General features: G+C 68.3%; 51 protein-coding genes and 1 riboswitch (2 of these 52 running past the window's edge). Of the genes, 26 read left to right on the top strand and 25 right to left on the bottom strand.

The window, feature by feature from the left end; genetic code table 11:
• Nucleotides 1–1,364: the 5' portion of a sulfatase-like hydrolase/transferase gene (locus tag LKO27_RS05855; RefSeq protein ID WP_227736082.1), read on the bottom strand. Its footprint begins 166 nt before the window's first position; the window shows 1,364 of its 1,530 coding nt (coding positions 1–1,364); the start codon lies at nt 1,362–1,364; the stop codon falls past the left edge of the window.
• Nucleotides 1,365–1,637: 273 nt separating this feature from the next.
• Here LKO27_RS05855 and LKO27_RS05850 point away from each other — a divergent pair, with 273 nt between their 5' ends.
• Nucleotides 1,638–4,823: an alpha-L-rhamnosidase C-terminal domain-containing protein gene (locus LKO27_RS05850; protein WP_227736080.1), complete on the top strand. Its 3,186-nt coding sequence runs from the start codon at nt 1,638–1,640 to the stop codon at nt 4,821–4,823.
• A 55-nt stretch (nt 4,824–4,878) separates the two neighbouring features.
• On the opposite strand, the gene LKO27_RS05845 is transcribed toward LKO27_RS05850, so the two are convergent.
• The 3 genes from LKO27_RS05845 to LKO27_RS05835 are packed head-to-tail and all read right to left on the bottom strand — an operon-like array spanning nt 4,879 to nt 7,668.
• Nucleotides 4,879–5,769 (bottom strand): NAD(P)H-hydrate dehydratase, encoded by an 891-nt coding sequence (locus LKO27_RS05845; protein ID WP_227736078.1) that lies wholly within the window; start codon nt 5,767–5,769, stop codon nt 4,879–4,881.
• Nucleotides 5,756–6,535: a histidine phosphatase family protein gene (locus LKO27_RS05840; protein ID WP_227736077.1), complete on the bottom strand. Its 780-nt coding sequence runs from the start codon at nt 6,533–6,535 to the stop codon at nt 5,756–5,758. Before LKO27_RS05840 ends, LKO27_RS05845 begins: the two co-directional genes overlap by 14 nt.
• A 14-nt stretch (nt 6,536–6,549) precedes the next feature.
• A complete protein-coding gene (locus LKO27_RS05835; protein WP_227736075.1) occupies nt 6,550–7,668 on the bottom strand; it encodes a glycosyltransferase family 4 protein in 1,119 nt (372 codons plus the stop codon).
• Between the two features lie 136 nt (nt 7,669–7,804).
• Here LKO27_RS05835 and LKO27_RS05830 point away from each other — a divergent pair, with 136 nt between their 5' ends.
• Nucleotides 7,805–9,973, top strand: coding sequence for a glycogen debranching N-terminal domain-containing protein (locus LKO27_RS05830; protein ID WP_227736073.1), 2,169 nt, complete (start codon nt 7,805–7,807; stop codon nt 9,971–9,973).
• Here LKO27_RS05830 and LKO27_RS05825 read toward each other — a convergent pair.
• Both LKO27_RS05825 and LKO27_RS05820 read right to left on the bottom strand, forming a co-directional pair.
• Nucleotides 9,903–10,310, bottom strand: coding sequence for a multidrug efflux SMR transporter (locus tag LKO27_RS05825; protein WP_227736070.1), 408 nt, complete (start codon nt 10,308–10,310; stop codon nt 9,903–9,905). The genes LKO27_RS05830 and LKO27_RS05825 overlap by 71 nt on opposite strands.
• Before the next feature lies 1 nt (nt 10,311).
• A complete protein-coding gene (locus tag LKO27_RS05820) occupies nt 10,312–10,626 on the bottom strand; it encodes a multidrug efflux SMR transporter (RefSeq protein ID WP_227736068.1) in 315 nt (104 codons plus the stop codon).
• Between the two features lie 17 nt (nt 10,627–10,643).
• A riboswitch (guanidine-III (ykkC-III) riboswitch) is annotated at nt 10,644–10,710 on the bottom strand.
• A 61-nt stretch (nt 10,711–10,771) separates the two neighbouring features.
• Here LKO27_RS05820 and LKO27_RS05815 point away from each other — a divergent pair.
• The 10 genes from LKO27_RS05815 (at nt 10,772) to LKO27_RS05770 (ending at nt 19,602) form a co-directional block, all read left to right on the top strand.
• On the top strand, nt 10,772–11,344 hold the full coding sequence (locus LKO27_RS05815) for a DUF1349 domain-containing protein (RefSeq protein ID WP_227736066.1): 573 nt from the start codon (nt 10,772–10,774) through the stop codon (nt 11,342–11,344).
• A gap of 62 nt (nt 11,345–11,406) precedes the next feature.
• Nucleotides 11,407–11,598: a DUF6767 domain-containing protein gene (locus tag LKO27_RS05810; RefSeq protein ID WP_227736064.1), complete on the top strand. Its 192-nt coding sequence runs from the start codon at nt 11,407–11,409 to the stop codon at nt 11,596–11,598.
• A 23-nt stretch (nt 11,599–11,621) separates the two neighbouring features.
• Complete coding sequence (locus LKO27_RS05805) at nt 11,622–12,296, top strand: HAD family hydrolase (protein WP_227736062.1); 675 nt, start codon at nt 11,622–11,624, stop codon at nt 12,294–12,296.
• 83 nt (nt 12,297–12,379) lie between these two features.
• Nucleotides 12,380–13,186, top strand: a complete 807-nt coding sequence (locus tag LKO27_RS05800) for a tryptophan synthase subunit alpha (protein ID WP_227736060.1) — start codon at nt 12,380–12,382, stop codon at nt 13,184–13,186.
• Nucleotides 13,183–14,025 carry a GntR family transcriptional regulator gene (locus LKO27_RS05795; protein WP_227736058.1) on the top strand — a complete coding sequence of 281 codons (843 nt, stop codon included), beginning with the start codon at nt 13,183–13,185 and terminating at the stop codon, nt 14,023–14,025. The genes LKO27_RS05800 and LKO27_RS05795 overlap by 4 nt, the downstream gene beginning before the upstream one ends.
• On the top strand, nt 14,022–15,512 hold the full coding sequence (locus LKO27_RS05790) for a sugar ABC transporter ATP-binding protein (protein WP_227736056.1): 1,491 nt from the start codon (nt 14,022–14,024) through the stop codon (nt 15,510–15,512). The genes LKO27_RS05795 and LKO27_RS05790 overlap by 4 nt, the downstream gene beginning before the upstream one ends.
• Nucleotides 15,509–16,501, top strand: coding sequence for an ABC transporter permease (locus LKO27_RS05785; protein ID WP_227736054.1), 993 nt, complete (start codon nt 15,509–15,511; stop codon nt 16,499–16,501). The genes LKO27_RS05790 and LKO27_RS05785 overlap by 4 nt, the downstream gene beginning before the upstream one ends.
• On the top strand, nt 16,498–17,988 hold the full coding sequence (locus LKO27_RS15530) for an FGGY family carbohydrate kinase (RefSeq protein ID WP_227736053.1): 1,491 nt from the start codon (nt 16,498–16,500) through the stop codon (nt 17,986–17,988). Before LKO27_RS05785 ends, LKO27_RS15530 begins: the two co-directional genes overlap by 4 nt.
• A gap of 10 nt (nt 17,989–17,998) precedes the next feature.
• On the top strand, nt 17,999–18,958 hold the full coding sequence (locus LKO27_RS05775; protein ID WP_227736052.1) for a sugar ABC transporter substrate-binding protein: 960 nt from the start codon (nt 17,999–18,001) through the stop codon (nt 18,956–18,958).
• Between the two features lie 23 nt (nt 18,959–18,981).
• Complete coding sequence (locus tag LKO27_RS05770; RefSeq protein ID WP_227736050.1) at nt 18,982–19,602, top strand: ribosomal protein L7/L12; 621 nt, start codon at nt 18,982–18,984, stop codon at nt 19,600–19,602.
• Between the two features lie 27 nt (nt 19,603–19,629).
• Here LKO27_RS05770 and LKO27_RS05765 read toward each other — a convergent pair whose 3' ends face one another.
• The 5 genes from LKO27_RS05765 to LKO27_RS05745 all read right to left on the bottom strand — a co-directional run bounded on the left by LKO27_RS05765 (nt 19,630) and on the right by LKO27_RS05745 (nt 28,289).
• Entirely contained in the window at nt 19,630–22,257 is a 2,628-nt protein-coding gene (locus LKO27_RS05765; protein ID WP_227736048.1) for a glycosyl hydrolase 53 family protein, read from the bottom strand.
• A 50-nt stretch (nt 22,258–22,307) separates the two neighbouring features.
• Nucleotides 22,308–23,198 carry a sugar ABC transporter permease gene (locus tag LKO27_RS05760; RefSeq protein WP_227736046.1) on the bottom strand — a complete coding sequence of 297 codons (891 nt, stop codon included), beginning with the start codon at nt 23,196–23,198 and terminating at the stop codon, nt 22,308–22,310.
• Nucleotides 23,198–24,817, bottom strand: coding sequence for an ABC transporter permease subunit (locus LKO27_RS05755; RefSeq protein WP_227736044.1), 1,620 nt, complete (start codon nt 24,815–24,817; stop codon nt 23,198–23,200). The genes LKO27_RS05760 and LKO27_RS05755 overlap by 1 nt, the downstream gene beginning before the upstream one ends.
• Before the next feature lie 77 nt (nt 24,818–24,894).
• Nucleotides 24,895–26,199, bottom strand: coding sequence for a maltose ABC transporter substrate-binding protein (locus LKO27_RS05750; RefSeq protein WP_227736042.1), 1,305 nt, complete (start codon nt 26,197–26,199; stop codon nt 24,895–24,897).
• A gap of 11 nt (nt 26,200–26,210) precedes the next feature.
• Nucleotides 26,211–28,289: a beta-galactosidase gene (locus LKO27_RS05745; RefSeq protein ID WP_227736041.1), complete on the bottom strand. Its 2,079-nt coding sequence runs from the start codon at nt 28,287–28,289 to the stop codon at nt 26,211–26,213.
• Nucleotides 28,290–28,434: 145 nt separating this feature from the next.
• Here LKO27_RS05745 and LKO27_RS05740 point away from each other — a divergent pair, with 145 nt between their 5' ends.
• Complete coding sequence (locus LKO27_RS05740; RefSeq protein WP_227736039.1) at nt 28,435–29,454, top strand: LacI family DNA-binding transcriptional regulator; 1,020 nt, start codon at nt 28,435–28,437, stop codon at nt 29,452–29,454.
• A 5-nt stretch (nt 29,455–29,459) separates the two neighbouring features.
• On the opposite strand, the gene nhaA is transcribed toward LKO27_RS05740, so the two are convergent.
• Nucleotides 29,460–30,713: a Na+/H+ antiporter NhaA gene (nhaA, locus tag LKO27_RS05735; RefSeq protein WP_227736037.1), complete on the bottom strand. Its 1,254-nt coding sequence runs from the start codon at nt 30,711–30,713 to the stop codon at nt 29,460–29,462.
• A gap of 193 nt (nt 30,714–30,906) precedes the next feature.
• Here nhaA and LKO27_RS05730 point away from each other — a divergent pair, with 193 nt between their 5' ends.
• From LKO27_RS05730 to metW, 4 genes are all read left to right on the top strand, one after another.
• The gene (locus tag LKO27_RS05730) at nt 30,907–32,202 is read left to right on the top strand and encodes an O-acetylhomoserine aminocarboxypropyltransferase/cysteine synthase family protein (protein WP_227736035.1); all 1,296 of its coding nucleotides are present in this window, start codon (nt 30,907–30,909) and stop codon (nt 32,200–32,202) included.
• A gap of 63 nt (nt 32,203–32,265) precedes the next feature.
• Nucleotides 32,266–32,991, top strand: a complete 726-nt coding sequence (locus tag LKO27_RS05725; protein ID WP_227736032.1) for a VIT family protein — start codon at nt 32,266–32,268, stop codon at nt 32,989–32,991.
• Nucleotides 32,992–33,012: 21 nt separating this feature from the next.
• Nucleotides 33,013–34,119: a homoserine O-acetyltransferase gene (locus LKO27_RS05720; protein WP_227736031.1), complete on the top strand. Its 1,107-nt coding sequence runs from the start codon at nt 33,013–33,015 to the stop codon at nt 34,117–34,119.
• Nucleotides 34,116–34,718, top strand: a complete 603-nt coding sequence (gene metW, locus LKO27_RS05715) for a methionine biosynthesis protein MetW (RefSeq protein WP_227736028.1) — start codon at nt 34,116–34,118, stop codon at nt 34,716–34,718. The genes LKO27_RS05720 and metW overlap by 4 nt, the downstream gene beginning before the upstream one ends.
• Here metW and LKO27_RS05710 read toward each other — a convergent pair.
• The gene (locus tag LKO27_RS05710) at nt 34,703–35,617 is read right to left on the bottom strand and encodes a 5'-3' exonuclease (RefSeq protein WP_227736026.1); all 915 of its coding nucleotides are present in this window, start codon (nt 35,615–35,617) and stop codon (nt 34,703–34,705) included. The genes metW and LKO27_RS05710 overlap by 16 nt on opposite strands.
• Before the next feature lie 43 nt (nt 35,618–35,660).
• Here LKO27_RS05710 and lnt point away from each other — a divergent pair, with 43 nt between their 5' ends.
• Genes lnt through LKO27_RS05695 form a run of 3 tightly spaced genes read left to right on the top strand, consistent with a single transcriptional unit; the run spans nt 35,661 to nt 38,461 of the window.
• Entirely contained in the window at nt 35,661–37,355 is a 1,695-nt protein-coding gene (lnt, locus tag LKO27_RS05705) for an apolipoprotein N-acyltransferase (RefSeq protein ID WP_227736025.1), read from the top strand.
• Nucleotides 37,258–38,004 carry a polyprenol monophosphomannose synthase gene (locus LKO27_RS05700; protein WP_227736024.1) on the top strand — a complete coding sequence of 249 codons (747 nt, stop codon included), beginning with the start codon at nt 37,258–37,260 and terminating at the stop codon, nt 38,002–38,004. Before lnt ends, LKO27_RS05700 begins: the two co-directional genes overlap by 98 nt.
• Nucleotides 37,997–38,461: an FxsA family protein gene (locus LKO27_RS05695; protein ID WP_227736022.1), complete on the top strand. Its 465-nt coding sequence runs from the start codon at nt 37,997–37,999 to the stop codon at nt 38,459–38,461. Before LKO27_RS05700 ends, LKO27_RS05695 begins: the two co-directional genes overlap by 8 nt.
• Here LKO27_RS05695 and LKO27_RS05690 read toward each other — a convergent pair.
• Nucleotides 38,455–38,796 (bottom strand): RNA polymerase-binding protein RbpA, encoded by a 342-nt coding sequence (locus tag LKO27_RS05690; RefSeq protein ID WP_227736021.1) that lies wholly within the window; start codon nt 38,794–38,796, stop codon nt 38,455–38,457. The two genes, LKO27_RS05695 and LKO27_RS05690, sit on opposite strands and share 7 nt — an antisense overlap.
• A gap of 69 nt (nt 38,797–38,865) precedes the next feature.
• Nucleotides 38,866–39,651 carry a glycerophosphodiester phosphodiesterase gene (locus LKO27_RS05685; protein ID WP_227736019.1) on the bottom strand — a complete coding sequence of 262 codons (786 nt, stop codon included), beginning with the start codon at nt 39,649–39,651 and terminating at the stop codon, nt 38,866–38,868.
• A 45-nt stretch (nt 39,652–39,696) separates the two neighbouring features.
• On the opposite strand from LKO27_RS05685, the gene pdxY reads away from it, so the two are divergent.
• The gene (gene pdxY, locus LKO27_RS05680) at nt 39,697–40,551 is read left to right on the top strand and encodes a pyridoxal kinase PdxY (protein WP_227736017.1); all 855 of its coding nucleotides are present in this window, start codon (nt 39,697–39,699) and stop codon (nt 40,549–40,551) included.
• 9 nt (nt 40,552–40,560) lie between these two features.
• Here pdxY and LKO27_RS05675 read toward each other — a convergent pair whose 3' ends face one another.
• Entirely contained in the window at nt 40,561–42,105 is a 1,545-nt protein-coding gene (locus LKO27_RS05675) for a UDP-N-acetylglucosamine 1-carboxyvinyltransferase (RefSeq protein WP_227736014.1), read from the bottom strand.
• A gap of 90 nt (nt 42,106–42,195) precedes the next feature.
• Between LKO27_RS05675 and lpdA the strand changes: the two genes are divergently transcribed.
• The 3 genes from lpdA to LKO27_RS05660 are packed head-to-tail and all read left to right on the top strand — an operon-like array spanning nt 42,196 to nt 44,628.
• Nucleotides 42,196–43,602 (top strand): dihydrolipoyl dehydrogenase, encoded by a 1,407-nt coding sequence (gene lpdA, locus LKO27_RS05670; protein WP_227736013.1) that lies wholly within the window; start codon nt 42,196–42,198, stop codon nt 43,600–43,602.
• A 12-nt stretch (nt 43,603–43,614) separates the two neighbouring features.
• The gene (locus tag LKO27_RS05665; protein WP_227736011.1) at nt 43,615–44,025 is read left to right on the top strand and encodes a cupin domain-containing protein; all 411 of its coding nucleotides are present in this window, start codon (nt 43,615–43,617) and stop codon (nt 44,023–44,025) included.
• A 3-nt stretch (nt 44,026–44,028) separates the two neighbouring features.
• A complete protein-coding gene (locus LKO27_RS05660; RefSeq protein WP_227736010.1) occupies nt 44,029–44,628 on the top strand; it encodes a histidine phosphatase family protein in 600 nt (199 codons plus the stop codon).
• Between the two features lie 5 nt (nt 44,629–44,633).
• Here the strand turns inward: LKO27_RS05660 and ilvD are convergent, their stop codons facing one another.
• Complete coding sequence (ilvD, locus tag LKO27_RS05655; protein WP_227736008.1) at nt 44,634–46,331, bottom strand: dihydroxy-acid dehydratase; 1,698 nt, start codon at nt 46,329–46,331, stop codon at nt 44,634–44,636.
• A 34-nt stretch (nt 46,332–46,365) separates the two neighbouring features.
• Nucleotides 46,366–47,634 carry a GNAT family N-acetyltransferase gene (locus LKO27_RS05650; protein ID WP_227736006.1) on the bottom strand — a complete coding sequence of 423 codons (1,269 nt, stop codon included), beginning with the start codon at nt 47,632–47,634 and terminating at the stop codon, nt 46,366–46,368.
• Between the two features lie 86 nt (nt 47,635–47,720).
• Between LKO27_RS05650 and LKO27_RS05645 the strand changes: the two genes are divergently transcribed.
• Nucleotides 47,721–50,129, top strand: a complete 2,409-nt coding sequence (locus LKO27_RS05645) for an ATP-dependent DNA ligase (protein ID WP_227736004.1) — start codon at nt 47,721–47,723, stop codon at nt 50,127–50,129.
• A 10-nt stretch (nt 50,130–50,139) separates the two neighbouring features.
• Here the strand turns inward: LKO27_RS05645 and LKO27_RS05640 are convergent, their stop codons facing one another.
• Together LKO27_RS05640 and LKO27_RS05635 are read right to left on the bottom strand one after the other, a co-directional pair.
• On the bottom strand, nt 50,140–52,236 hold the full coding sequence (locus LKO27_RS05640) for a PhoX family phosphatase (protein WP_227736002.1): 2,097 nt from the start codon (nt 52,234–52,236) through the stop codon (nt 50,140–50,142).
• Between the two features lie 95 nt (nt 52,237–52,331).
• Nucleotides 52,332–53,018, bottom strand: a complete 687-nt coding sequence (locus tag LKO27_RS05635) for a GNAT family N-acetyltransferase (protein WP_227736001.1) — start codon at nt 53,016–53,018, stop codon at nt 52,332–52,334.
• A gap of 76 nt (nt 53,019–53,094) precedes the next feature.
• On the opposite strand from LKO27_RS05635, the gene LKO27_RS05630 reads away from it, so the two are divergent.
• On the top strand, nt 53,095–54,144 hold the full coding sequence (locus LKO27_RS05630) for an NAD(P)-binding domain-containing protein (protein WP_227735998.1): 1,050 nt from the start codon (nt 53,095–53,097) through the stop codon (nt 54,142–54,144).
• Here LKO27_RS05630 and LKO27_RS05625 read toward each other — a convergent pair.
• The 5 genes in view from LKO27_RS05625 to LKO27_RS05605 are tightly spaced (at most 7 nt apart) and all read right to left on the bottom strand, a layout consistent with a single transcriptional unit that may run on beyond the window.
• A complete protein-coding gene (locus LKO27_RS05625; RefSeq protein WP_227735996.1) occupies nt 54,141–54,779 on the bottom strand; it encodes an A24 family peptidase in 639 nt (212 codons plus the stop codon). The two genes, LKO27_RS05630 and LKO27_RS05625, sit on opposite strands and share 4 nt — an antisense overlap.
• A gap of 7 nt (nt 54,780–54,786) precedes the next feature.
• A complete protein-coding gene (locus LKO27_RS05620; RefSeq protein WP_227735994.1) occupies nt 54,787–55,704 on the bottom strand; it encodes a type II secretion system F family protein in 918 nt (305 codons plus the stop codon).
• Between the two features lies 1 nt (nt 55,705).
• The gene (locus tag LKO27_RS05615) at nt 55,706–56,659 is read right to left on the bottom strand and encodes a type II secretion system F family protein (protein ID WP_227735991.1); all 954 of its coding nucleotides are present in this window, start codon (nt 56,657–56,659) and stop codon (nt 55,706–55,708) included.
• The gene (locus LKO27_RS05610; protein WP_255621796.1) at nt 56,656–57,066 is read right to left on the bottom strand and encodes an ATPase, T2SS/T4P/T4SS family; all 411 of its coding nucleotides are present in this window, start codon (nt 57,064–57,066) and stop codon (nt 56,656–56,658) included. Before LKO27_RS05610 ends, LKO27_RS05615 begins: the two co-directional genes overlap by 4 nt.
• Nucleotides 57,063–57,100 carry the final stretch of a hypothetical protein gene (locus tag LKO27_RS05605; protein ID WP_227735987.1) on the bottom strand. It continues 112 nt past the right edge of the window, so 38 of the gene's 150 nt are visible here — the last part of the coding sequence; its start codon lies off the right edge, out of view; its stop codon occupies nt 57,063–57,065. Before LKO27_RS05605 ends, LKO27_RS05610 begins: the two co-directional genes overlap by 4 nt.

Below are 57,100 nucleotides of genomic sequence, written 5' to 3'. Positions count from 1 at the left end.
TCTGGATCTGCGTAGCGGTTGACCAGTTCGTGGGGGTCGTTGCGGCGGTCGTAGAGCTCGTTGACGGATTCCGGTGAGACCACGAGCTTGTAGTCCCTCGTGATCAGCGTCCGCTGCTGCAGCGGGAAGTGGTGGCCGTGGAACTCGCACACGATGTCCTCGCGCCAGTTTGCCTGCCCGTCTTCCCCTGCTAGATGTAGCAACGAGCGCCCGTCGACCACCTGCCCGGCATCGAGCCCGGCCAGTTCCATGATGGTGGCCGGGATGTCAAGCAGAGATACGAACGCGTCGGAGCGGCCGTGGTGCGAGATCCCGGGCACGTGCGCGAGCAGGGGGATGTTGAGGATGTCGTCGTAGGCGGCCGGCCCCTTGTCGTTCAGCCGGTGTGCGCCGGTGAACTCGCCATGGTCGGCGGTGAAGAAGATGCTGGTGTCCTCGGCGAGCCCCAGACGCTCCAACTCAGCCAGGAGCAGCCCGACCTCCTGGTCGATGAGCGCCACGTAGCCCCGGTAGACGGCGACGATGCGGCGCCACTCGTCACGGGAGAACGAGTCAGCTGACCAGTAGGTCGAGTAGTTCTGCTGAACGGGAGGCTTGCCCTCGAACGTCTCGTCGAATGAAGCGGGGAGCTCGACGTCGTCGGGGTCGATGAGGTCGAAGAACTCGTCTGGGATGAAGTACGGCAGGTGCGGTCCGAAGTAGTGGACGTGCAGGCAGAACGGCTGCTCATGCCGGTCCCAGTCTGCGGCGTATGACCGCAGCCTCTCGATCCCGAGCTCGGTCAGGAACCGCTCGAAGGTGGCCTCGACCGGCTGCTGGAGCCGCGCCGCCAGAACGTGACCGGGCCGGTTTCCGGGCAGGACTCCGCGCACGGGATCGGTGACCCGCACCGGCGGGTGACCGTTGAGTTCCAGCCACCCGGTGTACCGGGGATCGGCCACAGGGTTGATCGCGCCCACGAAGGAGTCGTCGTCCATGCCGAAATCCGACGGCGGGTGCAGCTCACCGACGTGGAACTTGCCTACGAGCCCGACGTTGTAGCCCGCGTCACGCAGCGCCTGCGTATAGGTCCAGCTCGTGGTGGGGAGCTCGGTCTGGTAGCCGATGTTCCACTCGTGGTTGGCGAGGACCTTGTGACGAAAAGGTGCAGCCCCCGTCAGCAGGCTGGTGCGGGCGGGCGTGCAGATGGGAGTGGGGGTCATGGCCTGCGTGAACGCGAACCCCTCGGAGGCGAGCCTGTCGATGTTGGGGGTGTGGACGCCACGGGCGCCGTCGCCCACCAGAGCGGCGATGGTGTCCACGCGATGCTGGTCGGTCATGATCACCAGGACGTTGCGCGGGCGCATGGTTGCCGGCTGCGGCATCTTCTACTTCTCCTAGATTGGTCGTCGCCTGCCGAGAGAGTGTCAGGTGGGCGCTGACCATGACGCTGCCCTTGTGTTGGGCAAGTTGTCAATGACCGCACAACATCTGTGGCGCCGCGGGCGCCTATCGGACTGACCCAGCGCACCGCTGGGCGGTCAGGGCGCCAACCGCTCACGACCTGTCCGAACTCCTTGACACGTTTCATATTGCGTGTTGGGATGGACAGCACCGCGGCATCAACGGACGATGCCCCTTGCGAACAGGTGCCCTGCATGCCTCGATCCCTCCGGGTGTTTCTTGTTGTCCTCCTCGCCGCACTCATCGGCCCAGCAGCGCTCGTCCAGACCGTCGCCTCTGCCGACGAAGGTGGCAAACCCTCGAACCTGACGATCGCCCAGCTCGAGTCCCCACGAGACCTGGAGGAGCTGGGATCACCGCTGCTGGCCTGGAACGTGCCGTTCGCACGTCAGAGCGCCTACCGGGTCCAGGTGGCGGAGATCACGCACGGCATCGGAGCAGCAAGGGTTTGGGACTCCGGAAGGGTGGCCTCCTCAGTCAGCACGAACGTGGCGTACGGGGGGCCTGAACTGAGGCCCGAGCAGACCTACAAGTGGCGCGTGCGCGTCTGGGACGAGGCGGGCAAGGCCTCTGACTGGTCGGACACGGCGGTCTTCGGGACGGGGCCGGGACAGGCGTGGGGCGAGGCCAGGACCATCTGGCTCGCGCCGTCGGAGTCGACGGTGTGGAGCGACGTCGTCATCGACACGACGTTCCGGATCGACAACCAGAACGCCACCATCGTCTTCAGGGCGAAGGACCTCAACAACTACTACATGTGGCAGTTCCGGGGCAACGGGGTCAACACCTTCGCGCCGCACAAGCGGGTGGGGGGCGGTTTCACTGTGCTGGGGACCGTTCCGCTCGCAACCCCGCTGGTCACCGGCCAGTCCTACAGGCTCCGCATCGAGGCCATCGGCTCCCGGATCAGTACCTGGCTCGACGGCGCCCTGATCGACACCCGGACGCTCACGGACTTCGCGAACGGGACCATCGGATTCCGTACGGGAGGCACTGAGCGCAACTCATGGGATGCGATCACCGTGACTGACCCGGCGGGCGCGACACTCTACTCGAACGACTTCTCCCAGCCATCTTCGGACTTCAGCTGCGGCACGGTCTCCGGCGGCTGGCTCAGGATCGGAACGGGAGCGAACTGCATCTACGGCGTGGAGTCCAACGACTGGGCGTTCCTGCGCACGGAGTTCGACGTCCCGGACAAAGAGATCGCCGCGGCCACCTTCTTCGCCACGGCGTCCTCGACGGCTCCTGGCAAGCAGTACGTCTACAAGGCCTGGCTCAATGGTGAGTTCGTCGGCCTCGGGCCGACGCAGCCGATCAAGGGCGAGGCCCGCTACGACGGCTTCGACGTCACGCCTCAACTGAGGCGTGGGGCGGCCAATGCCATCGGGATCCTGGGCTGGACCAGCTCGGACCGGCGTTTCCTTGGTCGCCTGGTGATCGAGTACGCCGACGGCACCCGGGACGCGATCGTCACCGACTCGTCCTGGCAGTCGCTGACAGGCGCGCCTGTGTTCCCCCAAGCCGGGAGCATCGGCACCAGCGTCTACACCGCTCCGCGCGAGAACGTGCAGGTGGCCCGCTGGCCCGAGGGCTTCGCGCTGCCCGGCTTCGACGCCACCGGGTGGCGAGGCGTCGAGGTCAAGGCGCCCTTCGCCAAGCTGGCCGCTGCGCCGATGGCAAAGGTGGAGCAGCAACTCCGGCTGCCGGAGTCGGTGGTGGAGAAGGCCCCCGGCCACTACTTCATCGACTACGGCAGGACCTGGCTGGGCGGCCTTTCACTGGACCTCAACGGGAGCGCCGGCCAGGTCCTCGACATCCGGTTCGGTGAGGAACTCAGCGCGCCCATGACAGTGCGCTTCGCCATGCGTACCGGCAACACCTACCAGGACCGGCCGACACTTCGCGAGGGACAACAGCACCTGGAAACCTGGGGAATGAGGGTCTTCCGCTACGCCGAGGTGATCGGTGCTCCGCAGGGACTTGGGCGCGATGACTTCCCCGCCCTCGCTCAGGTGTATCCCTTCGACACCAGTGAGGCGATCTTCGAATCATCCGACGACGGTCTCAACCAGGTGTGGGAACTTTCGCGCAACACCATCGAGGCCACCAACCACAACCTCTATGTCGACTCCTGGACGCGTGAACGGATCGCCTACGAGGCGGACTCCTATCTCCAGATGATGGCGAACTTCTTCGTCTCCAGCGACCCGACGCTCGGCAACTACTCCCTGGAGTACTTGCTCACCGGGCGGACCTGGCCCACCGAGTGGCCGATCTACACCATCCTCGCCTTCCACGACTCCTGGCTTCAGACCGGCGACACCAGCGCCCTGGCGCGGAATTACGACGCGCTGCGGAGCAAGCTGCCCACAAGGTGGCTCGAGGCGTCGACCGGCCTCATCCGCAAGGACACCGGTTCCAGTGGCGCCGGATCCTGCACCGACTGTGACATCGTGGACTGGCCCACCTCCGAGCGCGACGGTTACGTCTTCCGCCCTTACAACACAGTGATCAATGCCATCAGCCATCAGGCATACCGCGACATGGCAGACATCGCGACCGCCCTCGGCAACGATGCGGATGCCGCTGACTACACCGCCATCGCGGAGCGGCTGCAGGCGGCCGCCGTCGAACGGCTGTGGGATGCTGACAAGGGCGCCTTCAGGGACGGGCTGAACGCGGACGGGACACCGGTTCAGCATTGGGCAGTCCACGCGACCGTCTTCGCCACCGCGTTCGGACTGGCAGAGGGCGACGTCGCCGAGCGGTCTGCGGACTACCTCGGCACACGCGGCATGGCATGCAGTGTCTACTGTGCGGCATTCGTGTTGGAGGCCCTCTACGACGGTGATCGCGGCGACGTCGCGCATCAACTGCTCACGAGCACCGGCCTGCGCAGCTGGCTGAACATGATCGCCAAGGGTGCCGGCGCGACGGCGGAGGCGTGGGACACGTCCTTGAAGGGCAACATGACGTGGTCGCATCCCTGGGCGGCCTCACCGGCGTACAACATCCCGCAGGGAATGTTCGGCATCGAGCCCCGGACTCCCGGCTACTCGGAGTTCCTCGTGCGTCCGCAGCCTGGCCCGGTTTCCACGGCTCACGTCACGCTGCCCACGCTGCGGGGCAAGATCGGAGCCTCGTACGCAGTCGTCAATGGCAAGACCGACGTAGGGGTCCGTGTCCCGGGCAACAGCGTTGCGGATGTCTACGTTCCGGCTGCGGATTCCGACGAGGTGTATCTCGACGGGACCTTGGTCCCAGCGATCCGCGAGGGTGCGTACCTGCGCGTCGACGGCGTACCGACCGGTTGCCACGTCCTGCGGACCGGCCCAGGGACCAGCGAGGCGAGCGCACAGCTGCGGGAGGTCTGCTGACAGGGGATGAGGCGCCGGCCCCGACGGGTGTGGGTGGCCAGGGCTCGCGGTCGATTCAGTCCTCGCCGATCTCGAGAAGAGCCCGGGGGAGTTCCCCGGGGAGCTCACCGGCCAGATAACCAGTCGGGCCGAACCTGGATGCGAGCCGGCCACCGACGGTGCCATGCAGGTAGGCGGCCCACACGGCAGCCTGCTCCGGGGGAGCTCCGCGGGCCGCGAGCCCCAGCATGACGCCGGCCTTGACGTCGCCCGAGCCGCTGACCCCCAGCCCGCGGCTGCCCTCGTCGCTGCGCCAGAGGTCGCCTGCCGGGGTGGCGATCCAGGTGCTGGAGCCCCCGCACGTGACCACGGCGCCAGTGAGTTCCGCGAGCCGTCGGACGGCGGCTACGGGGTCGGACTCGACGGCATCCGCCTCCTCGCCCAACGTGATGGCGAGCTCGCTGAGGTTGGGCGACAGCAGGAGCGAGTCCAGACGTCTGCCCCTGGTGGGGTCCTCGGTCAGCCAGGCGAGTGCGAGCGCGTCCAGTACGACGGTGCCCCGGAGGCTGGACGAAGCAGCTTCCATCAGTTCGGCGGCGAGCCGGGGTTCCAACATTCCCGGACCCACGAGCACGGCGTCCGCGCCGTCGGTCATCTCCTGGATCACGGGCAGCGCGTCAGGTGACAGGTCCCCGTCGGAGGTGCAGGCAGCGCCCTTGACCATCGCCTCCGGCATCGCGATCGCGAGCGGGATGGCCACGGGCTCCGGAACGACGAGCCGGATCTTGCCGGCACCGGAGCGCATGGCCGCCCGGGCGGCGAGCATGGCGCCCCCGGGGTTTGAGACGCTGCCGCCGATCACCAGCGCACGCCCGCGCGAGTTCTTGTCCGCATCCGAGCGTGGCAGCGGCCACTGCCGCAGAACTGCGGGCGTCACGACGGTGGGGGGGTCCTCACGCTGCGCCATCGGGTTCCGCTCCGTCCCGGCCGCGCCCTGGCTCGTGGGTCACGTCCACCCCCGCCTTCTCCATGGCGCTGGAGTCCTCCCTGGCCACGAGTTCGAGACCATCGGCTCTGCGGAGATAGCGCGTCAGGGAGCAGTTGGCGATCGGCTCCTCCTTCTGCAGAGCGACGACTCGCTGCGCGTCGAGTCCTTCGACCACATACCGGAAGGCCAGGATGACGGCTTCGTGGGTGAACAGCCAGACCCGTTCACCGGAGTAGCGGGCCTGGAGTTCCACGAGCAGGCTGCGGATCCGCAGGACGACGTCGGCCCAGCTCTCGCCGCCCGGCGGGCGGTAGTAGAACTTGCCGACCCGGTCCCGACGGACGGACTCCTCAGGATGCATTGCCTGGATGCCATACCAGGTGATGCCGTCGAAGATGCCGAGCTCGCGCTCGCGCAACCGTTCGTCGAGCAGGACGTCCAGACCACTGTCTGCGAGCGCGCGCTGAGCAGTGGCATGGGCGCGACGGTAGGGGGAGCTGATCGCGACCGTGGGCCGCTGGTCCTCCGGGAACGAGGTCAACTGCTGGGCCAGGGCGTCCGCCTGGTCCCGGCCCTTGTCCGAGAGGTCAACCTGCTCGTCGCTGGCGTCGATGTCGAGCCGGTGCGCGCGAGCAGCGATCGCGGCCCTGTCTGCGACGTTGCCGAGGCTCTCGCCGTGGCGGATCAGCACCAGCTCCGCGGGCCCCGCATTGGAACCCTGGGTCGCGACGGTGTCCTGACTCATGCGAGACCCGGCCCTCACGCGGCAGTGGTGTCGAGTCGTTGCAGCGGCGAGCCGGTCCGTGCGAGCACGCGTCGGTACACCCGCTCATACCCATGGGCCATCACGGGCAGGTCGAAGCGGGCTTCGGCGTCGGCGCGGCACGCGGCCGGATCGATCTCCGAGATCCGCTGGAGCGCCTGCACCAGTCCGTCCAGGTCCTCCGCGATGAAGCCGGTGCGCCCGGGGCGCACGATCTCGGGCACCGATCCCCGTGGCGTGGCCACCACCGGGGTGCCGCAGGCGAGTGCTTCGGCCATCACCATGCCGAACGGTTCCTCCCACTGGATGGGGAACAGCAGGCAGGCAGCGTCCGCGAACAGCTCGCGCTTCATGGCCGCGTCGGCCTCCCCGACGTACTCGACGCCGGGACCGAGCAGCGGCTCGATGACCTCGTCGAAGTACTCCCGCTCGGCCGTCTCGTTGAGCTTGCCGGCCAGGATGATTCGCCGACCAGCGCGCCTGGCGGTCTCGATCGCGAGGTGTGCCCCCTTGTCGGGACTGAACCGCCCCAGCCACAGGACGTGGTCGGACTTTTCGGCCTTGAACGGGAAGGAAGCGACGTCGACAGCGTTGTGGACGGTGCCCACCCAGTTCATGTCCCTGGCCTGGCGCCGCTGCGCCCCGGAGATCGCCACCAACTGGATGGTGCGACCGAGGCTGCGGTAGTACTCCCCGTTGGTCCCGGCCACCGGTCCGTGCATGGTCACCACGGTGGGGCAGCGTCGCGCGGTGGCGCTCAGGGGTCCGGCCGCCGAGTGGTCGTGGATCACATCGAGTTCGAGGTCGGCCAGCGCCAGCTGGGTCTTGGCCGCATTGACCAGTTCGGGCATGACGTCGGAGCCCAGCAGGTGCGACGGCGGCTCCTCGTAGATCTGGACGAATCCCTGCGCCGACGTCCCGGGCTCACCCGAGGCAACGAGCGTCACGTGATGACCAAGCTTGACCAGCTGGTCCACCAAGGAGCCGACGACGACCTCGATGCCTCCGTAGCCCTTCGGCGGGATGGAGTACCAAGGCGGCGCGACCATCCCGATGCGGAGGGACTTGACCACGGGCTGGACTGGCTCGGGTTCTGCCTCGGTGATGAGCGACATGCTTGGACCTCCTCATCCGCTCGTGTTGATTCGCGGTTGACATTCGAGGGGCTCCGCCTTGGAGCCCGACCCTACAATCGAACTGTAACTTCCACGTCCAAGGAATTTGACCGAACATCGTTACAGAGGTTGTGCAATGACAGATACCAACCTGACCCACGCCCACATCGACGGTGACGTGACCCGGCCACGGGGGATCAACACGGTGTTCCAGCCCCACACTTCGGTGACGGTCGTGGAGGGATCCACCTTCTGCGTCTCCGAGACCAACGCCGACATCTCGCCGCACAACAGCGACGGCTTGTTCGTGCACGACACGCGGGTCATCTCCAAGTGGCACCTCCGCGTGGACGGCAAGGAGGTGGAGCCGCTGGGCTTCATCCCGGCCGAACCCTATGACTGTCTATTCGTCGGCCGGCTGCCCGCCCGCCCGGGATACATCGAGCCCACACTGATCGTGGAACGACACCGCATGGTCGGCATGGGCATGCGTGAGGACATCACGATTCGCAACCAGGGTGCCGAGGCAGCCGGCCTGGACATCAGCCTCGCGGTCGAGAGCGACTTCGCCGACCTGTTCGAGGTCAAGGAACGCCGTTACCAACGGCTCCTGCAGGTCGACTCCGAGGCGGGGCAGCACGAACTCGTACTGACACTGCGCTCCGGAGCGTCGCAGCGGCGCACCGTGCGGGTCAAGGCGAACGGCGCCACGGCGGTGCCGGGGGCACTGCTGTTCCAGGTTGTCGTGCCGCCCCGCGGGAGCTGGGAGGTGAGCGTCCAGGTCAGCACCTCCGTCGAGGGCAGTGAACTGCAGACCTCCTTCCCGCTGGACCACCCGCTTGACTCCGCCCGGCCGGCGCTCCGGATGAAGGACTGGCGGCAGCACGCCGCATCGGTCACGGTCGCCAACAGTGTGCTGGCAGATGCCGTCCGCACCAGCCTCCGGGATCTCGGCGCGCTGCGGATCTGGGATGCCGACCATCCAGACGACGACGTCGTCGCAGCCGGGGCCCCGTGGTTCATGGCGCTGTTCGGCCGGGACTCACTGCTCACCTCCGCCATGCTGATGCCGTTCGCGCCCAGGCTGGCGATGGGAACGCTGCGAACGCTGGCCCGTCTGCAGGGTCGCGCGGAGAACCCGATGAGCGAGGAACAACCGGGCCGTATCCTCCACGAGGTACGCCTCGGAACGGATGCGTCGCTCGCGCTCGGCGGCGAGAAGGTCTACTACGGTTCCATCGACTCGACGCCGCTGTTCGTGATGCTGGTGGGCATGGCGCTGCGAGCCGGCGCCTCCACCGAGGAACTGCAGGGCCTCAAGCCGGCCGTGGACGCGGCCGTCGCCTGGATCGGCAAGTACGGTGACTTCGACGGCGACGGGTTCGTCGAGTACCAGCGCTCCAGCGATCGCGGACTGCTGAACCAGGGCTGGAAGGACAGCGCCGACTCGATGGTGCACCGCGACGGCACGCTCGCCTCCCCACCCATCGCCCTGGCCGAGGTTCAGGGCTACACCTACGCCGCCTTGCTGGCAGCCGCGGACCTCGAGCAGGCCCTGACGGGTGACAGCGCGCGAGCCGACGAACTGCGGGCCCGGGCCGCCACGCTGAAGGCCCGGTTCCACGAGGCCTTCTGGATGGAGGACGAGGGGTTCTACGCACTGGGCCTCGACGCCCGGAAACGGCCGATGAAGTCGATCACGTCAAATATCGGCCACTGCCTGTGGACCGGCATCGTCGACGACGGCGTGGCGGATCGCGTGGTGGCGCGGCTCAGCGCCCCGGACATGTTCACGGGGTTCGGCATCCGCACCCTGTCGTCGCACTCGCTGCGCTACAACCCGGCCAGCTACCACGACGGTTCGGTCTGGCCCCATGACACCATCATCGGCGCCTCGGGAATGGCGAAGTACGGCCACAAGGACGCGGCGATGCAAGTGGTGAGCGGGCTGCTTGACGCCCTGGAGGCGTTCGATGGCCGTCTCCCGGAGCTGTTCTGCGGTTTTGGCCGCGATGACAAGGCTGTCCCGATTCCGTACCCGACGTCGTGCTCGCCCCAGGCGTGGGCCGCCGCCGTGCCCTTCGAGATGCTGCGGATCGCCTTAGGCCTCGAAGCGGACCTGACGCGAAACACCGTGCACGTCGAGCCGGTCCCGGCACTGATCGGCTCCGTCGCGATGTCCAGCAGCCCGTTGGGCGCTGACGAGGTCACCCTGCTGGCGAACACCCAGGAGGTCACCCTCGTCGGGGTCCCGGAGCACGTCCATGTGAAGGGGGCCAGGGTCGTCGACCCGGCGCAGGCTTGACCGGAGGCGGGGCTTCCTCGGCAGTGGACACGAGCTTGAGTCCGATGACGGCTGCGATGATCCCGCCGATGAAGACGAGTTTCGGCAAGCTGGCCGCCTCGGTCCCGGTGAGCATGGCCCACGCCACTGTGAGGGCAGCACCGACGCCGGTCCACACCGCGTAGGCGGTGCCGATGGAAATGGACTTCGTCGCCCAACCGAGACCAAGCATGCTGAGCGTGAGTGCGACCAGGAACACCACCGTGGGCCACAGCTCGGTGAAACCCTCGGATCTGCCGAGCGCGGTGGCCCACACGGCCTCGAAAACCGCACTGATGACGAGCACGAGCCACGCCACGTCAGCTCACCTGCTTGAGACCGATGACGCAGGCAACGAGCAGCACCAGCAGCGCGACCCGGGCAAGGGTGGCTCGCTCCTGGCCGGAGACGATTCCCCAGACCACCGTGAGCGAGGCTCCGATCCCCACCCACACGGCGTAGGCGGTGCCGGTGGGCAGCCAGAGCATGGCCCACGCCAGCCCAGCCATGCTCAGGGCGGACGCGCCCAGGAACAAAAGGGTGGGCCGCAGCCGTTTGAAGCCCTTGGAGGCGGACAGAGCTCCGGCCCAGACGGCCTCCAGTGCTCCGGAGATGATGAGTACGATCCACGCCATGACGAGTCACTCCTTGTTATGAGTCAGTCTTGTCGTGGTGCGGGTACTGCTCCCTCGTCCGCGAATCCGGGCGCCGGACTCCGCCGCCATCCTACCCTCGGCTGAACGTCTTGACACTTCTCCGTGGGCGCCCTAGCTTCACAGCATGACCGACGATTTCCGCGGAACCTGGACCCACCAACCCGCTGCCGTGGAGAGGACCGAATCGGGCCTGCGGGTCACCGCCGTCGAGGGCTCTGATGCGTGGCGGCTCACCTCCTACGGCTTCATCCATGACTCCGAACACGCGCTCCTGGCGGACCTCGCGCATGGCAACGCAGTGCAGGTCAGCTTCTCGGGCGACTTCACTGAGCAGTTCGACCAGGCAGGCATCTTCCTGCGCGCGTCCGAGAAGCGCTGGGTGAAGGCCGGCGTCGAGTTCTCCGACGGTGTCCTCCAGCTCGGCGCCGTGGTGACCGACGAGTACTCCGACTGGTCACTGGCCCCCGTCCCGGACTGGCACGGACACGAGATCACGATCAGGGCGAGCTGGGCCGACGACGCCCTCACCATTCGCGCTCGGGTGGGCCAGGAACCGTTCCGGCTGGTCCGGGTGCTGCCGTTCAGTGCGGAGCTCGACGTCCAGGCCGGCCCGTTGGTCTGCGCACCCACCCGCGCGGGCCTGGTGGTGACCTTCACCGGCTGGGAAGTGACAGCCCCCGACGACGCCCTGCACTGACCGGCGGTGGGCGGAACCACCCTTGAGGGAGGCGTAGAATATCGGGCAGAGGAGGCCTATTCATGGCAGTCGCCCAGGCCAAGTGCCCCATCAGGCTCGGTGAGCCCTGCACGCTTTGTTTCCCCGGTGCCGACGGACCGCAGAACTGCGGCCTCGTGTACCTCGTCCAGTCGGACGAGGATCTTCGCGAGGCCCGAACCGCGTACCGCAAGGTCCAGCGCGAGCGGGCGAGCGCACCGTCTGCAGCCAGCTGACCGGCCCGGGTAAGTTCTCACCCATGGCAGATTCACCCTCCCAAACGCGTGCGGTCGTCTTCGACCTCGACGGCACCCTCGCTGACAGCGTCACCCTCATCGAGGAGAGCATGGTCTCCAGCCTGACGCCACACCTCGACGACATCGATCGTGGCGTGGTCCGCTCCTACATCGGTCAGCCGTTGGAGATCGCCCTGAGCGACATGACCGGCTTTCCCCTTGACGATGAGCGCATAGCGCAGATGCGCGAGCACTACCGCCTCAGCTACTTCCCGGGGGTGGAGGCAGCCGGGGAGGAACTCCTGCTGCCGGGCGTCATCGAGATGCTGACGGAGCTCAGGCAGCGCGGGTACGCGATCGCCGTCGTGACCGCCAAGCGGACCGACTCCGCCGAACACCTCCTCGACAGCATCGGCATCCGGGACCTCGTGGACGTGCTCGTCGGCACCGACCAGGTGGCGAACGGCAAACCGGCACCCGACTCCGCGCTGCTGGCGATGGAGAAGCTGGGCGCCGACGTCGGCCAGACGTGGTACGTCGGCGATGCCACGAGCGACATGATGATGGCGTTGGCCGCCGGGATGCGGCCGATGGGAGTCACCACGGGTGTGGCCACGGCTTCGGAACTCGCCGGGGCGGGCGCGCTCGCCGTTGCGGAGGACGCCTCGCACATCGTCGAACTGGTCACTGCCGGCTGAGAGTCACTTGAGGCCTTGCCAGAGCCGCCCGAGCGTGGTTAGGGTGGTCTAGTCATCTAGAACTCTGCTCGCCGAGGAGCGAAATGCTGACCCGCCTGAGACGAAGGCTCCACCGTGCCGCACAGGAGAAGCGGGGCATCCTGCTGGGCTTCCTGCCTGCCGGTTACCCGACCCGGGAGCGGTTCACCGCCGCCGTCGGCGCCGCTTTCGACGCGGGACTCGACGCCATGGAAGTCAGCATGCCGGGCCCCGCGCCGGCGCTGGACGGGGAGCGCATCCAGCAGGCAGCGACGGTGGCCTCGGCCCAGGTGCGCGACGTCCACGACGCGCTGGCGCTGGCCGCCGCGGGTCGCCGCGAAGCCGACGACACCATCATCGCCATGGCATACGCCGAACTCTTCGAGCGCATCAGCGCCGAGCAGTTCCTCGACGCACTGGTGGCGGCCGACATCGACGCCTTCCTGCTGCCGCAGGCCACGGTGGCCGAACAGCTCGAACTGGCCCTGCGCGCCCGCCCACGGGGCATCGAGGCGTTCATCTTCCTGCACCTGCAGGAGGACCTCGACCGACTGGCCGCCAGCGAACTGGAGGAGCCCGTGATCTATCTGCAGTCCGCGGACCTGCGCACCGGGGGCGCGTTCAACCCGGACAAGGCCGCCGAACGGCTCACCGAGTTGGCGGACGCCATGGGGGACAAGCGCTACTTCGTGGCCGTGGGATTCGGCGTGCGCGGTTTCGACGAGGCCGCGCTGCTGATGGCCGCCGGAGCCGACGGCATCATCATCGGAACCCGGCTGGTCGCGGCGGCCGAGGCCGGTCCCGAAGAGGTCGCGCTCCTGGTGGACGAGGTGGCACCCGCGCTGGTGCGGCGTGAGGAGCTCCGGTCATGACGGAGCCGACGCCCTGGTCACCGCAGCGGATCTCCTTCAACCGGGACGACGGCCTTCCCAAGTACGTCGCCATCGCCCGGGCGCTCGCGCTGGCCATCACCGAGCAGGAACTGCAGCCGGGCGCCACGCTGCCGTCCCAGAAGGAACTCGCCGAGAGCTTCGGCGTCACCATCATGACCGTTCGGCAGGCGCTCCAGACGCTGACCGAACAAGGGCTCGTCAGCACCGAGCAGGGCAAGGGCACCTACGTCCGCATGCAGCCCTACCGCCTGGCGATGGGACCGCTCGCATCGTTCGCGGAGCAGATCCGCGCCTCGGGCCGTGAGCTGGTGACGAAGGTGCTCGGCCACGGGCCCATCACGGTCTCGCCGCTGGAGCAGCGACGCATGCAGCTCGAGTCCCCCGAGGCGTTCGAGCTGGTGCGGCTCCGGGTGGTGGACGGTGAGCCGCTGGTGCTGCAGAGTTCCCTGCTGCCGCTGGCGGTGGCGGAGCGACTCGACGTCGAGCAGCTCGCCTCGCGTTCCCTCTACGAGATGCTGCTGACCGACGCCGGCATCCGGGTGGGACGCGCCACCGAGACCGTCCAGGCCACCAACCTCGACGCCGAGTCGGCCCGGCTGCTGCGTCGCGAACAGGGTGAGGCGGCCCTGCTGTCCGCACGCCTCACCTTCGACACCGACGACCACGCAGTCGTCGACGACCGGGCGCTGACCGCGGGGGACAGCGTGGTGGTGGCCGCGGATCGTCGGCTCGACGAACGCGGCCTTGAGCTGGTGCTCTCCGACGACGCGGCCGGCATCGCCGACCGGTCGCCCTTCACCCGGGGCGACGTCCGATGACAGCGGTCCTGGCCACCCGCAACCTCAGCAAGGACTACGGCCCCGTGCGTGTGGTCTCCGAAATCTCGCTGGAGTTCCACAGCGGGTCGATCCACGCGCTGCTGGGCGAGAACGGGGCAGGCAAGTCGACGCTGATCGGGATGCTGGCGGGGCTCCGGCAGCCCAGCGACGGCAGCGTCCTCGTCGATGGCCAGGAGGTGCGTTTCCGATCGGTCAAGGACGGGCAGGCCGCCGGTGTGGTGGCGCTCCCGCAGGAACTCCTCCTCGTCGGCACCCTCGGCGCCGCGGAGAACATCTTCCTGGGCATGAAGCGTCCCGGACTGCGGGGGACGCTGAACCGGCGCATCCTGAACCGCGACGCGCGTGCCCAGCTGGCGCGGCTCGGTCAGGAACTCGACGTTGACAGGCCAGTGGCAGAGCTGTCCGCCGTCCAGCAGACGATGGTGGCGATCGCCAGGGCACTGGTGAGGCAGGCGCGGGTGCTGGTGCTCGACGAGCCCACCGCAGCACTCACCGACACCGAGACCGAGCAGTTGTTCGCCGTGCTGCGTCGCCTCCGGGACGACGGCACGGCCATCATCTACGTATCGCACCGCCTCAAGGAGGTGTTCCAGCTCGCCGACGTGGCCACGGTGATGCGCAATGGGCAGCATGTCTGGACCCGGCCAATCACCCAGACTGACGCCGCCGGCGTCGTCGCCGCGATGATCGGCCGCTCCCCGGACAGTGCGTTCCCGGACCGCTCGGCCGACGCGGGGGATCCGGTGCTGCGCGTGCGCGAGTTGACGGGGCACAAGCTGTCCGGGGTCACGCTTCAGGCCCGCTCCGGTCGGGTGCTGGGGGTCGCGGGGCTGGCGGGCTCGGGCCGCTCCGAACTGCTGCGGCTCATCTCCGGCGCGGAGAGGCCGCAGTCGGGCTTCGTGGAACTCCACGGTGCCGACGTCACGCACCACTCACTGGCGCGCCGCATGGACGAGGGCCTCGGGTATGTGCCTGAGGAGCGACGCAGCCAGGGGTTGGTGATGAACGGCACCGTCGCCTCCAACATCGCCCTGGCCAGCCTCCGGGGCCTGAGCCGGCTCGGGGTGATGGACACCCGCAGGGAGCGGGCGCGGGCCACCGAGCTGGCCACGGACCTGCGCGTACGTGCGACCGCCGTGGCACAACCGGTGACCGAGCTCAGCGGCGGCAACCAACAGAAGGTGGTGCTGGCCAAGTACCTGGCCCGCAAGCCGTCGGTACTGCTCCTGGACGAACCCACCCGGGGTATCGACGTCGGCACCAAGACCGAGATCTACCAGCTCGTGCGCCGCCTCACCGAGCACGGCGTAGCGGTGGTCATGGTTTCGAGCGAGATCCCGGAACTGCTGGGCGTGGCCGATGACATCGCGGTGCTGCACGAGGGGTCACTGACCGGTCAGGTGCTCGCCGCCGACGCCGACGAAGAATCCATCCTCCACCTCTGTTACGGGAAGCCAGAACGATGACCGAGACCTCCACCACCGCCACGGGACCGCAGCGCGCGCCGCGCAGGCCGTCCGCCGCCCTGTCCCGGGTGGCCTCGCTGGGGACCTTGCTGGGCCTCGTGGCACTCGTCGTGCTGTTCACGGCACTGGACGAGCGTGGCATCTTCCTGACCACCGGGAACTTCACCAACATCCTTGAGCAGATCGCCGTGCTCGCGATGGTGGCAGCTGTCCAGACCGTGGTCATGGTCGTCGGCGACTTCGACCTTTCCGTCGGAACCCTGGCGAGCCTCGTCGGGGTCATCACGGCGCAGCTGCTCGTGGGGGGCACGCCGGTCCCGCTCGCCGTGGCCGCCGGACTTCTCATCGGCCTCGCGGCGGGCGCCCTGAACGGGCTGCTCGTGGCCTACCTCGGACTGTCGGCCTTCATCGCGACGCTGGCGACGATGACCTCCTTCTCCGGGCTGGCCCTGCTGGTCTCCAACGGGTCCACCGTGTTCGGGCTCCCGGAGGGCTTCGTCGCCATCGGCCAGGGACGGTTGGGTCCCATCCCGATGCCCGTCGTGATCGCCGTGGTCCTGGCCGCGCTGGTGTGGTTCGTGCTGGCGCGCACCGTGCTCGGGCGGCAGTGGTACGCCGTCGGGGGCAACGCGGAGGCCGCCCGCCTTTCGGGCGTGAACGTGCGGGCCGTGCGCTTCAGCGCGTTCCTGGTGTCCGGTTGCGGTGCAGCCCTGGCGGGCATGGTGCTGACCGCGCGGCTCGCCTCGGGCCACCCGAACGCGGGCGACCCGATGATGCTGATGTCGATCGCGGCCGTCTTCCTCGGCGTCACGCTGTCCCGCGCGGGGCAGCCCTTGATCGGCGGCACCGTCGTGGGGCTCATGATCGTCGGCGTGCTCAGCAACGGGCTGAACCTCCTGGCGGTCAACAGCTACGTCCAGCAGGTGCTGACCGGCGTGATCATCGTGCTCGCCGTCAGCCTCTCCCAGTTCAGCCGGAGACGACGGTGACCGCGCTCGTCGCCGGACTCGACCTCGGCACGTCGAGCGCGAAGCTCGTGGTCGTCTCCCCGGACGGAGCCGTGCTGGCGGAGGCGAGCGAGCCCTACGCCACCCACACCGCCGGGGCGGGCGTGGTCGAGCAGGACGCCGAGCACTGGTGGCGGGCGGCGTGCGCGGTGCTGGGCCGCAGCGGGCTGGCGGCCGACATCGTCGCGGTCGGCATCACCGGGCAGATGCAGGACCTCGTCCCTGTCGCGGGGGGCCGGGCGCTGCGCCCGGCGCTGCTGTACTCCGACACGCGGGCGGGGGAGCAGCACCGCCGGCTGGTGGGCGCCGTGGCCGACTGGGAACTGAGGACCGGCAACCACCAGGACGTCACGAACGTCGCGGCCAAGCTCGCCTGGCTCGTGGAGCATGAACCAGACGCCATCCGCGCCGCCGAGCACCTGCTGTTCAGCCCGGCCGGGTACGTCGCCCACCGGGCGGGCGCCTCCGCGGCCTGCGACGTGACGACCGCGTCGGCCACCGGGCTGCTCGACGTCGAGGCGCGCAGCTGGTTGACCGACGCCGTCGTCGCAGCCGGAGCCGACCCCCGGCTGTTGCCCGCGCTGACGGGCGCGTCACGGGGGGACGCGGTGGTCGGGGAGGTGTCGGAGGTCGCTGCGCGCGAGCTCGGCCTCCGCGCAGGGACCCCGCTGGTCCTCGCCATGGGAGATGCCGGCGCCACGACGGCGGGACTGGTGGGCACCGAACCGGGTGAGGCCTACCTCTACCTGGGCACCACCGGCTGGCTCGCCGGCATCACCGTCGCAGGGGAAACCGAACCGTCGCCGATCCATTCGCTCGTGCTGCCGGGCTGGGGGGAGCGACTGCGGATCGGCGCGGCGCAGTCGGCGGGATCCGCGGCCGCGTGGGCGCTGGCCAACTTGCTCGGCGAAACGTCGTTCGCAGAGGCGGAACGGCGGGTGATGCCCAGACTCGGGCACGTGGCCGAGCGGCCGCTGTGCCTGCCGGGACTCGCCGGAGAGCGAACACCGGTGCGCGACGGTGACCTGCGCGGGGCCTTCGTCGGCGTCCAGGAGGGCACCACGTCGGAGGACCTCTACCTCGCGGTCCTGACCGGGGTCGCACTCGGCCTGCGTCACGCCGCCGCTGAAATGGGGATCTCGCAGACCCGGATCCCTCTGGTCGGGGGTGCTGCCCGCAGCGGAGTCTGGCGCCAGCTGCTTGCCGACGTCTTCGGCGCCACCATCCTCACGGGCACCGCGGATGCACCCGGAGCGCACCACGCGGCGAAGGTGGCAGCCGATGAGATCGGTCTGCCCAACTCGTTGCGGCCGGTATTTTCCACCCAGAATCATCGGGAGACTGCGCCGTCGGATGTCCACGGCGGCTACGCCCGGCTCGTGGAGGTCCACCGGGGCCTCTACGATGCGCTGAAGCCCACTTTCCACCAGCTGGCCGAGATCCGGTCAGCCGCACAGCCGAGAAGTTGAGGGAGTCAAAATGTCGAAGAAGCTCTGGAGCTCGATCGCTGTCACCGTCGCCGCGACCGTTGCCCTGACCGCCTGCGGGTCACAGACCCCGTCCACCGACGAGGAGCCCGCGGCCACCGGCAGCGCGTCGGCGTCCGGTGAAAGCGTCGAGGTGGTCGTCCTGACTCCCTACCTCGCCAACGCGGCCACCAAGGAGGTCATCGAGCTCTTTGAGGCCGAGGGGGCTGAGCGGGGCTGGGACGTCAGCGTCGTCGACACCGCCGGTGACTTCAACCGCCTCAACAGCGCCTTCCAGGACGCCGCTGCTCAGGCGCCGGACGCGATCGTCCTGGGCACCGGAGACCCGACGCAGATCACGCTGGGCCTCGACGCGGCTGCCGAGGCGGGCGTGCCGGTCTTCGCGATCGACGCCGGTGCCGCCGAGGGCATCGCGGCCAACGTCACCAGCGACAACGTGGACCTGGGCGAGCAGAGCGCAGAGGCGCTGATCGAGGCAATGGGCGGCGAGGGCGCCATCGTGATGCTGACCCACGACCCGCACCCCGGCGTCCGTGCGCGCGCCGAGGGCGCCAAGGCCGTCTTCGAGGAGGCCGGGATCGAGATCCTGGAGTCAAAGCACGTGGAGGTGCCGGGTCCCGTCGAGAACGCGCGCGCCTCGGTGCAGGACATCATCTCCGCCCGTGCCGATGACCTGACCGGCATCTGGGGCGGCTGGGACGAGCCCGCACTGGGCGCCACCCAGGCACTGGAAGCTGCCGGCGTCACCGACGTTCCCGTCGTCGGAGTCGATGGGCAGGACTTCGCGCTGGCCGAGATCGAGAAGGGCGGCCCGTTCGTCGCCACCGTCAAGCAGGACTGGCAGGCCATTGCGGCCAAGGTGGCCGAACTCGTGGAGGCGAAGGTCGTGGACGGCGAGGATCCGGCCGAGAACAACGTGGAGATGCCGGGGACCCTGATCACCGGCGAGTGAGCAGCAGTGGGCATACTGGATCCATGGACTCCCACGACCCAGTCCCGCAACGGATCGGCGACGCCGAGCGTGACTTCGCGGTCCAGCAACTCCAGGAGCACCACTCCCAGGGTCGGCTGGACGCGTCGGAGTTCGAGGAGCGAATGACCCTGGCGCTCCAGGCCAAGACAGCTCCCGAGCTGGCGCGGCTGTTCCGGGACCTGCCGGGTCCCAACCCCGGGGCGCCGACGCCGGTGCCATCACCCCTGCCGCCGCAGGGTTTCGCACCGACCTTCGTGCCGCACCCGCCGGTACCCAACCAGGCCCCGCCCACCCCTTGGTACGCCCAGTGGTGGATGATCCTGGTGGCCGTCGGCATCACTGCCAGCACCGGTGGTCGGATGGGGATGATCGTGCCGATGATGGCCATCTGGCTGTGGATCGTCTATCCCAGCATCGCGGCCAACCGGAACCGCCAGGCAGCAGCCGGTCAGGGGCGACGCATCCTGACCGAGTGGGAGCGTCAGCAGGTGATCGGAGAGCTGGGGAGGGGTCGAAAGATCCACGCGGTCAAGCTGTATCGGGAGTTCACCGGTGTCGGCCTCAAGGAGGCCAAGGACGACGTCGAGGCCATGCAGAGGCAGATCGAGGGCCGCGGGTACTGAATCACCCGCGGCCCCCGGTGCTTGGCGTCAGACCTTGAACCTGACGAGGTTGTTGAACACCCAGCCCTCCACCACACTGTGGGTCCAGCTTCCAGAACTCGTCTGCTGGGACGCGACGTAGCGGGTCCAGATGAACGAACGACAGCCATTTCGGCCTGTCAGGGGAGTGTCGCACTCGGTCCGCCAAAGGCGCCCGTCGCTGGTGAACTGGCCGGGCACCCCGAGAGGATTGCCCGCCCACTGCGCCCTGGTCATCCGGGGCAGGTAGGTGAGGTTGTTGAAGTGCCAGCCGGTGTCGGACACGAACCTGCCTCCCTGCAACTCCACCTGGGTTGACCAGATGTCGGTGCGGCAGCGGACCGTCTGCGAGTAGGGCTCGCACTCGGTGTACCACCACCGCCCGTTCACGCTGTGGAAGCCGGGGGTGGAATAGGGGTCCCGGTCCTGGGGTCGCGGCGCCACAGTGGCGGTGGCCGTTGCGGTAGCCGTTGCGGTGGCGGTGACCGTCGGGGCGGGCGTCGTGGGGGCGGGTTCCAGGCCATCGAGCGCAGCCTGCACCTCCGCGATGGCGGCAGCCACGGCTGCGGCCGTCGGTGCGTCGGCCGACAGGACCACCTGGGCCTTGGCCAGCGCCTCGTCAAGGGCCGCGACCGCGCTCGCGGGGTACTGGTCCCGGTCGACGGCCTCGGCCTGTGCGACCAGAGCCTCCAGTTCGCTGGTGTCCGCGCCGACGCCGCCCGAGCCCACGAGCGCGAAGTCGTCCACGGTGCCCCAGGCGCCCGCGGGGAGGCTCATCGTGACGGTGACGACGACGTCCTCGCCCTCAGCCACCTCGATCGGCCCCGCCGTCGGAGTGGACCAGGCCCGCCAGCCGTTCAACTCGAAGTCCGCCGACGCGCTCGCCCCGCCCGGCACGGCCACGGTGAGTTGCATCACGCTGTCGGCGGCCTCACCGTCGCCCTGCATGGCCGCGCTGGCCTGGTAGGAACCGGCTGCCACGTTGCTCACCGTCTGGCTCACGGTGAACTGGTAGGCAGTGCCGCTGTAGAAGTGCGTCGAGAACAGCCCGCTGTGCGGGTCGTCGGTGGCGCGGACCGTGACGCCTGTGCCGGTGGTCTCCCACATGCTCACGTCCTCGGCCTCGAAACCGGGGTTGGCCAGCAGGTTCGGTGCCGTCACGACGATGTGGGCCGAGGTCTCCAGCCCGGACGAGGTGACACCGCCGATGGTGTAGTCACCGGGGCCCTCTATCCACTGGACCGCCTCGGACCACGTGACCGGATGCTGCTCGACGGTGCCGTCGTTGTACGTGACCCCAACGCGGACCGGCAGGCTGATGCGCTCACCCTGCGTCACCTCGATCGAGATCGTCTCGACCTCCGTTACCGCGCGCGGTGCCAGCGAACCGGTTCGGGCGTAGGCGAACACGTTGAGCGACTCCAGCGGATTGCCCTCGAAGTCGAACAGGGCCTGGTTGTCCCAGGCGGTGCCGCCGTACCAGACGCCTGCGTCCACGGGGTCGTACTCGGCGGCGTAGCTGGTGGCCCAGCCGGAACCGTACTGTTCCCACAGCAGCTTGTTGGCCTCCACCTCCGACGGCGGCCCGACCGGCAGCCAGGCCGGCTCCCAGTAGTAGACCCCGATGCCGGCGTCCCCGACGTTGACGACCGCCTCGATGACGTCCCGGACGGCAGTGGCCTGACCCTGGACGCTGACCGGGTACGCCGTCGCCTCGGAGGCCTGGTCGATGGTGTTGGTGTGGCCGTCGCCGTCGGCGAGGGTGTACGCCCACGACGTCTCGGCCACGATGACCTGCTTGCCGTAGGTGTCGGCAACCTGCGACAGCACTGTGGTCAGGTTCTCCAGCGAACCGTGCCAGAACGGGTAGTAGGAGGAGGCGAAGACGTCGTAGTCGACATCCGCCGCGTCGAGATTGGCGGCCAGGGTGGCGTAGCGCCCGGTCGTCTCCGGATTGGTGAAGTGGATCGCCACGAGCGCGTCCGGCAGTACCTCCCGGACCGCCGCCGCGCCGGCGGAGAACACCAGCGCCATGTCCGGCCAGCCGGTGACGCCCGCGACGGCGTTGTTGGTCTCGTTGCCGATCTGGACCATCCGGACGTCCACGCCCGCGGTCTCGAACTGGGTCAGGGCGTCTCGAGTGAAGTCACCGACGGCGGCAGCTGTTTGCGCGGCGTCGAAACCCTCCCAGGCCTTCGGGGCCTGTTGCTTGCCGGGGTCTGCCCAGAAGTCGGAGTAGTGGAAGTCCACCAGCACCCGGAGGCCGGCCTCGGTGGCGCGGGTGCCGATCTCGACCGCCCGGTCGACGTCGACGTTGCCGCCGCCGTAGCCGTGGCCCTCAGCGTCGAACGGGTCGTTCCAGACCCGGACGCGCACGTCGGTGATGCCGGCGTCGGCAAGGACGTCGAACAGGTCGGCGGGAGCGCCGGTGGTGTCACGGAAAATCACGCCGGACTCCTCCAGCGAAAGGACCGACGACACGTCGACCCCGTTGATGAAGTCCTCGGGCAGGCCAGTCACCTGCTCGACGGTGATGCCCGCGGCGACGGGTTCCGCCGACGCCGTCGGCGTCAGTGCGAACATCGGCACCAGCAGCGCCGCGGCGGCCGCGATCAGCGGCAATCTTCTTCGGGTCACTTCTCCTCCATCTGCGTTGATGTGTGAGTTGAGAGGGGGTTGTTTGGTGGTCAGCCCTTCACGGAGCCGGCGGTCAGGCCCCCGACGATGTAGCGCTGGAGGGCGAGGAACAGCACGAGGACCGGGATGGCGGCGAGCACCACACCGGCAGCGAACAGGCCCCATCTTGAGGTCAGCTGGTTTGAGACCCATTGGTACATGCCCACCGAGAGGGTCCAGTTCTCCTCGGAGGTCAGCACGATCTTGGCGAGGATGAAGTCGCCGAACGCCGAGATGAACGCCATCAGCCCGACGACGGCCAGGACGGGCGCCACCAGCGGCATGATGAGGCGCCAGAAGATCTGGGCGTGCGAGGCGCCGTCCATCTTCGCCGACTCGTCGATCTCGATGGGGATCGTGTTGAAGAAGCCGTACATCAGGAAGGTGTTGGCACCCAGTGCCCCGCCGAGGTAGACGCAGATCAGCGCGAGCCTGGAGTTGATGCCCAGGACAGGCATCACCTCGCCAAGGCCAAGCAGGAGCAGGAACACCGCGACGAATGCGATGGTCTGGGGGAACATCTGGACGATCAGCAACGCCGTCAGGCTGGTGCGTCGGCCCCTGAACCGGAAGCGCGAGAACGCGTAGGCGGCGGCCGCTCCCATGAGGACGGCCCCGATGGCGGCAGACCCCGCGACATAGAGGGTGTTGAGGAACCACTGCCAGAAGCGGGTCTCGGACAGCGCCTGGAAGTTCTGGAGGGAGAAGGCGCTGAACAGGCTGTTGCTCGCGGCCAGGCTGCCGCGTGGATTGAAGGCCGCCGAGATGATGTAGAGCAGCGGAAACACCGCGTAGAAGATCAGCAGGATCGCCAGCGGGTACTTCCACCCGACCTCGGCCAGCCAGCGTCCTCGCCTTGCCTTCAGGCGCTCGGCGGGGAGCAGATTGCGCGTCGTGGTCATCAGAACTCCTCGAGCTTTCGGGTCTGGCGGAACGCCAGGGCGGAGATGATGCCGATCACGATGAACACCATGATCGACAGGGCGCTCGCCATGCCGTAGTCGGCCACGCCTCCGGAGACGCCGGAGATCTTGTAGATGGCAGAGATCAGGATGTCGGTGGCCCCCAGCCGGGACGGACTGTTGACGAACCCGGGCCCACCCTCGGTGAGCATGTAGATGATCGTGAAGTTGTTGAAGCTGAAGGCGAACGACGAGATCGCCAGCGGCGCCGTCGAGACCAGCAGCAGCGGCAGCACGATGGCCTGGAAGCGTCGCCACTTGCCGGCGCCGTCGATGGTGGCGGCCTCGAGCGTGTCCGCAGGCAGGGCCTGGAGCGCTCCCGTGGTGACCAGGAACCAGTATGGGTAGGTCAGCCACACGTTGACGAACAGCACCGCCAGCTTCGCCAGCCATGGATCGGCCAGCCAGGTGATGTTCGAACCGAAGAAGAAGACCTCGTTCACCACTCCGAACTCGGCGTTGAACATGCCCCGCCACAGCAGCGCGGACATGAAGGCCGGGAATGCGTAAGGCAGGATCAGCAGGGTGCGGATGATCTTGCGGCCGCGGACCCGCTCGTCGTTGTAGATGAGCGCGAAGAACAGCCCGATCGCGAACGGGATCACCACGGACAGGAACGCGAACACGAAGGTCCAGATCGTGACCTGCAGCAGGTCCCCGGCCAGCGCGCCGTCGGTGAAGGCGCGCACGAAGTTGTCGATCCCCACGAAGACGTACCAGCCGGTGGCCAGCCTGGTTCCGTCGGGCGCGGCGAACTCGCCGGTAGGGGTGGGGGAGTAGACGACGTCGTTCTCGGTGTCGGTGAGCGTCTGCGCGTCGGGGTCCCAGACCATCGAGGAGCGGTAGATGGTGCCCCGGGTTCCTTCCCTGGTGCGCAATGAACCTGCGTCGGCCTCATCGGAGACCGGCACCCGCAGGCTGAGCACCTGCTCCTGCAACTGGGCGTCGGAGTAGAGCTGGGCGCGGGGCACCACCTCCCAGCCGGGAACGACGGTGGGAGTGCCGTTGTCAGCCACCTCCGCGCCATCGACGTCTGCGAGAGGCTGGGTCTCGGTGCCGACGCGGACCGTGCCTTCGTCGTTGATCGCGAACCCGACGACGTCGGGCGCCTGGGTGACCACGGCCAGCGGGTAGGTCGGGGAGTCCTCCACCCGGCGTTCGTCCTGGATCAGGGCCGCCTCGGCGGCCTGCTGCATCGAGCCGGCGTGGCCGGTGCCGTAGTTGGTCAGCGCCACGTAGGCGGTGTAGCCCATCGTGAAGATCTGGAAGACGAACAGGAAGACCAGGCCGGGGTAGAGATACTTCAGCGGCACCGCGCGCTTGGAGAAGTAGACGAAGTCCGCGATGAGCAGCAGGACTATCGATGAGACCAGGATCCCCCAGGCCTCGACGTTCCAGGCCGACAGGATGACCGTGATGCCGAAGGCGTTGACTAGGGCCATCAGGATCAGTTTGACGATGAATCCCGCGCCGCTGCCCCGCCACTTGCGGGCGTGGGACTCCGGCTTGCTGACCGGGCTGCCGGTCTGGGGCTGCGCTGCCCCGGTGAGTTGCGCCACTGGTTTGCCTATCTGTGCGGCCGTCAGGGGACTGGAAGTGGGGGGGCCCCCCGGGGCGCCCCCACCACGAGCCGGGTTCAGCTACCGAGTTCGGCCTGGAGGTTGGTGATCATCGTGTTCCAGGTGGTCTTCGGGTCGGCACCACCCAGGATCTGGACCTCTGCTGCGTTCCAGAAGTCCCAGACCGCACCCATCTCCGGGATGGACGGCATCGGAACGCCGTTCTCCGAGGATGCGAGGAAGCCGGCGATGATCGGATCCGAGGCTGCCTCTTCGGCGATGGCGCTCAGAGCCGGGATGCGCGGGTCGGCGTCGTAGAGCGCCTGTTGGCCCTCTTCTGAACCGAGGTAGTTGACGAGGAAGTCGGTGGCCAGCAGTGCGTTCTGGCTCTGCGAGCTCAGGAAGAAGCCCTGCACGCCGACGAAGGGGGCAGCGGGCTCGCCACCGGCCGACGGGATGGGGTTCACCTTGATGTTGACATCGGGGAACGCGGAGATGGCCCAAGGTCCCTGGATCGTGTAGGGAGCCGCTCCGGAGTTGAACAGTTCGTTGTTGATGTCGTAGTCGACGGTGGTGCTGATGTAGCCCGTGCCGGCGGAGCCGTTGTCGTAGAGCCACTGCGCGAACGCCTCACCGGGGGCGCCTCCCATGCCCACCTCGGTGGTGTAGGAACCGGACTCGTCCTGGACGAACACCGGTGCTCCGAAGGAGGTCTGGAAGCCGTACATGGTGTAGGCATCGCCGGTCTCACCTGCGGTGTTGATGGCGATGGGCCGCTCGGCGCCAGACTCCAGGCCCTTGGCGATCATCTCGTCCCACGTGGCCGGGGCTTCCTCGCCGACCAGGTCGACGTTCTGGATCAGGGCGACAGTCTCCAGCGAGTAGGGCAGAGCGTAGAGCTGCCCGTCGTAGGTCATCGCCTCGATTGCGACTTCCTGGAAGTCGCCGGCGGTGTCGCCCAGGTCGACGGTGTCGACGACGCCAGCGGTGACGAGGGCGCCGAGCCAGTCATGGGCGCCGACGGTGATGTCCGGACCCTCACCGGTGGGGACCTGGGCGATGAAGTCGTTGCGGAGGTCCTCGAAGTTCTTCTGGACCACGGTGACGGTGGCGCCGGTGTCGGCGGCGAACCGGTCGGCCTGTTCCTGGATCGCGCCCTCGCGCTCGGCGTCGGTCCAGATGGTCACCTCGCCGGCCGCGCCGGGTTCCGAGGCGTCAGGGCTCTCAGCCTCGCTGGGCGAGGCGGATTCGGTGGCGTCGGTCGTCTCCTCGGCGACGGTCTCCGTCGTCGTGGGATCCGCCTCTTCCGGGGTGCCGGAGCAGCCGGCGATCAGCATCGCCGACCCCAGCACAATTGCTCCAAGTGCAAGTGGCTTGCGCATCTTCATTCCTTTCACAGGTTGGTCCCGCTGGACCGGTTGGCGAGGGAGGCAGGTCGCTCCGTCGCGTGGGTTGAATCCCCGCGGTCGCTGCGGACGACGGCAACGTCGCCCCCGTCCACCCGCAGGTTGCCACCGGTGGGTTCACCGGTGAGGATCTCGATGCCGTGGAGTGCGACCTCCGCGGGCTCCTCGCCGTGGTTGATGACGACGGTGTAGTCGGCGGCGTCGCCGCGACGGGTGACCAGCTCAAGCCGATTCGCCAGGCCCAGCGGCGCCATCCCGGCGTCGGCATAGACCTCGGCCATGACGGTGGCCAGTGCGTCGGCGTCCAGCCGGGTGCTGATGTACCAGCCGGTGCCCGAACCGTGCCGGTGGCGAGTGATGGCGGGTTTCCCCGAACCGGGGCCGTCGAGGTAGGTGGCCCGGACCTGCGCGCCGTGGAGCTGAAGGTCCTCCTGCCAGGTGTCGGCGCCCAGGGGCTCGGTCCCGGTTCCATGCCAGGCCAGCTGCGTGCGCTCTGACTCCCGCAGTGGCAGGAACTCTTCCACCACCACTCCCAGGGACTCCTTGAGCGGACCCATGAAGCCATCCTCGTGCACGGCGTCGTGCTCGTCGACGATTCCGGAGAAGAAGGACACCAGCAGGGTGCCACCCTGCGCCACGTAGTCGTTCAGGTTGGCGGCATCCGAGCGGCTCAACAGGTACTGGGCCGGGGCCACGACGAGGCGGTAACGCGAGAGGTCCTGGCCGGGCAGGGCGAAGTCCACCGTGATCTGGTCACGCCAGAGGCGCTCGTAGAAGGCGCGGATGCGTTCGGTGTGGCTGACGGCCTCCGACGGCCGCCAGTCCAGGTCCTGTGCCCACATCGACTCGAAATCCCACAGCACGGCGACGTCGGCGCGCACCCGCGAGGACTTGAGCTCCTGAAGGTGGCGCAGACGGTCACCAAGCTCCACGACCTCACGCCAGATCCTGGAGTTCGTCCCGGCGTGGGGGAGCATGGCGGAATGGAACTTCTCGGCACCCTTGCGGGAAGCGCGCCACTGGAAGAACATGACGGCGTCGGCGCCCCGGGCGACGTGCGCCAGTGAGTTGCGGGCCATCTCGCCTGGACGCTTCGCGACGTTGCGGGGTTGCCAGTTCACCGCCGAGGTGGAGTGCTCCATGAGCATCCATGGGCCACCGCCTCCGACCGACCGGGACAGGTCCGCTGCGATCGCCAGCCCGATCTCGGGCTCGGTGTCGGCCGCCCACAGGTAGTGGTCGTCGGAGACGACGTCGACCTCACGGCCCCACGCCCACAGGTCGGTGGTCCAGCTCTGGTTGGCCATGAAGTTCGTCGTGATCGGCTGGTCCGCATGGGCGCGGATGGCGTCGCGCTCGGCGATGAAGCACTGCCGCAGCGCGTGGTCGGTGAACCGGGCGAAGTCCAGCCGTTGAGCCGGGTTCACGGCCGACGGCGCGGCCGCAGGCGCGCCGATGTGGTCCCACTGCCGGTAGGTCTGGCCCCAGAACGCGGTACCCCAGGCGTCGTTCAGTGCCTCCAGCGAGCCGTACCGATCCCGCAGCCAGGCCCTGAACGCAGTAACGGCCGCGGGGGAGTAGTCCTCTCCCACCGGGACCCCGTACTCGTTGTGCACGTGCCAGAGCACGACGGCAGGGTGGGTGGCGTAGCGCTCCGCCAGCTTGCCGGCGATCCCGACCGAGGCGGCCTGGTAGGCCGGGTGCGAGTGGGAGGCCATGCCGCGGGAACCGAATCCCAGCACGGTGCCGTCCCGGGTGACCACCCGTGCGTCCGGGTGGTTGGCGAAGAACCAGGCCGGCGGCGAGGCCGTCGGGGTCCCGAGGTCCACGGAGATGCCGTTGGCGTGAAGGAGGTCCAGCAGTTCGTCGAGCCAGGAGAAGTCGAAGACCGACTCCTCGACCTCCAGCAGGGCCCAGGCGAAGATGCCGACGCTGACCAGGTTGACACCGGCCTCCCGCATCAGGGCGACGTCGGCGTCCCAGACCTCCCGCGACCACTGCTCCGGGGTGTAGTCACCGCCGTAGGCGATTCCGCCAACGGCCGGCCAGGCTTCGGTTCGGGTCATGCCACTCCATCGGGTTCGTCTTCGGACCTTGTCGTCCATGTTGGCACCGGGGGACGCTGCGAATCGGTCATCCGCCCTGATAGTTATCCAACTGTAACCGTTTACGGGACGTGCAGGTCAAGTCCGGGTAGAGTCCGTCTTCGTGGTGACAACAGACTCAGGCGCCGCACCCCGGAAGCCGACCATCCGCGACGTGGCTCGCGCCGCCGGGGTGTCCTATGCCACGGTTTCGCGCGCGATCAACGGTGCCAACTGGGTGTCCCCGCAGGCTCGGGAGGCAGTCGAGAAGGCAATCATCGCCACCGGCTACACCGCCAACGCCCACGCCCGCAGCCTCGCCACCGGGCGGGCCAACAGCGTCGCCTTCCTCCTCACCGAGGAGTACCAGCTGCTGTTCGCCGACCCGACGTTCTCCCTCCTGCTGCGCGACATCGCAGAAGCCGTCGGTCGCCGCTCCACGACGCTGGTGCTGCTGGTGGCCGGGACGGACCAGGAGCGCCGCAACGTGCTGCGCTACCTCAGCGAGGGCCACGTCGACGGCGTGATGCTGTTCTCGACCCACGAGCGCGACCCGCTACTGCCGTCCCTGCTCGCCCACGGTCTGCCGACGGTGTCCTGCGGCCTGCCCCTGGGCCACGAGAACGACTTCTCGTCGGTGTCGGTCAACGAGGCAGGCTCGGCGGCCACGATGACCCGCTACCTGCGCAGCAAGGGGCACCGCAGGATCGCGATGATCGCCGGTCCCCCCGACACCCCCGGCGGGCACTTTCGACTCGAGGGTTTCCGGCAGGAGATGGGGAGCGCTTTCGACCCGGACCTCGTGGAGGCCGGCGACTACAGTTCCGCCTCCGGTGCCCGCGCCATGCGGCGACTGCTGGCCCGCCGCGACGACATCGACGCCGTGTTCGCAGCCAACGACCTGATGGCCGCCGGCGCCGTCGCGGAACTGCGTGCCGCCGGGCTGGAGGTCCCCACCGACATCGCCGTGGCGGGTTTCGACGACTCCGGCATCGCGGCCGAGCACGACCCACCGCTGACCACGATGCGGCAGCCCTGGCGGGAACTCTCGGAGAAGCTCGCCGCGGTGATGCTGGACGTGATCGGCGGCGCAGGGGTGCGCCACGTCACGCTACCGACAGAACTGGTGGTCCGCCGGTCGGCCTGAGCCGTTCAGTCCTCGGCGGTCCAGTCGGGGTCCGCCTCGGCCACCGGCACCCGGTCGACGTCCGGCACGCCGTCGGCGTTCATGTCCGGTCCGCGCACCTTGCGGGAGTTGCGCGCAAGAGACGTCGCGGCCAGAGCCGCTGCGATGAAGGTGCCTCCGAGCACCCCAACCTTCGCGGCGGCCGTGTGGACCTCGTCGGGGAAGCTGAGTTCCGTGATGAGCAGCGAGACTGTGAAACCGATGCCCGCCAGGAACCCGATCGGCATCAGGTCCCGGAGCCCGACGGCGTCGGGCAGGCGGAGGCGTGTGACCCTGGTCACCAGGGCGGTGGTGCCCATGACACCGACCAGCTTTCCGACGACCAGACCAGCCGCTACGGCGTGCACCACTGGTTGCCCGAGGACGGCCATCACGGAGCCGGAGTCGACCACCGTGACGGCGGCCGAGAAGACAGCGAACAGCGGCAGGGCGAGGCCGGCGGAGATGGGCCGGATGTGATGCTCCATCAGGTGGGTCCGGGTGTCCGATTCGCCGTGAACCCGCCGCGCGGGCACGGCCAGGCCAAGCAGGACCCCCGCGATCGTCGCGTGCACCCCGGACTCGTGCATGAGGTACCAGGAGATGAGGCCCACGGGCAGCAGTAGCCACCAGATCAGCCTGCGCCGGCCGGCCAGCCACCAGAAGGCGCCGACGGCCACGAGGCTCCCCAGCAGCGGAATGAAGGACACCTCGTCGGTGTAGAACACAGCGATTACGACAATGGCCAGCAGGTCGTCGACCACCGCGAGCGTCAAGAGGAAAGTTCGCAGCGCAACGGGCAGCCGGCTGCCGAAGATGGCGAGCACCGCCAGCGCGAAGGCGATGTCGGTGGCCGCCGGGATGGCCCACCCGGACAGCGCAGTGGGATCCAGCCAGCCGGTGATCGCGGAGTAGATCAGGGCCGGCACGACCATCCCGCCGACGGCGGCCACGATCGGTACCGCCGCCCTGGCGGGGGAGCGGAGCGTGCCCGCGACGAGTTCGTGCTTGAGTTCCAGGCCGACCACGAAGAAGAAGATCGCCAGCAGGCCATCGGCGGCCCAGGTGGCCAAGGTCAGGTCCAGGTGGAGGGAGGCAGGCCCGACGCGGGTGCTGGCGAGCGCGGCGAAACCTTCCCTGACCGGTGAGTTCGCCAGGACGAGACCCACCAGGGCCGCGCCGATGACGATCAGCCCGCTGACCTTGTCGCCTGTGATGAAGTCGCGGATCCGTTGGTACATGCTGCTCCGAGGTGTCGTGATTGCGCACCGCCCGGTTGGACGGTGCCGCGTCGACCAGACTTCCCGACTCACCTGATCGGAAACCCTACCGGGAATAGGTCCACGGACGGCACGGTTGTCCAGGGCGGGCGCCGGTAGCCTTCAGGCACCATCTGCCCGCCAAGAGCCGACGGATAACCGACCAAGGAGCACAATGACGTATCGCCCCGAGACCCTGGCCGTTCAGGCCGGGCAGGAAACCGCAGACAGCGCCACCAACTCGCGCGCAGTCCCCATCTACCAGACCACCTCCTATGTGTTCGACGACACCGAGCACGCGGCCGACCTGTTCGCCCTGCGCAAGCCCGGCAACATCTACACGCGCATCATGAACCCCACCCAGGACGTCTTCGAGACCAGGATGAACGCACTCGAGGGCGGCGTCGGAGCGCTGGCGACCGCCTCGGGGTCGGCCGCGACGACCTACGCGGTCCTGAACCTCACCTACGCAGGCGACAACATCGTCGCCCTGTCCACCCTCTACGGTGGGACCTACGCCCTCTTCGCGCACACCCTGCCCCAGTTCGGCATCGAGGTGCGGTTCGTGGACCCGACCAGGCCGGAGGACCTGGCCCAGCACGTCGACGAGCACACCAAGCTGGTCTTCGGCGAGATCATCGGCAACCCCGCCATCAACGTGATCGACCTGGACGCGTGGACCAGCGCCGCGCACGACCTGGGCCTCCCGTTCATCCTCGACAACACCGTCGCGACGCCGTACCTGACCCGCGCGTTCGACCATGGGGTCGACATCGTCGTCCACGCCGCCACCAAGTACATCGGTGGCCACGGGACCTCGCTCGGCGGCGTCATCGTCGACTCCGGCAAGTTCGACTGGGCCGCCCACTCCGAACGGTTCCCGGGACTGACCAAGCCCGACGACGCCTACCACGGGGCCGTCTGGACCGAGGCCGCCGGCCCGGCCGCCTACATCATCCGCGCCCGCACCGTGCTGTTGCGCAACACCGGGGCGGCCATCGCGCCGCTGAACTCCTGGCTGATGCTGCAGGGGCTGGAGACGCTGCACCTGCGGATGGAGCGGCACAGCGACAACGCGATGAAGATCGCCCGCTACCTCGAGGGCCATGAGGCCGTCTCCTGGGTGAACTACCCCGGGCTGGAGTCAAGCCCCAGCCACGAGATCGCCAAGCGCATCCTGAAGGAGGGCTACTTCGGCGGACTGCTCTCCTTCGGGCTGAAGGCGGGCCGCGAAGCCGGATCGACGTTCGTGGAGAGCCTCGACCTGTTCAGCCACCTCGCCAACATCGGCGACGTCAAGTCGCTGGTGATCCACAACGCATCGACGACCCACTCCCAGCTCTCCGACGAAGAACTGGTGCAGGCCGGGGTGCCAGCTGAGCTGGTGCGGCTGTCGGTGGGCGTGGAGAACGTCGAGGACCTGATTGCCGACCTGGAGCAAGCACTGGCCAAGGTAGGACAAAAGGCCTAGTCAGCGAGGTAGGAAAGGCTTGGCTTGCTTGCGTGGGGACCGGGGCGGTGGAAAGCTGAACCCATGTCGACCACCGCTCCGAGTACCCAGCAGGCAGAGGTGAATCACTCCGCACGGTTCGCCGAGCGCCTGAACTGGCTGCGCGCCGGTGTCCTGGGCGCGAACGACGGCATCGTCTCGGTCGCGGCCACCGTCGTGGGCGTCGCCGCCGCCACGAACACCGTCACGCCCGTTCTCATCGCTGGAGTCGCGGCGGTGCTGGCCGGCGCACTGTCGATGGCGCTGGGGGAGTACGTCTCGGTATCGAGTGCCTCGGACTCGCAGCGCAGCGTCATCCGCAAGTTGCGGCGGGAGCTGAAGCATGACCCGGCTGCGGCCAAGCTCGCCCTCCGGGACGCCTATCTGTCCCAGGGCCTGACGCCCACCACGGCCGAACTGGTGGCGGCCGAGCTCACGGAGAAGAACCCGATCGCCTCCCACCTCACCACCCGGTTCCACCTGGCCGAGGACGAGGTCCTCAGCCCCTGGCACGCAGCGATCGCATCGGGCATCTCGTTCCTCGCCGGCGCGGCGCTGCCGCTGGCCACCATCCTGCTGGCCCCGCTGCAGTGGCGCATCCCCGTCACGTTCGCAGCGGTGCTGGTCGCCCTCGCCCTCACCGGCGGCCTGGGTGCCATGCTGGGTCGCTCGCCCGTGGCGCCGGCCGTAATACGCGTGGTTCTGGGCGGGGTGCTGGCGCTGGCCGCCACCTGGGCGGTGGGCAGCCTGCTGGGCGTCAGCGTCGCCTGAGACACCTGACACAATGGGGGGGTGGAAACCTCCTGTGACGACGCGCTCCTGTTCACCCCGGAGCAGCCGCTGCACCTTCGCAGCGGTGCGACGCTGGACGAGGTAACCGTTCGTTACGAGACCTACGGCACCCTGAACGCCGACGGGTCCAACGCAGTGTTCATCTGCCACGCACTGACCGGGGACGCCCACGCCGCCGGCCAGCGTCCGGGCGACAAGCGGCCAGGATGGTGGGACACGCTGATCGGTCCTGGCAAGCCCATCGACACCGACGTGTGGTTCGTGGTGTGCCCGAACCTGCTGGGGGGCTGCCAGGGCACCACGGGACCGTCGTCGCCTAACCCAGCCACCGGGCAGCCCTACGGACTGGACTTCCCGCTGCTGGCCATGTCGGACTTCGTGACGGTGCACCGTCGGCTCTCCGAGCACCTCGGCATCTCCCGGTGGGCGGCGCTCGTCGGCGGCTCGCTGGGCGGCATGCAGGTGCTGGAGTGGGTGCTCACGCATCCGGAGGACGCCGCCAACGCCATCATCATCGCCGCGTCGGCCAGGCTCACAGCACAGAACATCGCCTTCTCCGCCGTCGGACGCCAGGCCATCATGAGGGACCCCGACTTCCACGACGGTGACTTCCAGCTGCGGGACACCGCGCCGGACCGAGGCCTGAGCGTCGCGCGGATGATGGCCCACATCACCTACCTCTCCGAGGACGGGTTCCAGGCCAAGTTCGGCCGCCAGGCGCAGTCAGGGGAACTCGGCCACCAGTTCGGGGTGGACTTCGCCGTCGAGAGCTACCTGGAACATCAGGGCAACTCGTTCCTCGCCCGGTTCGACGCGCTCAGCTACCTGTACCTGACCCGCGTGATGGATTACTTCGACGCCTTCGCTGACGCCGACGCCACCGCGCTGCTGGCGGCCAGCCCGGTCAAGATCCTCGTGATCAGCTTCGACACCGACTGGCGGTTCTCCACCGCGCACTCCCGGCGGATCGTGCGCCACCTTGAGGGAGCCCGTGTGCCGACCTCCTTCCGGGAGATCAAATCACAGTGGGGCCACGACTCGTTCCTGCTGTCCATCCCCGACTACCACGCCACGGTATCGGCCTTCATGGAGCGTGCCGCGTCATGACGGTGGAACTGCGTCCAGACCTCCAGCTCATCGCCCGCCTCATCCCGGAGCGCTCCCGCGTACTGGATCTGGGCTGTGGCGCCGGAGAACTCCTGAAGCTGCTGGAGGGCAAGGGCTGCAACGGGACAGGTGTGGAGATGGAGCCCGGCCAGCTGATCAGCGCCATCCGGGCAGGCGTGAACGTGATCGAACTTGACCTGAACACCCAACTGTCGGAGTTCGCCGACGACTCCTACGACGTCGTAGTCCTGTCCCGCACCCTGCAGAACGTCCACAAGCCGCGGGAGGTGCTGCGCCAGATCAGCCGGATCGCGGTGCACAGCGTCGTCTCCATGCCCAACTTCGCCCACTGGCGGAACCGGGCGCGGCTGCTGCGGGGTCGCATGCCGATGTCGCGCGACCTGCCTTTCGAGTGGTACGACACCCCGAACCTGCACTACACGTCACTGGCGGACCTGGAGCCGCTGTTCCGCAGCCTCGACCTCAAGGTGGACCGACGCATCCCTCTGGACGAGCACGGCAACCCCCACAAGCTCGGCTGGCTGGGCGCCAACGCTTTCGCAAGCTCCGCGGTGTACCTGCTTCACGCGCCCCGCTGAGTCAGGGCCGCGACGATTCGGTCCATCGTCCCGCCCAGGCCCAGCCGCTGCTTGATCTCGCGGGCCACCTCCGCGTCGACCGCCACCGGAAGGGAGGTGGGGCTGGCGAGTTCCAGGTCTTTGACCACCTCCACCACCACCTCGGCCTTGAGGATGTACTCGGCGGCCTCGACGATGCGGGCCCGGGTGGCCGGCGGCATCACGCCCCTGCCCGTGAGCGCGGCCTCCACGAGCTCGGTCAGCGAGGCGAAGTCCCCGACGAGTTTGGCCGCGGACTTCTCGCCGATGCCCTTGACACCCGGGAGTCCGTCGGAGGGGTCGCCCCGCAGCACCGCGAAGTCCACGTAACGGCTGGCCGGGAGTCCGTACTTGGTCACCAGCCAGGCGTCGTCGACCAGGGCGTGCTTGGCCACGCCCTGGCCCACGTAGACGACAGTGGTGTCGTCGTCGACCAGCTGGAACAGGTCGCGGTCCCCGGTCACCACGAGTGAGCGTCCCCGATGTTGAGCGGCCAGGGAGGCGAGCACGTCGTCGGCCTCGTGTTCGGGCGTGCCGATGACAGCGATCCCGAGTGCTTCGAGGACCTCCCGGATCACGGGCACCTGCATGGACAGCTCGTCGGGCACCACCTCCTGGTCCACGCCCAGGGGGACTTCCGCCACCACGCGGTGCGCCTTGTAGGACGGCACCAGTTCGGTGCGCCAGGCGGGACGCCAGTCGTCGTCCCAGGCGCAGGCCACCTGGTCGGGGGAGTACTGGTCCACGAGCCTGGCGATGGAGTCCAGCAGGCCCTTGACCGCATTGATGGGGCTGCCGTCCGGGGCTCGCATCGAGGACGGCACCCCGAAGAAGGCTCGGAAGTACAGATAGGAGGTGTCGAAGGCCATCAAAGTGCTCACGGGGCCATCGTTACACAGGCGGCGTCCCGGTAGGCTGGCGATCGTGTCACCCCTCCACGCCCGAACCCTTCCCCGACTGCAGTCCTTCGGGCTCGCGGTGCTGACGGGCCTCCTGATCGGGCTGGGGTTCGCCCCCATGGGCATCTGGCCGGCCACCATCGTCGGGGTGGCACTGTTCACCTGGCTGCTGGGCGGGCGGCAGGCCCGGAGTGCGGCCGCCCACGGCCTGGTGGTGGGACTGGCCATGAACGCTCTGACCATCCACTGGATCGGAGTGCTCGGCGCAGCCGTGGCCGTGGGGCTGGTGGCCGTGATGTCGCTGTGGTTGCTGGTGCTGGGAGTCGCCACCGCGTTCCTCACCCGGATCCGGGCCTGGGTGCTCTGGGTCCCGGCAGCCTGGGTGGCGGTGGAACTGGCCGCCGGATCCGTCCCCTTCGGCGGTTTCCCGTGGGTCCGGTTGGGATACACGGGGCTGGACCAGCCGTTGTCGGGCTGGTTCGGCTGGGTCGGGTCGGTGGGTGTGACGGCGCTCGTGGCACTGACGGCCAACCTGTTCCTGGTGGCGGTCTGTGAGCGGGCCTTCCGCCTGCGGGCTGTCGCGCTGGCACTGGCCATCTTCGTCATGGGTGCGGCGCTGACGCTGGTTCCGCACGCCCAGCCCGAGCAACAGGTGAGCGTCGGCGTCGTGCAGGGAAACGTCAACCGAGCCGAGAAGGGCACGGGCACCTACGCCCGCTCCGTGACCAACAACCACCTGAGCGAGACGATCTTCCTGCTGGCCTCCCACCGGGCAGGTGGGGGAGAGCCGCTGGACTTCATCGTGTGGCCGGAGAACGCCACCGACGTGGACCCGATCGTCGACGCCGAGACGCGGGCGACCATCGAGACCGCGATCGCCCTCGCGGGCGTGCCCATCTTCGTCGGTGCCGTCATGGACGGACCAGTCCCGGACTCGCGTCAGACCTCCAGTCTCTGGTGGCATCCGGAGACCGGTCCGGGGGACCGCTACGACAAGCGCAACCTCGTTCCCTTCGGGGAGTGGATTCCCTTCCGGGAGTTCCTGCGGCCCCGGCTTCCCATCCTCAAGCAGATCGGCAGGCAGTCCATCCCGGGGGAGCAGCCCGGGGTGGTTGACGCGCCGACGTCGGACTTCCGGTTCCTGCGGGTCGGCACCATCATCTGCTTCGAACTGGCCTGGGACTCCACGTCCTACGACACGATCCGCGACGGCGCGCAGGTGCTGGTGAGCCAGAGCAACACCAACACCTACGCGGGCACCTTCGAGGTGCACCAGCAGATGGCCCTGAACCGGATCCGAGCACTGGAGACCGGCCGCGAAGTGGTGGTCTCCACGCTCAACGGGCTGTCCGGACTCGTCGACGTCGACGGCCGGGTGCACGAGCGTACCGAGGAGCTCACCTCCGCCAGCCGCGTCTTCACCGTTCCGTTGCGCACCAACGTCAACCTGGCCGTCACCCTGAGCCCGTGGCTTGGCTTCGCGCTCTCGCTGGTGGCAGTCGCGGCGCTCGGCTACGCCGTGGCGACCCGGGTGGGGCGCGGTCCCTCCGGTAGAATGTCAGTTCCCGAACAATCGATTGGAACCACGTATGAAGGACTACCCGCCGCTGGGGAAGGTTCTGGTGATCATCCCGACCTACAACGAGGCGCAGAACGTCGAGAGCATCACGCGGAGACTGCGCACCTCGGTCCCCGAGGCCCACGTCCTGATCGCGGATGACAACTCACCCGACGGAACCGGCGAGATCGCAGATCGGCTCGCCGTCGACGACGACCACGTGCACGTCCTCCACCGCAAGGGGAAGGAGGGCTTGGGTGCCGCCTACCTGGCGGGCTTCCACTGGGGTCTCGACAACGGTTACGGAGTGCTCGTGGAGCACGACGCCGACGGTTCCCACCAGCCCGAGCAGCTCCCCCTGCTCCTGAAGGCGCTCGAGAGCGCGGACATGGTGAAGGGTTCCCGGTGGGTCCGGGGCGGGAGCGTGGTCAACTGGCCCAAGTCGCGCGAGGTGCTCTCCAGAGGCGGCAACCTGTGGACCCGGCTGTGGCTCGGTGTGCCCCTGAAGGACGCGACCGGCGGTTTCAACGCGTTCCGGGCCGAGACGCTTCGGGGCATCGGCCTGGACGAGGTTGCCTCCGCGGGCTACTGCTTCCAGGTGGACCTGGCCTGGCGCGCGCTGAAGGCCGGCTACAAGGTGGTTGAGGTCCCGATCGAGTTCGTCGAGCGGGAGTTCGGCGACTCCAAGATGAGCAAGGGCATCGTCGTCGAGGCGATGGCACGGACCGCCGCGTGGGGGGTCGAGCACCGTGGCAGGCAACTGCAACGGTTCCTGGCCGGCCTGGTCGGCCGCGGGAAGCGCCATGCCTGATCGCAGCCCACGCATCCCCGGCCTGACGGGACTGTTGTTGATCGTCGTCCCGTTCCTGCTCTTCGTCATCGCCGAGGCCGCGGTGCTGATCTGGGTGGCCGACCAGCTGGGGTGGTGGACCCTGGCGATTCTGCTGATCAGCACGCTGGCTGGCGGCTATCTCCTCCAGCGGGAGTGGCGCAAGGCGTGGAGCGGGTTGTCCGACTCACTGAAGACGGGCGCACTGCCACCCGGCAGGGCAGCCGACGCGGTGCTCGTCCTGCTCGGGGGCGTGCTGCTCATCGCGCCGGGTTTCATCAGTGACGCCGTGGGCCTGCTCCTCCTGCTGCCGTTCACCCGGCCGATGGTGCGCTCGACGATCGGCTGGTGGGCGGGCAAGACCATCCGGGACAAGACGACCCCGCCCCGACCACAGGTGATCAGGGGCGAGGTCGTGGAGCCGGACGCGGATCAGTAGGGTTTCTCGGACTCCCGCAGCTTCTCGAGCTGCTCGTCGAGGATCTCCTCCAGCTCCGGGATGGAGCGACGCTCGCGCAGCATGTCCCAGTGGGTTCGCTGCGGTTTGGTCTCCTTCTCCTCGCCGACTGAGCCGTCGGAGCGAACGGCCATCAGGCCGCACTTCTTGCATTCCCACTCCGTGGGGAGTTCAGCTTCGACGGCGAAGGTCACCTCGAAGTGGTGGCCCTTGGGGCAGTCGAACCCGATCTGGAAGCGATCGGCGAACTCTATACCCTGCTCGTCCTCGAAGCTCTTGGCGCCCAGTCCGACGCCTCTCAGTGCACGATCAGCCATATTGTTTGCCTCCTGCCGGATGAACGAACGGCGCGGCCGAAGGGTTCCACGGCCACCGCGTCCGCGCGGTCAGTTCCGAGTAGACCACATCCCCCGGTCGCGGAGTACGCCTTTCAACAGATCCGGCCGGTCGGTGATGAGACCGTCGACGCCCCAGTCGATGAGCTGGTGCATGACCAGGGGATCGTCGATGGTCCAGACATGGATCTTCGAGCCGGCCGCATGGATGGCGCGCACGCGCTCCGGGGTGACGATCCTCACCCTTACCGGACCGAACTGGTGGGTCAACGGGACCTGGAACAGACGCGGGACCCCGAAAGGGCGCCGGCCAAGGACTCCCAGCACCGCTGCAGCCACCCCCACCGGGGAGGCCGACGTCGCGACGCCGGGGAGCAGCCGACGGAACCTGCGCAGTCGTGCTGTCGAGAAGGAGCCGACGCACACCCGGGCCACCATGTCGTGTCGGCGGATCACCCGGGCGAGTGGCTCCACGGCATCGCCTGCCTTGAGGTCGAGGTTGAACAGGCAGCCGGGGAAGGCGTCGAACAGTTCCTCGAGCGTCGGGATGGAGGCCCGCCCACCCACCTTGAACTCGCGCAACTCGGCCAACGTCAGGTCGGAGATCTCGGCCTCGGTGTCCGTGACCCGGGCCAGGTTGGCGTCGTGGAAGGCCACGAGGTGCCCGTCGCGCGTGGCGTGGACGTCGGTCTCGAGGTACTCGAAGCCCAGGTCGACGGCGTTGGCGAAGGCTTCCAGGGTGTTCTCGATGCCGAGATTCTCCGGCAGGAGCGCCCCGCCTCTGTGAGCCATCGGTGTGAACCGGGGGGCGAGGAATGAAGCCTGCATTGACGCCATGGACGCCATTATGCCCATCCCGGCAGCGGTGACACACTTTGGGGAATGCGCACTGTCTTGTCCATTCAGTCAGCGGTTGCCTACGGTCACGCGGGCAACTCCTCGGCCGTGTTCCCGCTGCAGCGCAGCGGGGTCGACGTGTGGCCGGTCTACACCGTCAACTTCAGCAATCACACCGGTTACGGCGCCTGGAGAGGGCCGCTGATCCCGGCCGCCGACGTCGCCGATGTGGTGCAAGGGATCGACGAGCGGGGAGTGCTGGACCGGGTGGATGCCCTGCTCGCCGGTTACCAGGGCTCTCCCCAGGTGGGGCAGGTCATCCTCGATGCCGCAGAACTGGTGAGGCGTCGCAATCCTCAGGCCATCTTCTGCGCTGATCCCGTGCTGGGCGACGTCGGCCGCGGGTTCTTCGCGGCGCCAGGCATCCCGGAGTTCATGCGCGACCATGTCGTCCCCGCCGCGGACATCATGACCCCCAACCTGTTCGAACTGGAGTTCCTGACCGGCCGGCGGACCGACTCCCTGGAGGGCGTGCTGGCGGCAGCGGGCGAGCTCCGTTCCAGGGGACCGGGCATCGTGCTGGTGACCTCCGTCGTGGGCTCGGACATGGCCGGTGACGTGATGCGGATGCTCGCCGTGGGGCCGGGAGGTGCCCACGTCGTCGAGACCCCGGTGCTGGATCGTGGCTTCGTCGGTTCCGGAGACCTGACCACAGCGGTGTTCCTCGCGCACTGGCTGCGCAGCGGAGACTTGGCGGAGACCCTGTCGATGACGGCGTCGGTGGTCTACTCGATCCTTGAGGTCACGGCCGCCAGCGGGGACCCTGAGCTGCAGCTGGTGGCCGCGCAGGGCGACATCGTGGACCCCAGACACCGGTTCGAGTCAGCGCCGCTCGCCTGAGCCGCGACGTCACACCTCTTCGCTGGACTTCTCACCCCAGAAGACGTTGATCCTGGCGCCCAGCTTGTTCAGGCGCTGCGGCAGGTCCTCGTAACCCCGGTTGATGACGTAGACGTCGGTCAGGTTGGTCGTGCCGCGGGCGGCCATGGCGGCCAGCAGCAGGCACACCGCCGGGCGCAGCGCAGGCGGGCACTCGACGTCGCGGCCCCGCCACCTGGTGGGCCCGATGATCATGAGCCGGTGCGCGTCCATGAGGGTGACGTTTGCCCCCAGGTCCTCCAGCTTCTTCAGGTGGATGGCGCGGTTGTCATAGACCCAGTCGTAGATGATCGACTGGCCCTGGGCGGTGGCGCAGATGACTGCGAAGAACGGCAGGTTGTCGATGTTGAGGCCGGGGAACGGCATCGGATGGATCTTGTCCAGCGGTGCCACGAGCCTGGAGGGGTGGACCGTGATGTCCACCAGGCGGGTCTTGCCGTTGCGGCTGGTGTACTCCGGGCTCAGGGTGAGGCGCTGGCCCATCTCGTCGAGCACCGCGACCTCCACCTCGAGGAACTCGATGGGGCAGCGACGCACGGTGATCTCCGAACCGGTCACGATGCCGGCGGTGAGCAGGCTCATGGCCTCGATCGGGTCCTCGGAGATGTGGTACTCAATGTCGACGTTGATGTCCCGCACGCCCTCGACGCGCAGCGTCGTGGTGCCGATGCCTTCGATCTTCACCCCGAGCAGCTCGAGGAAGAAGCAGAGGTCCTGGACCATGTAGTTGCCCGATGCGTTCCGCAGCACGGTCACGCCCGGGGTCCGGGCGGCTGCCATCAACGCGTTCTCGGTGACGGTGTCGCCACGCTCCACCAGCGTCACGTGCCGCTCGGTCACGCCCTCGCGATTCACGGAGGCGTGGTACTGGCCGTCGGTGGCCTCGACGGAAAGGCCGAAACGGTGGAGGGCCGACATGTGGGGATGGACGGTGCGGGCGCCCAGGTCACAGCCGCCGGCATACGGCAGCCGGAACTCGTCGAAGTCGTGCAGGAGCGGCCCCAGGAACATCAGGATGCTGCGGGTCCGGCGTGCGGCACGCTGGTCGATGTTCTCCCAGTCGAGGACGTCGGGGCGCACGAGTTCGAGGTCCTGACCGTCGCCGGTCCAGGTCATCTTCATCCCCAGGGACTCGAGCACCTCGTAGATCCGGTCGACCTCCTCGATCCTGGCGATGCCCCGCAGCAGGGTGCGGCCGCGGTTGAGCATGCTCGCACACAGGAGGGCGACGGCCGCGTTCTTCGAACTGCGGACCTCGATCTCGCCGGCGAGCTTCGTCGGGCCCTGGACCTCGAAGTTCATCTGTCCGGCCGTCGCCGTCTGGATCAGGGGCATCTCCAGCGCCTCGGCGAGCCTGCCGATCATGTTGAGCGAGAGGTTCTGCTGGCCGTTCTCGATCCGGTGGACGGCGCTCTGGGCGGTGCCCACCTCGTCGGCGAGCCGCTGCTGGGACCAGCCACGCGAGACGCGGGCCTCACGGATCATGATCCCCAGGGACTGACTTGTAGCACTCATCCGACGAGTCTATCTCATATCTGAGATGATCGACCCAGCTGTGGGGGCCAGCCACTGCGGGGGCGCTCGGCAAGCACTACAGTGGTCGGCATGACCCACGACTTTGACGTAGTAGTCCTCGGGGCGGGACCGGGCGGTTACGTGGCCGCTATCCGCGCCTCCCAGCTCGGACTGAAGACCGCAATCATCGAGAAGAAGTACTGGGGCGGTGTCTGCCTCAACGTCGGGTGCATCCCCACCAAGTCGCTGCTGCGCAACGCGGAGATCGCGCACATCGTCACGAAAGAGGCGGACACCTTCGGGATGGAGGTGGACGGCTCGGTCAGGTTCGACTACCGCAAGGCCTACCAGCGCAGTCGTGCGGTCTCCGAGCGCATGACCAAGGGCGTGCACTTCCTGATGAAGAAGAACAAGATCACCGAGTTCGACGGCTGGGGGACCTTCGTCGACGCCAACACCATCGAGGTGGCCGACGACAACGGCCAGACCCGGAAGGTCACCTTCACCAACGCCATCATCGCCGCCGGCGCCGTCACGAAGATGCTGCCCGGCACCACGGTCTCCGAGAACGTGGTGACCTACGAGGAGCAGATCCTCGCCGAGCAGGTACCGGACTCCATCATCATCGGCGGTTCGGGCGCCATCGGTACCGAGTTCGCCTACGTGCTGCGCAACTACGGCGCCGAGGTCACCATCGTGGAGTACCTGGACCGCATGGTGCCCACCGAGGACGCCGAGATCTCGGCCGAACTCGCCAAGGCCTACAAGGCGCTCGGGGTCAAGGTCATGACCTCGACGAAGGTGGAGAGCATCGAGGACACCGGTTCCGGCGTGCGCGTCACCGTCAGTCCCGCAAAGGGCGGCGAGCAGCAGGTCCTCGAGGCGAGCAGGTTCCTCTCGGCCGTCGGGTTCGCCCCGCGCACGGAGGGCTACGGTCTCGAGAAGCTCGGCGTCGAGCTCACGGAGCGCGGCGCCGTCGCCATCGACGACTACATGCGCACCAACGTCGAGGGCATCTACGCCATCGGGGACTGCACCGGCAAGCTGATGCTGGCGCACACTGCGGAGGCGCAGGGTGTCGTGGCCGCCGAGACGATCGCCGGCGCGGAGACCCAGCCCATCAACTACGACATGATCCCGCGGGCCACCTACTCACAGCCGCAGGTGGCCTCGTTCGGCTACTCGGAGCAGCAGGCCAAGGACAAGGGCTTCGACGTCAAGGTGTCCAAGTTCCCGTTCGCCGCCAACGGCAAGGCCTGGGGGCTCGGGGACGCCAAGGGCTTCGTCAAGATCGTGGCCGACGCCCGCTACAACGAGATCCTGGGCGCCCACATGATCGGGCCTGACGTGACCGAACTCCTGCCCGAACTGACCCTGGCACAAGCCTACGATCTGACCACAGAGGAGATCGGACGCAACATCCACGCCCACCCGACGCTGTCGGAGGCCCTCAAGGAGGCCGCCGAGGGCATCGGTGGCCACATGATCAACTACTGAGCAGGAGAGACCATGGAAGACCAAGGCCGCAAGCCCTACGTGATCGACATCGAGTCCACCACTCTCGACAACCCCAACTTCCGCACCACGTTGTGGACCGGTGAGCACCTGCAGTTGACCGTCATGAGCATCCCTGCCGGCGGCGACATCGGCCTCGAGGTGCACGAGGGCAACGACCAGTTCCTCCGCATCGAAGCCGGCCGCGGCAAGTGTGAGATGGGCAAGTCCGAGGACAACCTGGACTTCGTCAGAGACGTGGCCGACGACGACGTGATCCTCGTCCCCGCCGGGTACTGGCACAACGTCACCAACACAGGTGACAAGGAGCTCAAGCTGTACGCGCTCTACGGGCCGGCGGACCACGAGCCGGGGACAGTGCACCCCACCAAGGAAGACGCCGAGGCAGACCCGAACGAGGACTGAGTCGTGTCGCACCGGGCACAGCTCTGGCTGGTTCGCCACGGAGCCACCGAGTGGTCGGAATCCGGCCAGCACACCTCGGTGACTGACCTTCCACTGCTCGACAAGGGCCGAGAAGATGCGCGCCGCGTCGGCTCGGCCCTGGCCGGGCATGACTTCGGGATGGTCCTGTCGAGCCCGCGGCGTCGGGCCCGGGAGACCGCGGAGCTGGCAGGTCTGACTCCCCAGATCGACGACGACCTCGTCGAGTGGGCCTACGGTCCGGGGGAAGGGCTGACGTCGCCGCAGATCCGGGAGATCATCCCCGGATGGCGGATCTGGAGCCACGGGGCCCCGGAGTTCGAACGCGACGGCTACGCACCAGGTGAGACCGAGTCCCAGGTCGCCGAACGGCTCCGCCGCGTCGTGGACCGGGTGCGGGCCTCGGGGGAGTCCGACGCCATCGCCTTCGGGCACGGGCACGCGCTGCGCGCCCTGGCCATGGTCTGGCTGGATCAGCCGATCTCACTGGCCCGCCACTTCCCGCTCGAAACCGGCACGGTTTGCGTGCTCGGTTACGAGAAGGAGAACGCGGCCATCGTGCGCTGGAACGCCGAGGTCCGCTGAACCGCTCAGCTGGTGATCGCGCCGTGCGCGGCGGACTGCACGATCTTCGCGTACTTGCCGAGCACTCCCCGCGTGTACTTGGGGGGCCTGGGTTCCCAGCCGATTCTGCGCTCGTCCAACTCTGTCTGGTCGACGCCCACCTCCAGCAGCCGATTGGCGACGTCGAGGGTGATCTGGTCGCCGTCGCGGACGAAGGCGATCGGTCCGGCGTCGACCGCCTCCGGCGCGATGTGCCCGACGCACAACCCCGTGGTTCCGCCGGAGAAGCGTCCGTCGGTGATCAGCAGGACGTCCTTGCCCAGCCCGGCGCCCTTGATGGCACCCGTGATGGCGAGCATCTCGCGCATTCCGGGACCACCCTTGGGGCCTTCGTAACGGATGACGACCACATCGCCCGCGACGATGCGGCCCTCGGCCAGCGCGTCGAGGGCGCTCCGTTCCCCGTCGAAAACACGCGCGGTGCCGGTGAACACGTCGTTGTCGAAGCCCGCGGTCTTCACCACGGCTCCCTCCGGCGCCAGGCTGCCCTTCAGGATCGTCAGGCCACCGGTCGCGTGGATCGGGTTCTCCAGCCGGCGGATGACGTCGCCGTCCAGGGGTGGGGGAGCGATGTCGGCCAGGTTCTCAGCCATCGTCCTTCCGGTGACCGTCAGAACGTCGCCGTGCATCAGACCGGCCTCGAGGAGGGCCTTCATGACCATCGGGATGCCGCCGACGCGATCGACGTCGGTCATCACGTACTTGCCGAAAGGCTTGAGGTCACCCAGGTGAGGGACCTTCTCGCCGATGCGGTTGAAGTCGTCGATGCTCAGGTCGACGTCGGCCTCGCGCGCGATCGCCAACAGGTGCAACACCGCATTCGTGGAGCCGCCGAGCGCCATCACCACGGCGATGGCGTTCTCGAAGGCCGGCTTGGTCATGATGTCGCGGGCGGTGATGCCCTTGCGCAGCATTCCGACGACGGCCTCCCCGGACGCGATGGCGTACTTGTCGCGTCGGCGGTCCGGGGCCGGGGGAGCGGCGGAGCCGGGCAGCGACATCCCCAGCGCCTCGCCCACCGAGGCCATGGTGTTGGCCGTGTACATGCCACCGCAGGCACCCTCCCCCGGGCAGATCGCGCGCTCCACCCGGTCCACCTGCTCCCGTGTCATCCGGCCTGCCAGGCAGGCGCCGACAGCCTCGAAGGCGTCGATGATCGTGACGTCCTCACCGTCGAGCTTCCCCGGCAGTGTGGAACCCGCGTAGAGGAAGACGGCTGCCAGGTCCAGCCGCGCAGCGGCCATGAGCATGCCGGGCAGGGACTTGTCGCAGCCGGCCAGGAGGACCGAACCGTCGAGGCGTTCGGCCATCATCACCGTCTCGACGGAGTCGGCGATCACCTCTCGGGAGACCAGGGAGAAGTGCATGCCCTCGTGGCCCATGGAGATGCCGTCGGAGACCGAGATGGTGCCGAACTCCAGCGGGAACCCGCCAGCGGCGCGCACGCCCTCCTTCGCGGCCTTCGCGAGCCGGTCGAGCGACAGGTTGCAAGGCGTGATCTCGTTCCAGGACGACGCCACACCGATCTGCGGCTTCTCCCAGTCCTCGTCGCCCATGCCGACCGCGCGGAGCATGCCGCGCGCGGCCGTGCGCTCGAGGCCGTCGGTGACGTCGCGGGACCGGGGCTTCAGGTCGGGGCGCTGCCCTTCGTCAGGATGGTTCATGGCCGCAAGCCTAGTGCGGACGCGCAGGAGCGCGTCAGAACGTGGACAGGTTGACCGGCGGCTCCGCCGTCGCGAACAGCCGCGAGAGCCTGGCGATCGGATCCCGCTCTCCGTGGACCAGCCCGCCCAGTGCCAGCTCGGCGGCGGTACGGTCCCCGAACCACATCCTCGCCAAGGACTCGACGTCGAGCCTCACCTCCGGATCTGCCTGCGTCTCGACGGCCTGGCCGCGGCCTTCGTGGACGCTGAGCCGCCAGGAGCCCGAGCAGTAGCCCATGGCGTCGGTGAGTCCGATCGTGACCTCGCCATCGGACTCGAACCCGCGCTGGGAGACGGCCTTCGGCAGGTCCAGGATGCGCAACCAGACCCAGTCGTGTGCGCCCTTGACCTTCACGGCCCAGGGGTCGACGAGCGCGAGCGGAAGCGGGTCGCCCGGGTGGGACAGACCGTAATCGAGGTTCTCCACCAGGTCCGTGGTGGCCAGCGCGTGCCACAGGGCGCGGTCGATGGCGGCCTCCGGTGAGCACAGCAACTGCACGCTGGTGGTGATCGGCTCGGTGTCCCAGCCCTTGAACTTGAACAGGGCGAAACCGTCGGGCTCGCCGTCGGTGTCGAAGTGCACCACCGCCCGCAGTCCCCGCGAGGGGCCCTCCTCGTCCCGGTCCCAGGCGCCCGTGCCCACCAGGCGATGGGCGTGCTGGATGCCTGCGGCCCCGCGGTAGCGGGCCTGGTGGGACAGCCAGATGCGCTCCAGGTGGGGTTCGAGGAACGCGGGCGCCACGAACTCGACGGTGCCCTCGGCCGGTTCGACCTCCTCCCGGAAGCGCAGCCTGCGAGTGTCCACCTGGACCTCCAGCCGACGGTTGCACACGCCGAAGCCGTAGCGTCCGTAGATGGTGCCCTCGCTGGCGGTCAGGACGGCAAGGGCGCGGCCCTCGGCCCGGGCAGCATCGAGGTGCCTGCGCATCATCTCCGTGAGCAGCCCGCGACGCCGATGGCTGGGTCGCACCGCGATGGTGTTGATGACCAGGGCGGGCACGATTCCGGCGCCATCGTTGAGCGTGAAGGGGGCGCTGACGAAAGCGCCCACGGGCTGGCGGCCGTCGAGTCCGGGGCCCTCGGCGGTGACCATGCCCAGGGTGGCGGAGTCGGCACGGCGTGAGGCGCGGTACATGCCCAGGCCGGCGTCAGAGGCGCGGCGGTCCAGGAAGCCGTGGCGGAAGACGTCGAGGAGCTGGGCCCAGCGGGGGTCCTCATCGGGCGTCTCGAGCGGCAGTGTCTCGTAACGGTATGGCTCTTGCACGGGAAACAACCTACAGCGCGAGTGTGCCCAACCCGCTGACAACCGGCCCCCCAGCAGGCAAGATGCTGCAGGGAGGGAAGGACTGCATGGTTTCCAGCAGGGCACACCAGGTGGAGGTCGATGGCCGGCGGGTGCGCGTCACCAACGTCGACAAGGTCATCTACCCGACCACCGGGACCACCAAGGGCGAGGTCATCGCTTACTACCAGCAGGTGGCCCCGTGGTTCGTCCCGCATGCCCGCCGTCGTCCCGCCACCCGCAAGCGGTGGCCGAATGGCGTGGGCACTGAGTCGGACCCTGCGGGTTCCTTCTTCGAGAAGAACCTCCAGTCGAAGTCGACCCCCGAGTGGGTGGCGACCGCCACGATCGAGCACGGCGGGGGCCCCAACACCTATCCGCTGATCGACGACGCAGCCACCCTCACCTGGCTGGGGCAGCTGGCCGCTCTCGAACTGCACGTGCCGCAGTGGCGCTTCGACACCGCCCTGAAACGGCAGAACCCGGACCGGCTGGTGCTGGACCTGGACCCGGGGCCGGGATCGTCGGTGGCGCAGCTGGTGGAGCTGGCGCACCTGCTCCGGGAAGTGCTCGAGGGCGTCGGCTTCGATTCGGTACCGGTCACCAGCGGCAGCAAGGGCATCCATCTCTATTCGTCCCTCGACGGCTCCATGACCTGCGACGGCGCCTCCGACTTCGCCCGGGAGCTGGCCCGCCAGCTGGAGACGCTCCGCCCCGACCTGGTGGTCAGCGACATGAAGAAAACGCTGCGCGAAGGCAAGATCCTTCTGGACTGGAGTCAGAACAACGGCAACAAGACCACGGTGGCGCCGTACTCGCTTCGTGGCCGCGCCCACCCGACGGTTGCGGTCCCGCGCGACTGGGACGAGATCACCGAGGACCTGCGGCAACTGGAGTTCACCGAGGTCCTCGAACGCCTCGAGGGCGGCAACGACCCCCTAGCGCGCCTCCTGCCCCGGGCGTCGAGGCGCCCTGGCGACAGGTTGAACAAGTATCGCTCCATGAGGGACGCCGCGAGGACTCCCGAGCCCGTGCCGGAAGCTGCGCCGAGCGCGGGCAGCGGAAACTGCTTCGTCATCCAGGAGCACCACGCACGGCGGCTCCACTACGACTTCCGGCTCGAGCACGACGGCGTCCTCGTGTCCTGGGCGGTCCCCAAGGGTCCGCCGATGGACGGCGGCAAGAACCACCTCGCGGTCCAGACCGAGGACCACCCACTGGAGTACGGGACCTTCGAGGGCCGGATACCCAAGGGGGAGTACGGCGCGGGAGTGGTCCGGATCTGGGACCACGGCACCTACGAACTGGAGAAGTGGCGCGATGGCTCGGAGGTCATAGCCACGCTCACGGGTCAGCCCGACGGCGGACTGGGTGGCGTCCCCAGAAAGTACGCTCTGCTGGCGACCAAGCTGGGCGGCGAGCAGCAGAACTGGTTGATCCATCTCATGGAGCCGAGCGCGGACCTCGTCGCGACGGAGCCCGGGCCGGCTGAAGTGGTCCAGCTCTCCGACGAGCGCGCCGCGCGTGAGCCCGGAGCGGAGTTGCGCGGGCTGCCGGACGTCGAGCCGATGCTGGCGAGCGCCGCCGAGGAGGGGGATCTGCAGGGACCGGGGTGGCACTTCGAGATCAAGTGGGACGGCTATCGAGCGATCGCGAAGGTGGCCCGCGGTGCGTTCTCGCTGACCAGCCGCAAGGGGCAGGACCTGACCCCGCAGTACCCGGAACTCGGCGAGCTGACGACCCTGTTGAAGGGGCACGAGGTGGTGCTTGACGGCGAGGTCGTGGTGCTCGACGAGCATGGTGTCTCACACTTCGAACTGCTCCAGAGGCACAGCGCCAGCCCCGGGACCGCGCACTTCATGGTCTTCGACCTGCTCCACCTCGACGGCGCCTCCCTGCTGCGGGCCCCATACAAGCAGCGCCGGGAGATGCTCGAAGGTCTGCTGGGCGGCGGGGGCAAACACGTCCACATCCCCGACACACTGGGGGCCGACGCCGGCGTCGCCCTGGCCGTCAGCCGTGACCTCGGTCTCGAAGGCGTCATCGCGAAGCGCGTCACCAGCGTGTACCAGTCCGGGAAGCGGGCCAGGACCTGGTTGAAGGTGAAACACGTCCGCACCCAGGAGGCCGTGGTGGTGGGGTGGTCACCCGGCCAGAACGGCCGGTCCACCACCATCGGCTCCCTATTGTTGGCGGTCAACCAGGACGGCCATTTGACCTACATCGGCAAGGTCGGGTCCGGCTTCAGCGACGAGGCGTTGCGCGTGGCGTGGAAGGTGCTCACCGAGATCGAGCGCGACGACCCGCCCGTCGACGACGTCCCCCGGCTGGACGCCCGCGGCGCCCGGTGGGTGGAGCCGCTGATGGTGGGTGAGGTCACCTTCTCCGAGTGGACTGCCTCGGGCCGGTTGCGTCAGCCGGTGTGGCGGGGCTGGCGCCCCGACGTCCACGCAGAGGACGTGACCCGCACCGACTGACTCGCCAGCCTCAGCGGCCGGTGCTGGGCAGTCCCGGCCGTCCGACGTTGCCCGGCCCTGCGGTCGCGCTCGCGCTCGCGCTCGGCGAGGCGCTCGCAGTCGGGGAGGCGGTGGGAGCCGTCGCCGTGGGCCACACCGTCACGATGGAGGGCCGAGGTGCGGAGTCACCGCCGTCGGGCCAGTGCGAGGCCTGAACATCGAAGGTGGCCTCGTCGGTCTCGCCGGGGTGCTGGATGGCGACGTTGACGCGCTGGTCGGTGACCCACGGTCCGCAGCACTCCGCGCCGATGGGCACCGAGAGGAACTGCCGCACCCTGCCCCTGTTGTCGCCGTCGACGATTACCTCGTAGAGCCCGTCGTGGGCACCGAGCTTGTTGCCGTCGGTGGAGATCCACAGGTTCCCGTTGGCGTCGAAGGTGACGTTGTCCGGGCAGGAAATGGGCGAGACCTGGGACTTGTCGAAACCGCCGAAGTAGGTGCCCGGATCCTCCGGGTCACCCGCGAGCAGCAGGATGTTCCAGCCGAACGTCAGCGCACCCGCGTCGCCGCCTGCCTCGGTGAGTTCGATGACGTGCCCGTGCTTGTTGGCCGAGCGCGGGTTGGCCTCGTCCACCTGCTCCGCGGTGCGGTTGGTGTTGTTGGTGAGTGCGATGTAGACCCGGCCGTTGACTGGGTTGGTCTCCACGTCCTCCGGGCGGTCCATCTTGGTGGCACCGACGGTGTCGGCTGCCAGGCGCGTGAACAGCAGCACCTCGGCGGCGGTGAAGCCGTCCACGAAGGACTCGTCGCCGTGGACCAGCGGGATCCACTCGCCGGTGCCGTCGAAGGCGCCGTCGGAGGGCATCTCACCGTCGCTGATCGTGCCGGAGTCGCCGCTGAAGCGGGCGACGTAAAGGGTGCCGTTGTCCAGCAGGTCCGCGTTGGCCGAGGCCCCGCCGTCGAGGTCGGCCACCGCGTCGGAGACGAACTTGTAGATGTAGTCGAACCGCTCGTCGTCGCCGGAGTAGACGACGGCGCGGCCGTCGGCGGCGATGGCCGCGGTACCCGCCTCATGCTTGAAACGGCCCAGGGCGGTGCGCTTCTTCGGGGTGGAGTCGGGATCGAACGGGTCCACCTCCACCACCCAGCCGAAGCGGTTGGGCTCATTGGGCTCCTGGGCGATGTCGAAGCGGGTGTGGAAGAGCTCCCAGCCACGCTCCGTGGCGCCGCCCCGCAGGCCGTAACGGTTCAGGCGCGTGACTGTCTCCTCGTCGGTGACCTGGTCGGCGTTGGCGAAGTACTGGTTGAAGTTCTCCTCGGCCGTCAACCAGGTGCCCCATGGGGTGAGGCCACCGGCGCAGTTGTTGAGGGTGCCGAGCACGCGCGTACCCGTTGGGTCGTCGGAGGTCTGGAGCAACTCGTGCCCAGCTGCGGGGCCGGTCAGCTCGAACTCGGACTGGGCGGTGAAGCGCCGGTTCAGTTCATGGTCCAGGATCGGCGTGAGGCGGCCCGTGCCTGCCTCCTTGGCGACGGCGACCACCGAGAGTCCGTGGGCCGCGAGCCCGATGTTGACCTGCTCCTCGGTTGGGGCCCCGGCAACGTAGTCGGGGAACATGATGTACTCGTCGGTGTACTCGTGGTTCACCATCATCAGTTCGGTGTTGTCGTCCAGGTCGAAGAAGCCCAGGAAGTCACAGTTGTAGCCGAACTGGGTGGCCTGTGCGGCCGCCGTCTGGTTCATGATGTCGAACTCGGACGCGTCGGTGAAGAGCTTGTCACCCCAGCGCATGACCACCTCGGTCTCCCACCCCTCAGGGACGAAGACCGAGTCGGTGGTCTGGGGGGCGATGGCCTCGAAGTCCAGCGCCGGCTCGGCCGCGAACGCCGACGGGGCCACCCGCTCCGCGATGACCGATCCGCCGACCGCAACCGCTCCCACGACGGCGCCGGCCTTGAGGAAACCGCGACGCGAGACCACCTTGGCCACGACGTCGGCGAAGTACTCGTTGCCGGAGGTGTTGGGGACTTCGTGGAAACAGGCATCGCCGCAGCGCATCTTGCACGTCATTGACGAGCGGTTGCCGTGCACGGGGGCGCCCACCACGGGCAGCATTTTGCGAAGGTGCATCGCTTGGGTTCCTCTCAGGGGTGGATGACAGCGAACCAAGCCAACCCCGCAAACCCCTCCCGTAGGAGATCGTCCAGGTGAACTTCACCTGAACATCAGGTGATCGGCACCGCCAGTTGCTGCAGGTCGCTCAGGTGGGGTGGTGGCAACTGCGCGCGCTTGCAGGCGAACGCCACGCGCTCCTGCAGGCCCACCTTCACACCGGGCCAGTCGTTCACGAGGATGGAGTAGACGACGGTGTCGCGCCACGTGCCGTCGAGGCGGCGGATGTCGCGCCGCACGATGCCCTCGAACTGCGCGCCGAGACGCGTGATGGCGCCCCGGGAGCGGGTGTTGTTGATGTCGGCCTGGATCTTCACCCGGCCGAAACCACACCACTCGAAAGCGTGCTGCAGCGTGAGGAGCTTCGTCTCCACGTTGATGCCCGTTCCCCAGAACTCGCGCCCGATGAACGTGCCCCCGAGGTGCACCTTCTCGTTGATCAGATCCATCTCGCTCAGCGACGTCGTGCCCACGATGCAGCCCGGATCACCGAACATCGGGTTGGAGAGCCGGATGGCATAGACGGCCGTGCCCATGTCGAGGCGACCTCTCACCCAGGCCGCGGTCTCCTCAGGGTAGGCGTGGGGCCGCTCGAAGGGGAACCCGCCACCGCAGGCCGCCGCGTCGGACATGACGGTGAACAGGTCTCCGATGTCCTCGTGGGTGATGGGATCAAGACGGACGATGTCGCCCACAAGCGACTCACCGGATGGCCGGCGGCAGAGGTCGTTTCGACTCACGCGGATCAGTATCGGGCCTGAGTGGTCGCGTCGCAAAATGCGGAATAGCGGGGCGTGGCTCGGCGTTGTGACTGGCGTGGGACAAGCACTTTCATCGATCGTGATCGGGGCCGGCCAGGCCGGCCTGTCCGCTGCCCACCACCTCAAGCGTCTCGGTCTGGAGCCCTGGCGGGAATTCGTCGTCCTGGACCGCAACGAGGCCCCTGGAGGGGCCTGGCAGCATCGGTGGGACACGCTCACCATGCGTGATGTCCACGGGGTCGCTGCGCTGCCGGGGGAGGAGGAGCCGTCGAGCTCACCGGCGGAGCGCGCCAACGTCGCCGTGCCGGAGTACTTCGCCGCCTACGAGTCCGGGCACGGGCTGCCGGTGGAGCGTCCCGTCCGGGTGGACCGGGTGACCTCCGAGGGCGCCCTGCTGCGGGTGAGGGCGGGGGAGCGGAGCTGGCTCACCCACACGCTGGTCAACGCCACCGGAACGTGGAACAGGCCGTTCCTGCCCTACTACCCAGGAGTCGAGACGTTCACGGGCAGGCACCTCCACACCCATGACTACGGCCACCCCAGCGACTTCGCGGGCCAGCACGTGGTTGTCGTCGGCGGGGGAGCCTCGGCCGTGCAGTTGCTGGCGGAGGTGAGCGAGTACGCGACCACCACCTGGGTGACCCGCCGCGAGCCGATCTGGCGCACCGAGGACTTCACGCCGGAGGCCGGGCGGGCCGCCGTCGCCCTGGTCGAGGAGCGGGTGCGTCAGGGACTGCCTGCCCAGAGCGTGGTGAGTGTGACCGGACTGATGCTGCGCGAGCAGGAACTGCCGGCGTTTCGCAGGGGTGTCTACGACCGGCACCCGATGTTCGAGCGCATCGACGGCGGCGACGTCGTGTGGCCCGACGGAACCAGGGTGCACGCCGACGCCATCATCTGGGCCACCGGATTCAGACCCGACGTGGCGCACCTGGCTCCGCTCGGGTTGACCTCGGAGTTCGGGGGGATCCAGTTGGAGGGTACCGAGGCCGTCGTGGATCCGCGGATCCAGCTGGTGGGATACGGTCCGTCGTCGAGCACCATCGGCGCGAACCGGGCGGGCCGGACCGCCGCCGTCAACGTCCTGAGGCAGCTCGGCCGCTAGCCGACAGGGAGAACGAGGAACGAAAGCAGGGCACCGGCAAGCATGGCCGGGCCGAACGGCACACCCGTCTTGCGCGACGCCCTCCCGCTGATCAGGAAACCCAGCGCGACCACCGCGCTCAGGGCGAACGCCAGCAGCGTGCCCGTGCCGACGTGGCGCCAGCTGAACCAGCCGAGGAAGGCCCCGATCACGGCGGCGAACTTGACGTCGCCGAGCCCAAGCCCGGACGGGGAGATCCAGGCCAGCGCGAAGTATCCCGCCAGGCAGGCCGCGGAGGCCAGGACGGACCTGCCGAAGTCGGGCCAGGCTCCGGTGGTGGCAGCAGCCACCGCCAGTGGAACGAGGAGTGCCCCCAGTGCGGCGAGGACGAACTTGTCCGGCAACCGGAGTTCTGTGAGGTCTATCACCACCAGCAACGCGCACAGCGTGCCCGCCGCCGCGAAGGCAACCAGTTCCGGGGCGTCGGAGGCGAGCGCGGCCGCACCGGCGCCCAGGGCACCGGCCAGGGCCACATGGATCCACAGGGAGACCAGGCTGGTGTCCTGGGTGGTCTCGGAGCGGACCAGCGGGGTCAGCAGCGCGGCTGCGACGGCGCAGACAATCGCCGTCATCACCACGACCGCGGTTTGGGTCACGCACACCTCACATGTTGCTGAAGGCCTCGACCATACCCATCACCGCGGGTCCGAGGACGACGATGAACAGGACGGGGAGGATGAACAGCATCAGTGGCATGAGAACCTTGACCGGGATCTTCTGGGCCTTCTCTTCTGCTCGCTGGCGCCGCTTTAGCCGCATCTCGGTGGCCTGGGTGCGCAGCACGTCGCTGATGGAGATGCCGTAGGCGTCAGCCTGGATGACCGCCCGGACGAAGCGCCGCAGGTCGTTCACCGTGGTTCGCTGGGTGAGGGCCTCGAAGGCCTGCCGGCGGGAGCGGCCGATCTGGATGTCCTGGAAGGTGCGCTTCAACTCTTCGGCCAGCGGGCCCTTGCCGTTGTGCGCGGCGAGTGACATCGAGGCGTCGAAGCCCAGCCCCGCCTCCACGGAGATCATCATCTGGTCCAGCGTGTCTGCGAGTTCGAGCTCGATGGTCTCGTTGCGCTTCTGCCCGTTGCTGTTGAGGAGCAGTTCCGGGAGGAAGTAGCCCACCAGCGAGACCACGAGCGCGACCAGGGTGAGCAGCGGCGGGCCCTCGGAGCGAATCACGAGTGAGGTCAGGATGGCTGCCGTCGGAATCCACAAGAGCTTGAGGATGAGCAGCTTCTCCAGTGGCCAGGCGGTCGGTCGGCCCGCGAGCAGATACTGCCGCTCGAGGACCCGGCGGATGAGCCCCGGCGTCGCCCTGTGCGCCATGGCCGCGAGGAAGTTGCCGCGGGGGCGGGGCGCGCTGCCACCGGAGTCCTGCTCTTCTTCATTCGCCTTGGCCATCGTGCCCCGGTGGAGGTTGGACATGATGCGTCGCCGCACCGGATCGAAGGCGTCCCACGCCAGCCAGGCGGCGCCGCCGAGCGCGGCCCCCGCGAGGACGGCGGCGAGGATGATGTTCCAGGGAATGTCCATGTCAGAACTTGATCTTGACCGTGTTGTTGAGCCACACGGCGCCGATGATCAGCATGATCACGCCGAGGACGATGAGGCCGTAGCCGATCACGCTTTCGGTGAAGGGCGCCAGGTAGCCGGGGTTGGTGATGAGCAGGAACCCGGTGATGACGAACGGCAGCAGGATGAGAATCATCGCTGAGAGTCGACCCTCGGCGCTCAACGTCGCCACGAGCCTGCGCACCTCGTTGCGCTGTCGGATGGTGGTGGCCACGCGGTCCAGGACCTCGGCGAGGTTGCCACCGACCTCCCGGTTGATGCCAATGGCTTGCGACACCCAGGAGAAGTCGTCACTCTGCATCCGCGCAGCGGTGTCGTTGAGGGAGTCCGTCAGCGGCCGCCCCACACGGGTCTCGTTTACCACGCGCCAGAACTCGTCGGAGGTGGGACTGTCAGCCTCGCTGGCCACGGACGAGAGGGCTTGCGCCAGACTGTGGCCGGCGCGCAGGTTCGAGGCCATGAGCACGAGAGTGTCGTCGAGCTGGTCGGCGAAGGCCTTCTGCCGCTTGCTGACGCGCATCCCGAGCCAGAGTCGGGCCAGGATGGGCGCGACGATCGCCAGCGCGACCCCCAGCAGGGGGCCTTGGAGCAGCACCCCCGCGGCCAGACCGACGAGGGAGCCGACGATGATGAGGAAGACGAAGTCCTGCGGGCGCATCTTCACCGCGGCCAGCTCGAAGACGGTGGCCCCGACGGGAGTGCCCTTGCGGTGCATGAGCCGGGCGACGAGGGCGGTCGCCGTCGCCGTGGCCTTCTCAAGGGCACTCGGCTGGGGCGGCAGGCCAGGGCGGCGTCGCTCTATCGGGACCTTGATCGGTGGCGGGGAGGCCAACAGGTAAACCACCACCGCGAGCGCCATCGCGCCGGTCACTGCTGCCACCGCCAGGACCGGGTTCTCGAGGAAGAAGTCGATCATCGAGCGGGACCCTGGTTGCGAGGGCTGAAGATCCCCGGCGGAAGGTGGATGCCGAGCTCTTCGAACCGCTCGGTGAACCTGGGCCGGATCCCGGTGGAGACCGGCCGGCCGAGGAAGCGGCCGGTGCTGTCGACACCCGCCGAGTAGTCGAACACGAAGACGTCCTGGAGCGTGACGGTCTGGCCCTCCATCCCGTGCACCTCGGTGACGGCGGTCACTCGGCGCGTGCCGTCGCGCAGGCGGGTGAGCTGGATGATCAGGTCGACGGCGGAGGCGATCTGCTCCCGGATTGCGCGCAAGGGGAGTTCCATGCCCGCCATCAGGACCAGGGTCTCCAGCCTCGAGATGGCATCGCGGGGGGAGTTGGAGTGGACCGTGGACAGCGAGCCGTCATGGCCGGTGTTCATCGCCTGCAGCATGTCGAGGGACTCGCCACCGCGG

The sequence above is a fragment of the Tessaracoccus sp. OS52 genome, assembly GCF_020687685.1.
Lineage (GTDB): Bacteria > Actinomycetota > Actinomycetes > Propionibacteriales > Propionibacteriaceae > Arachnia.
Note: the sequence above shows the minus strand (reverse complement) of the source record. Positions and strands in the feature narration are given on the sequence as shown.

Bases quoted from the DNA above. Each gene is read 5' to 3' on its own strand.
- LKO27_RS05610 (WP_255621796.1), bottom strand. From the start codon at position 57,066: ATGAACACCGGCCATGACGGCTCGCTGTCCACGGTCCACTCCAACTCC.
- LKO27_RS05795 (WP_227736058.1), top strand. From the start codon at position 13,183: ATGACGGAGCCGACGCCCTGGTCACCGCAGCGGATCTCCTTCAACCGG.
- LKO27_RS05615 (WP_227735991.1), bottom strand. From the start codon at position 56,659: ATGATCGACTTCTTCCTCGAGAACCCGGTCCTGGCGGTGGCAGCAGTG.
- LKO27_RS05785 (WP_227736054.1), top strand. From the start codon at position 15,509: ATGACCGAGACCTCCACCACCGCCACGGGACCGCAGCGCGCGCCGCGC.
- LKO27_RS05835 (WP_227736075.1), bottom strand. From the start codon at position 7,668: ATGTCGCTCATCACCGAGGCAGAACCCGAGCCAGTCCAGCCCGTGGTC.
- LKO27_RS05845 (WP_227736078.1), bottom strand. From the start codon at position 5,769: ATGGCGCAGCGTGAGGACCCCCCCACCGTCGTGACGCCCGCAGTTCTG.
- LKO27_RS05750 (WP_227736042.1), bottom strand. From the start codon at position 26,199: ATGCGCAAGCCACTTGCACTTGGAGCAATTGTGCTGGGGTCGGCGATG.
- LKO27_RS05840 (WP_227736077.1), bottom strand. From the start codon at position 6,535: ATGAGTCAGGACACCGTCGCGACCCAGGGTTCCAATGCGGGGCCCGCG.
- ilvD (WP_227736008.1), bottom strand. From the start codon at position 46,331: ATGAACCATCCTGACGAAGGGCAGCGCCCCGACCTGAAGCCCCGGTCC.
- LKO27_RS05790 (WP_227736056.1), top strand. From the start codon at position 14,022: ATGACAGCGGTCCTGGCCACCCGCAACCTCAGCAAGGACTACGGCCCC.
- LKO27_RS05665 (WP_227736011.1), top strand. From the start codon at position 43,615: ATGGAAGACCAAGGCCGCAAGCCCTACGTGATCGACATCGAGTCCACC.
- pdxY (WP_227736017.1), top strand. From the start codon at position 39,697: ATGCGCACTGTCTTGTCCATTCAGTCAGCGGTTGCCTACGGTCACGCG.
- LKO27_RS05760 (WP_227736046.1), bottom strand. From the start codon at position 23,198: ATGACCACGACGCGCAATCTGCTCCCCGCCGAGCGCCTGAAGGCAAGG.
- LKO27_RS05775 (WP_227736052.1), top strand. From the start codon at position 17,999: ATGTCGAAGAAGCTCTGGAGCTCGATCGCTGTCACCGTCGCCGCGACC.
- LKO27_RS05725 (WP_227736032.1), top strand. From the start codon at position 32,266: ATGTCGACCACCGCTCCGAGTACCCAGCAGGCAGAGGTGAATCACTCC.
- LKO27_RS05730 (WP_227736035.1), top strand. From the start codon at position 30,907: ATGACGTATCGCCCCGAGACCCTGGCCGTTCAGGCCGGGCAGGAAACC.
- LKO27_RS05850 (WP_227736080.1), top strand. From the start codon at position 1,638: ATGCCTCGATCCCTCCGGGTGTTTCTTGTTGTCCTCCTCGCCGCACTC.
- LKO27_RS05815 (WP_227736066.1), top strand. From the start codon at position 10,772: ATGACCGACGATTTCCGCGGAACCTGGACCCACCAACCCGCTGCCGTG.
- LKO27_RS05685 (WP_227736019.1), bottom strand. From the start codon at position 39,651: ATGGCGTCAATGCAGGCTTCATTCCTCGCCCCCCGGTTCACACCGATG.
- LKO27_RS05675 (WP_227736014.1), bottom strand. From the start codon at position 42,105: ATGAGTGCTACAAGTCAGTCCCTGGGGATCATGATCCGTGAGGCCCGC.
- LKO27_RS05695 (WP_227736022.1), top strand. From the start codon at position 37,997: ATGCCTGATCGCAGCCCACGCATCCCCGGCCTGACGGGACTGTTGTTG.
- LKO27_RS05640 (WP_227736002.1), bottom strand. From the start codon at position 52,236: ATGCACCTTCGCAAAATGCTGCCCGTGGTGGGCGCCCCCGTGCACGGC.
- LKO27_RS05620 (WP_227735994.1), bottom strand. From the start codon at position 55,704: ATGGACATTCCCTGGAACATCATCCTCGCCGCCGTCCTCGCGGGGGCC.
- LKO27_RS05805 (WP_227736062.1), top strand. From the start codon at position 11,622: ATGGCAGATTCACCCTCCCAAACGCGTGCGGTCGTCTTCGACCTCGAC.
- LKO27_RS05690 (WP_227736021.1), bottom strand. From the start codon at position 38,796: ATGGCTGATCGTGCACTGAGAGGCGTCGGACTGGGCGCCAAGAGCTTC.
- LKO27_RS05745 (WP_227736041.1), bottom strand. From the start codon at position 28,289: ATGACCCGAACCGAAGCCTGGCCGGCCGTTGGCGGAATCGCCTACGGC.
- LKO27_RS05770 (WP_227736050.1), top strand. From the start codon at position 18,982: ATGGACTCCCACGACCCAGTCCCGCAACGGATCGGCGACGCCGAGCGT.
- LKO27_RS05830 (WP_227736073.1), top strand. From the start codon at position 7,805: ATGACAGATACCAACCTGACCCACGCCCACATCGACGGTGACGTGACC.
- LKO27_RS05810 (WP_227736064.1), top strand. From the start codon at position 11,407: ATGGCAGTCGCCCAGGCCAAGTGCCCCATCAGGCTCGGTGAGCCCTGC.
- nhaA (WP_227736037.1), bottom strand. From the start codon at position 30,713: ATGTACCAACGGATCCGCGACTTCATCACAGGCGACAAGGTCAGCGGG.
- lpdA (WP_227736013.1), top strand. From the start codon at position 42,196: ATGACCCACGACTTTGACGTAGTAGTCCTCGGGGCGGGACCGGGCGGT.
- LKO27_RS05645 (WP_227736004.1), top strand. From the start codon at position 47,721: ATGGTTTCCAGCAGGGCACACCAGGTGGAGGTCGATGGCCGGCGGGTG.
- metW (WP_227736028.1), top strand. From the start codon at position 34,116: ATGACGGTGGAACTGCGTCCAGACCTCCAGCTCATCGCCCGCCTCATC.
- LKO27_RS05800 (WP_227736060.1), top strand. From the start codon at position 12,380: ATGCTGACCCGCCTGAGACGAAGGCTCCACCGTGCCGCACAGGAGAAG.
- LKO27_RS05820 (WP_227736068.1), bottom strand. From the start codon at position 10,626: ATGGCGTGGATCGTACTCATCATCTCCGGAGCACTGGAGGCCGTCTGG.